Source organism: uncultured Clostridium sp. (genome assembly GCF_900547735.1).
Lineage (GTDB): Bacteria > Bacillota > Clostridia > Lachnospirales > Lachnospiraceae > Otoolea.
The window spans coordinates 1-57,671 of sequence record NZ_URHZ01000029.1 but is presented as its reverse complement, the minus strand read 5'-3'; the positions used below and the strand labels follow the sequence as shown (position 1 = coordinate 57,671).

35 protein-coding genes and 1 tRNA gene (1 of these 36 running past the window's edge) are annotated in these 57,671 nt (G+C 50.1%); 6 read left to right on the top strand and 30 right to left on the bottom strand.

Annotation, left to right across the window (positions count from 1 at the left end):
* A protein-coding gene (gene gltS, locus QZT18_RS11120; protein ID WP_294147861.1) for a sodium/glutamate symporter crosses the window boundary here: on the top strand, positions 1-94 show its 3' portion. Its footprint begins 1,148 nt before the window's first position; the window shows 94 of its 1,242 coding nt (coding positions 1,149-1,242); its start codon lies off the left edge, out of view; it ends in the stop codon at positions 92-94.
* Positions 95-234: 140 nt separating this feature from the next.
* On the opposite strand, the gene QZT18_RS11115 is transcribed toward gltS, so the two are convergent.
* The 8 genes from QZT18_RS11115 to QZT18_RS11080 form a co-directional block, all read right to left on the bottom strand.
* On the bottom strand, positions 235-4,383 hold the full coding sequence (locus QZT18_RS11115; RefSeq protein ID WP_366925859.1) for a DEAD/DEAH box helicase: 4,149 nt from the start codon (positions 4,381-4,383) through the stop codon (positions 235-237).
* A 46-nt stretch (positions 4,384-4,429) separates the two neighbouring features.
* Entirely contained in the window at positions 4,430-5,830 is a 1,401-nt protein-coding gene (locus QZT18_RS11110) for a winged helix-turn-helix domain-containing protein (RefSeq protein WP_294147854.1), read from the bottom strand.
* Positions 5,831-5,884: 54 nt separating this feature from the next.
* A complete protein-coding gene (locus QZT18_RS11105; RefSeq protein ID WP_294147852.1) occupies positions 5,885-10,171 on the bottom strand; it encodes a PAS domain-containing protein in 4,287 nt (1,428 codons plus the stop codon).
* 91 nt (positions 10,172-10,262) lie between these two features.
* Positions 10,263-12,215 (bottom strand): bifunctional diguanylate cyclase/phosphodiesterase, encoded by a 1,953-nt coding sequence (locus QZT18_RS11100; protein ID WP_294147850.1) that lies wholly within the window; start codon positions 12,213-12,215, stop codon positions 10,263-10,265.
* Between the two features lie 515 nt (positions 12,216-12,730).
* The gene (locus QZT18_RS11095) at positions 12,731-16,072 is read right to left on the bottom strand and encodes a response regulator (protein ID WP_294147848.1); all 3,342 of its coding nucleotides are present in this window, start codon (positions 16,070-16,072) and stop codon (positions 12,731-12,733) included.
* Positions 16,069-17,349: an ABC transporter substrate-binding protein gene (locus QZT18_RS11090; protein WP_294147846.1), complete on the bottom strand. Its 1,281-nt coding sequence runs from the start codon at positions 17,347-17,349 to the stop codon at positions 16,069-16,071. Before QZT18_RS11090 ends, QZT18_RS11095 begins: the two co-directional genes overlap by 4 nt.
* Before the next feature lie 158 nt (positions 17,350-17,507).
* Complete coding sequence (locus tag QZT18_RS11085; protein ID WP_294147839.1) at positions 17,508-18,875, bottom strand: GGDEF domain-containing protein; 1,368 nt, start codon at positions 18,873-18,875, stop codon at positions 17,508-17,510.
* 60 nt (positions 18,876-18,935) lie between these two features.
* A complete protein-coding gene (locus QZT18_RS11080) occupies positions 18,936-22,772 on the bottom strand; it encodes a PAS domain-containing hybrid sensor histidine kinase/response regulator (protein WP_294147838.1) in 3,837 nt (1,278 codons plus the stop codon).
* A 231-nt stretch (positions 22,773-23,003) separates the two neighbouring features.
* On the opposite strand from QZT18_RS11080, the gene QZT18_RS11075 reads away from it, so the two are divergent.
* From QZT18_RS11075 to QZT18_RS11065, 3 genes are all read left to right on the top strand, one after another.
* Positions 23,004-24,446, top strand: coding sequence for a GntR family transcriptional regulator (locus QZT18_RS11075; protein ID WP_294147836.1), 1,443 nt, complete (start codon positions 23,004-23,006; stop codon positions 24,444-24,446).
* Between the two features lie 218 nt (positions 24,447-24,664).
* Positions 24,665-28,219 carry an EAL domain-containing protein gene (locus tag QZT18_RS11070; protein ID WP_294147835.1) on the top strand — a complete coding sequence of 1,185 codons (3,555 nt, stop codon included), beginning with the start codon at positions 24,665-24,667 and terminating at the stop codon, positions 28,217-28,219.
* A gap of 138 nt (positions 28,220-28,357) precedes the next feature.
* The gene (locus tag QZT18_RS11065) at positions 28,358-31,150 is read left to right on the top strand and encodes a response regulator (protein WP_294147834.1); all 2,793 of its coding nucleotides are present in this window, start codon (positions 28,358-28,360) and stop codon (positions 31,148-31,150) included.
* Positions 31,151-31,159: 9 nt separating this feature from the next.
* Here QZT18_RS11065 and QZT18_RS11060 read toward each other — a convergent pair whose 3' ends face one another.
* From QZT18_RS11060 to pta, 8 genes are all read right to left on the bottom strand, one after another.
* The gene (locus QZT18_RS11060) at positions 31,160-32,083 is read right to left on the bottom strand and encodes a GDSL-type esterase/lipase family protein (protein WP_294147830.1); all 924 of its coding nucleotides are present in this window, start codon (positions 32,081-32,083) and stop codon (positions 31,160-31,162) included.
* A 13-nt stretch (positions 32,084-32,096) separates the two neighbouring features.
* A complete protein-coding gene (locus QZT18_RS11055; protein ID WP_294147827.1) occupies positions 32,097-33,512 on the bottom strand; it encodes an MBOAT family protein in 1,416 nt (471 codons plus the stop codon).
* Positions 33,513-33,666: 154 nt separating this feature from the next.
* Complete coding sequence (locus QZT18_RS11050; protein ID WP_294147825.1) at positions 33,667-35,235, bottom strand: ABC transporter substrate-binding protein; 1,569 nt, start codon at positions 35,233-35,235, stop codon at positions 33,667-33,669.
* Positions 35,232-37,814, bottom strand: coding sequence for a response regulator (locus QZT18_RS11045; protein ID WP_294147824.1), 2,583 nt, complete (start codon positions 37,812-37,814; stop codon positions 35,232-35,234). The genes QZT18_RS11050 and QZT18_RS11045 overlap by 4 nt, the downstream gene beginning before the upstream one ends.
* A gap of 317 nt (positions 37,815-38,131) precedes the next feature.
* On the bottom strand, positions 38,132-38,314 hold the full coding sequence (gene rpmF / locus QZT18_RS11040) for a 50S ribosomal protein L32 (RefSeq protein ID WP_008398008.1): 183 nt from the start codon (positions 38,312-38,314) through the stop codon (positions 38,132-38,134).
* A 2-nt stretch (positions 38,315-38,316) separates the two neighbouring features.
* Positions 38,317-38,841, bottom strand: coding sequence for a DUF177 domain-containing protein (locus QZT18_RS11035; protein ID WP_294147818.1), 525 nt, complete (start codon positions 38,839-38,841; stop codon positions 38,317-38,319).
* 185 nt (positions 38,842-39,026) lie between these two features.
* Positions 39,027-40,217, bottom strand: coding sequence for an acetate/propionate family kinase (locus QZT18_RS11030; RefSeq protein WP_294147816.1), 1,191 nt, complete (start codon positions 40,215-40,217; stop codon positions 39,027-39,029).
* 67 nt (positions 40,218-40,284) lie between these two features.
* Positions 40,285-41,286, bottom strand: a complete 1,002-nt coding sequence (gene pta / locus QZT18_RS11025) for a phosphate acetyltransferase (RefSeq protein ID WP_294147797.1) — start codon at positions 41,284-41,286, stop codon at positions 40,285-40,287.
* A gap of 287 nt (positions 41,287-41,573) precedes the next feature.
* Between pta and QZT18_RS11020 the strand changes: the two genes are divergently transcribed.
* The gene (locus QZT18_RS11020) at positions 41,574-42,932 is read left to right on the top strand and encodes a nucleotidyltransferase family protein (protein WP_294147795.1); all 1,359 of its coding nucleotides are present in this window, start codon (positions 41,574-41,576) and stop codon (positions 42,930-42,932) included.
* Here QZT18_RS11020 and QZT18_RS23545 read toward each other — a convergent pair.
* Together QZT18_RS23545 and QZT18_RS11015 are read right to left on the bottom strand one after the other, a co-directional pair.
* Positions 42,895-43,041, bottom strand: coding sequence for a helix-turn-helix domain-containing protein (locus tag QZT18_RS23545; protein WP_366925858.1), 147 nt, complete (start codon positions 43,039-43,041; stop codon positions 42,895-42,897). The genes QZT18_RS11020 and QZT18_RS23545 overlap by 38 nt on opposite strands.
* A gap of 63 nt (positions 43,042-43,104) precedes the next feature.
* Positions 43,105-43,791, bottom strand: coding sequence for a cupin domain-containing protein (locus QZT18_RS11015; protein ID WP_294147793.1), 687 nt, complete (start codon positions 43,789-43,791; stop codon positions 43,105-43,107).
* A gap of 237 nt (positions 43,792-44,028) precedes the next feature.
* On the opposite strand from QZT18_RS11015, the gene QZT18_RS11010 reads away from it, so the two are divergent.
* The gene (locus tag QZT18_RS11010; protein ID WP_294147791.1) at positions 44,029-44,316 is read left to right on the top strand and encodes a hypothetical protein; all 288 of its coding nucleotides are present in this window, start codon (positions 44,029-44,031) and stop codon (positions 44,314-44,316) included.
* Positions 44,317-44,711: 395 nt separating this feature from the next.
* Here QZT18_RS11010 and QZT18_RS11005 read toward each other — a convergent pair whose 3' ends face one another.
* The 12 genes from QZT18_RS11005 to QZT18_RS10950 form a co-directional block, all read right to left on the bottom strand.
* The gene (locus tag QZT18_RS11005; RefSeq protein ID WP_294147790.1) at positions 44,712-45,953 is read right to left on the bottom strand and encodes an SAM-dependent methyltransferase; all 1,242 of its coding nucleotides are present in this window, start codon (positions 45,951-45,953) and stop codon (positions 44,712-44,714) included.
* A 13-nt stretch (positions 45,954-45,966) separates the two neighbouring features.
* Complete coding sequence (locus QZT18_RS11000) at positions 45,967-47,331, bottom strand: PFL family protein (protein ID WP_294147782.1); 1,365 nt, start codon at positions 47,329-47,331, stop codon at positions 45,967-45,969.
* A 34-nt stretch (positions 47,332-47,365) separates the two neighbouring features.
* Positions 47,366-47,638, bottom strand: coding sequence for an ACT domain-containing protein (locus QZT18_RS10995; protein WP_125140515.1), 273 nt, complete (start codon positions 47,636-47,638; stop codon positions 47,366-47,368).
* Positions 47,639-47,678: 40 nt separating this feature from the next.
* A complete protein-coding gene (locus tag QZT18_RS10990) occupies positions 47,679-48,476 on the bottom strand; it encodes an MBL fold metallo-hydrolase (protein WP_125140516.1) in 798 nt (265 codons plus the stop codon).
* A 5-nt stretch (positions 48,477-48,481) separates the two neighbouring features.
* Positions 48,482-49,060 carry a dephospho-CoA kinase gene (gene coaE, locus QZT18_RS10985; protein WP_294147779.1) on the bottom strand — a complete coding sequence of 193 codons (579 nt, stop codon included), beginning with the start codon at positions 49,058-49,060 and terminating at the stop codon, positions 48,482-48,484.
* A 30-nt stretch (positions 49,061-49,090) separates the two neighbouring features.
* Positions 49,091-51,763, bottom strand: coding sequence for a DNA polymerase I (gene polA / locus QZT18_RS10980; protein WP_294147777.1), 2,673 nt, complete (start codon positions 51,761-51,763; stop codon positions 49,091-49,093).
* Between the two features lie 78 nt (positions 51,764-51,841).
* Positions 51,842-52,177 carry an anti-sigma factor gene (locus tag QZT18_RS10975; RefSeq protein ID WP_294147775.1) on the bottom strand — a complete coding sequence of 112 codons (336 nt, stop codon included), beginning with the start codon at positions 52,175-52,177 and terminating at the stop codon, positions 51,842-51,844.
* A 228-nt stretch (positions 52,178-52,405) separates the two neighbouring features.
* Positions 52,406-53,383, bottom strand: coding sequence for an aldolase catalytic domain-containing protein (locus QZT18_RS10970; RefSeq protein ID WP_294147773.1), 978 nt, complete (start codon positions 53,381-53,383; stop codon positions 52,406-52,408).
* A gap of 423 nt (positions 53,384-53,806) precedes the next feature.
* Positions 53,807-53,889, bottom strand: a tRNA-Leu gene (locus QZT18_RS10965).
* Between the two features lie 108 nt (positions 53,890-53,997).
* Complete coding sequence (locus tag QZT18_RS10960; RefSeq protein WP_294147766.1) at positions 53,998-55,176, bottom strand: phosphoribosylaminoimidazolecarboxamide formyltransferase; 1,179 nt, start codon at positions 55,174-55,176, stop codon at positions 53,998-54,000.
* Positions 55,177-55,230: 54 nt separating this feature from the next.
* Positions 55,231-55,944 carry an IMP cyclohydrolase gene (locus QZT18_RS10955; protein WP_294147764.1) on the bottom strand — a complete coding sequence of 238 codons (714 nt, stop codon included), beginning with the start codon at positions 55,942-55,944 and terminating at the stop codon, positions 55,231-55,233.
* A 374-nt stretch (positions 55,945-56,318) separates the two neighbouring features.
* Positions 56,319-57,458, bottom strand: coding sequence for an SLC13 family permease (locus QZT18_RS10950; RefSeq protein ID WP_294147762.1), 1,140 nt, complete (start codon positions 57,456-57,458; stop codon positions 56,319-56,321).
* Positions 57,459-57,671 lie beyond the last annotated feature (213 nt).

Here is a 57,671-nt window from a genome sequence, read left to right as displayed (position 1 = left end):
CGTTCCCATCGTAGGCGCTTTCCTGGTTGATATCATTTATCAGCCGACCACCATCTGGTTCATCAAGACTTTCGTACAGGGCTTTACCGGCTGATAGACGGCATTTCACTGTAAAAGAGTGCAGTATAGCGGCTTCCCCTGAACAACGAAAAGCATGCTTCGCGAACTTTTCATTACCACTCAAAAAGAGCCATAAGACCTGGATTCCAGGCCTTATGGCTCTTTTAATTCAATCTAAATATACAGTACGTAATCCTGCATCTCCCGCAAGAATCCCGCCTTTATCAAAGCTTCACCCGCTCCGTCGGGAAATTCTTTCACAATCAGCCGTTTCTGCTCCGGAAACAGGCGTTTTTCCCTGAAATCCTTTACAAACTCTTTAAGCAGCCGCTCAAGCTCCCCGGCATGCTTCTCACCGAAGACCCGCAGGATTTTACCCTGGCGTTCGAACACCGCCTCCGGGAGTCCGCCAATCAGAGCCACCGCCGTTCCCGGCAGATTAAGAAATTCCCTTCCCTCCGGCTGCTTTAAGCATTTTCCCCAAAGCTGCGCCGGATCCGACGCATTCAGCCAGATGAGCGCATCATCCTGCATGTCCAGAGCGGCCGTCACACTCCCGTACTCCTCTTTTCCGATAAACTGCGCGCCGGACATCCCTTCGATAAAATAGCCTCTTCTGACGCGGCCGGTATATTCCCAGATACTGAGGATATCGAGAGCTTCCCGCCAGGTTTTCACCTCATCGGCGGCCGCCCTTGCGAATGTCTCACGGCTCAGCAGGGTATATTCGCGCATACAGCCCTCCAACAGCTCTTCCCCGGTCTTTTTCTTCAGAGGCCTTACAATGTCCCACCGTCCTGCCGACAGAGCCATTACACGGACATTGACGCGCTGCCTTGCCGTCGCTTTCCTTATTTTTTCTTTATTCAGCCACTGTCTCACCGGCACGAAGCTGTCCGCACAGACAAGCCCGCGGCCGGCCAGCCTTAAAAGCACCTCCTGCGCGCTGTCCTCTGCCGGTATCTCCGTGAGCGCCCTTAAAAAACTGGCGCCCCTGCGCTTCAGTTCCCTGTAGATAAGTAACTCATCTCCCTCAAGGTCCTCTTCCGCATCCGTTTGTTCCGCATCCCAGTCAATCTCGTCATACAAATGGAAACTCAGGTTCCCCCCAGGCGTCATTCTCCAGAAATAGCCTCCTCCGGAGAGCAGACGGTCAAGCATTGCTTCGGAATAGTTTTTCACCCGTTTTCTGAAAATCACATTCTCCCATAATTTAACCGGAAACTCCCGATCGAGGTACAATTTAAGCGCGCTTTCAAGCTGTTCTTCGGACGGCGCATGTACAAGAGTCCTTCCCGCTATAAGCGCCGTATACCGCTCCGGAGGCCTGGTAACGGTCTGGAGACGCAGATTTTTAAGCGCCGCTTTCCTGGCGCGATCGTACAGCTTTGCATGATAGTAAACATCCTCATCCTCCACCACGCTTTCGCGGCGGCAGAGTTCCAGAATGACCTGCTCCGTGAAAAGCGGCGTGAAGAAATACCGCTCCCCGATTCCTCCCGCCGTCTGGCCTCCCCGGTAATAGAGCATTCTCCGCACGATATGGGCGGCGGCCTCCACGGACTCCGGTTCCTGTGCAAACGCCGTTTCATATTCCTCCCGCTGTTCCGCCGCAATCCAGATCCCCGGTTCCATATAAACCGCCTGTCCTTGTTTTGCCAGTTTTTTCAGCCACTCCGCCGGAACGGCCAGTTCGCCTGCGGCCAGATCGCCCTCCATCATCAGGAGGGAATGGAGCTGTTCCTCATTTTCCGGCAGTTTTCTGCGTTCCTGCTGTCTTGCCAGATCCTCCGCGGACGGCTTTAACAGCTCCGTCTGCTTCAGCTCCTCGTAGGCGGCCTGACGGATGCCCGGCGTGGATGGGGAGTATTCATACATTTCCGCCGCCTCCGCCTGCCACCGGAACGGCAGGGACATTGGAGACGCCACATCCGTATACACCTCGCGCACCGCGATTAGACCGGAACGAATCCCGTTTAAAATCTCAATCACACCGTCGATATCCCACAGATCCTCCAGACATTCCCGGCGTGTTTCCCTCATCAGGGGATGGTCTTTCTCTCCCGTCAGGGAATCCAGCATCTCGGTACTCCTGAGGCGCTGCATCCAGAGCGGCTGACGGCCTCCATGTTTTACCCCCATCATCAGGGCCCTGGCCGCGCTGTAGCGGAAGGTCATGCCGAATACCGGGGTCAGCGGTAGAAGCGCCTCTAAAACAGGTCTTACCTGCTCCGGGTTTACCCGGTACAAAAGTCCTTCGGGAAGCTTTTCATCGCCATAGGAATAGAGAAGAAAACCGTCCTCGTCGTCCACGCATCCCAGGTTCATGCCGCCGTTCTCTCCCGCGGCATGCTGCACCAGCATGGACAGCGGAGCATTAACCCTCCGGCCGAACAGGGCATGGACCATCACCTGGCCGCCTCCCGTCTGATCGGTAAAATGCTCGACGATTACCGTGCGGTCGTCCGGCAGTCCCCCCGTCGCCGCGATCTGGCGTTTCAGAAATCCGGCGGCTGTCCCGGCCGCCGTCTCATCCAGGCCCAGGCGGTAAAGTTCATTCAAAAGCGCTTCATCCGAATTCTCCGCACACGTCTCAATCCCACGCATAATCCTTCCGAACGCCAGGCTGGTCCTGAGGGTCCTTCCGCGGATCTCGCCTTTCCAGAACGGCAGTCTGGCTCCCTCCACCGGAGCCGGGGCCACATAAACCGCGTCTTTATCCTGGCCTACAATTCTCCAGGCAAAGGCGCCCAAAAGGAACCGGTCGCCAAGCTGAGATTCATAGACAAACTCTTCATCCAGCTCTCCTAACTTCACGCCGTCCTCGGTCTTGGCCGTATAGAGCCCCTTATCCGGTATGGTTCCCCCGGCGGCCACGGCCAGCATCCGGCTGTAGGCGTCCCCAATGACACGGTCATGGATTCTGTCGTACAAAATGCGCGGACGGACGGGTATCTCCCGGCTGTGCTCATAATCGCCGGCCAGCATCCGGAGAACCGCCCTCACATCCTCTTTCGTCACATCGTAAAACGGATAGGCGCGGCCCAGCACTTCTATGACGTCGTCCACGGAATATCCCTCTCCCACGGCCATGGATACAAGATGCTGCGCCAGGATGTCAAAGCACTTCCTGGGAGGCTTTGCGTGCTCCACGCCGCCCTTCCTGGCCACCTCCGCCGTAATCCCGCAGTACAGGCTCTCCGGCGCCGTACGCGGATACATCGTCATCACACTCACCTTGCCGGGGTTATGCCCGGCGCGGCCCAAACGCTGCATGGTGCCGGAAACCGTGCGGGGGCAGCCGATCTGAAGCACCTGATCGATCTCCCCTACGTCAATTCCCAGTTCCATGGAGGAGGTGGCGCATAAAAGCCTGAGTTTTCCGGCGCGCAGGGAGGCCTCCGTCTCCGCCCTCTGTTCTTTGGAGAGGCTGCCGTGGTGTACCCTGGCAAAGTCCTCCCCTCCCAAAAGGTTCACATAGTAGGCCAGCTTTTCCGCATACCGCCTTCCCTCGGAAAAGGCGATCACGCTTTTGAAGGAAAGGCACTGTTCATAGACAATCTTCGCCAGCTCCTCCCAGACCGGATCTTTCCGCTTTTCCCCATACGGCACCGTGCCAACGATCTCGATTTTTACCCGTTTCTCCATAATGGGTGCCGAGATGACGGCCCGTTCCGGCGCCAGGTACTCCGCCGCCAGTTTTAACGGCTCTATCGTTGCGGACAGGCCGATTCTCTGAAGGTTACGGCCGCAGAGACGGTCCAGCCTCGCGATGGAAAGCATCAGGTGGGCCCCCCTCTTTGTGTCGATCAGCGCATGGAGTTCATCGAGAATGACCGCCCCGGCGGTTTTTAAGATTTCCCTCCCTCCCTTTGATGTCAGCATCAGATAGAGGGATTCCGGCGTGGTGATCAGGATGTGGGGAGGATGTTTTACCATCCTCTGCCTGTCCCTCTGCGGAGTGTCTCCCGTCCGTATCGCCGTCACAATCTCCGCCTGCCCCTCCTCTCTTCTGATTCCGTCCAGGGGGCGGCGCAGATTCTCACGGATATCTCCGGCCAGCGATTTAAGAGGGGAGACATAGAGAAGGTAAAGCTCCTCTTTAAGTTCCCCCTTCTCGGCAAGGGCGTTCAGACGATCGATGAAAATAAGAAAGGCCGACAGGGTTTTTCCCGTTCCCGTCGGTGCGCTGACCAGCACATGGTTTCCGCCGGCAATGGCGGTCCATGCCTCTTCCTGTACCTTTGTAGGCATTCCGAACGCACTGTTAAACCAGTCGGCCGTTGGCTGCGAGAATAAATCCATGATTTGGTTCTTCATCATTCCTCCATGTTTCCTGATTACTTCTTTTCTTTTTTACTGCCTTTCCTTATTTATTGCCGAATGTTTCCGTCATAAACGCATGGTTGGCCCGTTCTTCCGACTCCAAAAGATCTTTCCAGTCCTGTGCAAACGCGGTCAGGTTATCCTCCTCCAGATGTTTTTCCATCTGCCTGATGTTCCCGGAATATCTCTTGTCCAGATTTTCAATATTCAGGCGGAGAACGGTGAAGGGATAGCCCCAGGCGAGCAGTTCCAAAAGTTTTCCATAGCATTCCCGCACCATGGCCGACGGGCATTCCTTCATAATAAAAATCAGATATATCTCAAAGCAGTTGCTGCTTTTTTTGCTTTTTCGGTTCTTCTTCAGCTTTTCCTTTAACTCATCGCGCCGTTCCCTGGTCACGGACTGCAGCGTATAGAGGGAAATGCCGTATATCGTCAGGTTTAAAAGCTGCAGGCTTTCCATGTAGAGAATAAACCCTTTCTTTATGCCTGGATTGGACAGGTTAATATTGGCATGATCCATGCAGACCATCGTCCCTTTTCCCTGATACGATTTCGTTATTCCAAGCTCCTCCAGCAGGCTCAGGGTGCGGCGCACCGTCGTCAGGGACACGCCGAACTGTTCCTCCATCTGTACCAGGGTAGGAAGATAGCCTCCGATTGGATATCTGCCGTACATGATCTCCCTGATAATGAGGGAGGCAAGGGAATACCTCATCTGCGGCCGCTGGCGGTATATATTCCACTGAAACGGGATCGGCTCCGCATCCTTTAAGCCGTATTCGTTTTTCGCACTTTCCATAAAACCGAATACTTTTTTTTCCAGATAACCGTAGGAAGTCTCAAACTCCTGATTCAGCAGAGTGATCATCGTCTCCCTGGTGATATCCTTTAATTTTGTCCCGTTAATCCCTTTTACCCTCTTGCTCACCAGATATGGGAAACGCACATAGCGGATCCCCTCCCAGTAGAGGTTTAATATAAGGGTATTATCCAATGTGCTGAGCGCCATGATATACAGTTCGACCGGAAGGGGAACTCCGCTTGGAAGGGTAAATTCCAGTTCATCCCTGAAAAGCTCCCATTTTTTCTGATCCCATCTGCGGAGCCCTTCCTCCCACAAAGGCACAAAAAGAAGAAGGCCGGCCTTCTCAAAATCCTCCATGCCTTCTCTTCGCGGTATAAAATATTTTGCAGCGTTCTCCTCAAAGCCGTCAAACCCCGCACGGAAAACGACAACCGCCGTTTTCCGTTCCTCCGTCACTATATATCCCTCTTTTTCAAGCAAGGAAAGAGCCGCCCTGACCGTTGTCCGGCCCAGATGGAACATGGCGCCAATCTGCTGGATCGACGGAAGTTTGTCACCGTATCTGTAAAAACCGAACAAAATCCTGGTTTCAAAATAATCATAAACTAGCTGTTGTAAACCTGTCTCTTTTTTCATTGCCTTACCTCTGAAACTTTCAGTTCGTTATTATGTCTGTATGAACGGCGTTTCTTATTCTGTCCCCATTCCGGCGCCCAGAACCCTTAAAAGCGTCCTCTCCAGCATGCCGACGTCAATCGGTTTTGCTATATGGGCATTCATCCCCGCATTGAGAGCAGCCTGCACATCCTCCGAGAATGCATTGGCCGTCATCGCCACGATCGGGATCGTGGAAGCATCCGCCCGTTTTGTCATTCGGATCGCACGGGACGCCTCATAGCCGTTCATGACCGGCATCTGGATATCCATCAGTACGGCGCTGTAAGTTCCGGGCTCCGTATTTTTAAATTCCTCCAAAGCCTGGGCGCCGTCGACCCTGACCACTGTTTTCGCCCCGTATATTTCGAGCAGCCCGCATAAGATTTCCGCATTAATCTCATTGTCCTCGGCGATCAGGAAACGCAGGCCGGAAAGCGGTTCCCCGCCGTCCCCTCCCGAAAATGGCTGTTTTCCTTCTATTGACAGCGCTTCCTGTACCTCCTCCGCCGTCTCGCATTCCAGTTCCACGAGAAAGACGGAACCGCCGCCCGGTCTGCTTTCGACCGAGATGGTTCCTCCCATCAGTTCAATCAGGCCCTTGACGATGCTGAGTCCAAGGCCGGTTCCCTCGATGGGGGCCGCCTCGCTGCTGCGGCTGAAGGGTTCGAATAGTCTCTCCAGAAATTCTTCACTCATCCCGACTCCCGTATCGCTTACGGTAAAACGGTACCGGGCCCTTCCCGTCTCCTCATCCGCCTCTTCCGCAAGAAGATTTACAAAGCCCCCCTCCGGGGTAAATTTAACCGCATTGCTCAGCAGGTTTAAAAGGATCTGGTTGATTCGCAGCAAATCGCCGTAAAAATAGTTATGCCGGATGTTTTTAACCTGGATATCGAGCCGCAGCCCCAAAGCCCTGGCCTGCGGCGTCATGATGGCGGAAATCTGCTCGATCAGCCCCCGGACCGAGATATTGACGCGGTTCAGCGTAATTTTGGAACGCTCTATCTTGCTCATATCCAGAACATCATTGATTAGGCTTAACAGGTGGTTTGAGGAAATCGTAATCTTCTTCAGGCAGTCCTCCACCCTTGCCGGATCATCCATATGGGCGCCGGCCAGCGCCGCCATTCCCATGATGGCATTCATCGGTGTACGGATATCGTGGCTCATGTTGGAGAGGAAGTCGCTTTTGGCCTGGTTTGCTTCTTCGGCCATCATTAAGGCCTGTTTCAGCTCCTTCTTTGTCTTTCGTTCCTCCGAAATCACGTCCGTCACATCCGCCCTGACCATACAGATTGTCTTGCGGTTTTCATCTCCCCACATCACATTAATCTGCTTGTAGCGTTCCCTGTCGGCCGAACGGTAGGTAAACAGGAGATCATAACCTCCCGGAGTCTCGCAAAGACGGCCGAGCATGGTTTTCAGCAGGAACTGTTCCCGCATCGCTTCCATGCTTTCCTCTGTGGCATACTGCTCCACAAAGCTGAAAATCGCCTCATCGTAATTATTCCGGTAATATGGCGTAAGGTTTTTCTGCACCGTTTCCCTGGTATGCAGTGTAAAATTCCCTGTCTCCAAATCGATAAAGGCGGCAAATTCAAAGGTATAGGCAATTACCCTGAGAAGGCTCTGCTGTTCCCGGATGGAATCCGTGATATCGGTTCTGGACAAACACACTCTTCCCAGCCTCAGATCGATAGCCGAGACGGTCATGTTCTTCGTGCGTATCTCCCCGTTTTCGTCCGCAATGGCGGCCGCAAAGGTGTAGGTTCCCTCTTTCTCAAGGCGCTTTATAATATTCTCCGGATCCAGGCACTGTCCGTACTGTTCCCTGTCCCTGGGTACGACCCATAATTCCAGCATTTCCTTCATTCTCTCGGAATGTTTTCCCTGACGCGGCGGAATGCGTCCCGTATCCTTATTCCAGGTCAGCATCCTGAAGCGGTCATGGAGCAGATCGAGATCAAGTACAAAATCATAACCATAGGACGAGAGATGGCGCAGGGCGCGATCGGCTATCATCTGTTCCGTCGCGTCGGTGATCGTCATGATGCCGGTCACGTCGCCGCTGTCCGGGGTGAGCACCATATTGCCCTTCATCCTGACATAACGGCCTGTCTTTTCCCCCGGCAGTTCGATAAAACAGGTAATCAGGCGTTCCATGTCCCCGCCTGCAAAAGCGTCCAGAGAAGATTTCTGCATATAGGCATTTAAAAATGCCGCCCTGTCCTGCGGGGATTTAATACATTCCGACCATGCCGTTAAAAAGCAGTCCAGGCCCCCACCCGTCAGACTTGAAAAATCGGAACCGGTAAAATCGATGACCGACAGAACTTCTCCTCTGGTCAGGTTACAATGGCAGATCATCAGTGTATCCGGCCCCTGATTCTGGAAATGCTGCTGAAGCATCTCATCGTACTGCTGACGGATACGCTTCTGTTCTTCCCTCTCCCCCGTAATATCCCGGTAGGCTGCATAAACCTGGCGTTCCCCTCCCTCTCTCCGGATAATGGAAAACGTGGTCTTCGTCCACAGATAGCCGCCGCTGCCGTTGATAATCCGGTAGGTGATATCACAGTGTTTGCACCGGCCGGCAATATAGGCATCCAATTGGCTGCGAAGTGATTCGCGGTCATCCGGGTGCACGCCCGCCATTGCATTATCCTGGTAAATCTTCCACGCCTCTTCCGTCGTCATTCCGGTCATCGCGGCAAATCCCTCGGAAAAGAATTCCGGAATAATCTCTCCGCTTTCCTCGAAATGCAGTACGGCAATGCCGCTGGGCAGATTCTTCACCACCGTCTCAAAATACTGTTCCAGTCTTTCTTTTTCCCTCCGGATCCTTACCTCCTCCGTCACGTCACGGACATATTTTACATAGGCCGGTATCCCATTCCAGTTTGTTTCCCGGAAACGGGTAGTAAAGGAGCGCTTTTCCTCCGGAATTACAAATTCATGTTCCTGGAAGTCGGGAGCATGGTTTTTCAGCGAACAGTATTCGCAGGGCGCCGTCTTTCCGCGCAGCGCTTCATAACATTTTTGCCCCGGATAGTTTTGCCCGCCGTTAAAAAGCTCCTTTGACTCATTGACATAGAGCAGATCATAATTTTCACGCCCAATCACATAAATTCCGTCCACCGATTCATTGACAATGCTCTGGAACAGCCTTGCTTCCTCGCTCATGCCGGTAAACACGGCATAGAATATGGGAACATCCGATGCCGTCTCCATACAGCGCCCGCTGAGATGAATCCAGATCAGTTCCCCGTTTTTATGGTACATCCGGTAAGAAACATCGAGCACTTTGCCGCTTTCAACGGCTGCCATGGAAGCGGCAAAAACGCGCTCGCGGTCCCCCTGATAGATGGTATTCAGGGCGTCTCCCCCTGTCATGCGTTCAAGCTCTACACGCGTATGGCCCGAAAGCGCCGCTACTCCGTCCGATACAAAATCAGGGATAAAGCGGTTGTTCTCCACCCGGTATCTGGCAATGCCTCCCGGAATGGCATTGATGATATTCTGCATCCTCTCGTTGGCCCTTGTCAGCTTCTTTTCCAGAAGAAGGCGTTCGCTGACGTCCGTATATACCCCATATAAAAATTTTGTCCCGTCATCCTGCGGTTTGACGGCCCCGTCCAGACGGAGAAAGCAGTATTCCTGCTTTACGTCGTTCCACAGGCGGTAAATATGCTGAAAGAAACCGTTATTCCGGATCGCCTCGTTAATTTTTTTACTCAGGGCGGCCACATCGTCCGGGTGAACCCCCAGAAAATCGGTCTTCTGCTCAACCGAATGGATATGCTCTTGCGAATAACCCATGATCTCATAAAAGGAGGGGTTATGAAACAGAGGTTTAATCCTGACTCCGTCAAACCGGTAAACACAGAGGCCGCATGGAATGCTCTTAAACGTTTCCTGAAGCTCCCTCCTGAGTTCCCCGGTGTGTTCCGCTTCCCGTTTCTGTTCCGTTACGTCCTGTATGTATTCAATATGGGCGGCATCCTCCCCCCAGTCGATAATTTTCCCCCTGAGCTGGTAGATGCGGCCGTTGTCAGAATGGCAGAAGTCGCGCACCAGAAACTCATCCCTTCCCATCTTGGCCGTATGGCAGAAAGGGCAAGCCGTGCCAAAGCCCGCCACATTGTAACAGCAGGCGTCTTTGATATCCATATCAGTTAAAAATGTTTCCCTTGCAAGGCGGTTTGCATAGAGCAGCCTGTGGCTTTCGATTCCGCTTACAAACACGGCCACGGGAGCATTGTCTAAAACGGCTATCATCTGGCCGGCAGAAGGCGTGTCGATGGAGTGATCCTGAATCATGATTAATCCTCTCTTTATCAAATCTGTGTATAATGCAGTGTCCTGTTCTGTCTGTCTCAGACAATTCCTGGTTCAGGCAATTCCTTTTCCGTCAAATCCCCTGTCCGACCGCGATCGGGCCTACGCCGGCTCCCTTGGTGAAATTGCGGGAAACACGCGTTTCGGCCGGAATCCTGCTATCCGCACCGGCGCACTGTTCTTTCCCGGCATCAATCAGTTTTTCAAAGTCTTCTATCGGCATCGGTTTATAATAGATAAATCCCTGGATCAGATCGCAGCCCGTCGTTTTTAAAAACTCCACCTGGTCCTCCCGTTCCACTCCCTCTGCGACGGTGCAGATATTCAGTTCACGTATCATATTGATGACACTCTTAACAATTGTGTGTTCCCGCTCCACATTCACGCTGATCCTGAAAAACATCCCGTCCATCTTCAGCACATCGATTGCCAGATCCTTTAATAAGCCAAGGGAAGAATAGCCGGAGCCAAAATCATCCAGAGAGCAGAGGAAACCGTTGCGGTGCAGCTGCGTTACCATCTCCATCAGGTATTCCTCATGTTCAAAAATAACGGACTCCGTCAGTTCAATCTCAATCAGCCCGTCGGGAATTTTGTATCTGTTTTTAATCTCGGCATAGACGTTTATAAAATCCGAGTTATAAAACTGGATCTTAGATACATTGACCGAGATTGGCATCACTCTCGCCCCACAGTCCAGACGCTTTCTCAGCCAGCAGCATACCTTCTCAAATACATAACGGTCCACTTTTCCGATAAACAGATTCTTCTCAAGCACAGGAATAAAGAGTCCGGGTGAAAGAAGCCCGTGTCCCGGGACGTTCCACCTCACCAGCGCTTCCGCTCCCTCTATCTCTCCGCCCTGAACCCCTACCTTCGGCTGAAGATAGACTACAAATTCCTCATCGTCCAGTCCCTTCTGCATGCGGGACCTGATATTGGTCTCCTCAATTAACTTCTGATGAATTTTCTCATCGTAAAATCCGTATTTTACTCCCGGTGTATTCTTAACCGTCTTCTGGGCAAAGTTCGCACTGTTCACCATAACCGCGGCGTCGGCCGTCCCCGGCAGATCCTCCCTGCAGCATATGCCGCAGGCTACCGTCATCAGATAATGGTTGGATGCCGCCGCCACGGAATCGAGGAACTCTTCATCAATCTCCTTCTGGGCGTTTAAAACATCTTCCTTTTTCTCATAATGGCGCAGAATGACGAAATGATCCGCCATCACCCGGCCCAGTGCCTCATTCTCCCCCATCCTGCCCATCACAAGGCGTGCATAGTTTTTGAGGAGCAGATCGCCGTAATCATATCCAAATACATCGTTTACATATCGGAAGTTTTCGAAATCTACATATAATACGGCAAAATTACCATCCTTTTCCCGGCTCATCATCCGGTTTGCCTCCAAATAGAATTTTTCCGTATTAAATGCGCCGGTCAGTTCATCCCTTCCGGCTATGTCCTCCAGCTCCCTGTTGGTATACTTCAAATCCAGCAGCCGTTTAATATAGTAGTAGCTTGCAATGGCAGCCGCAATGCCGCAGACTGCGGCCGCAATGATAATCAGCCTGGTAATTCGGTCCGCAGACTGCGTTGAAAATTTCTCAATGGAAAAAACGGTCTGGTTGGCAATCTCAAACAGCCTCTCACTGGACTCCAGAAGCGCACCGCCCTGCTTTCCTTCCCTCACACCGGCAATGTCTTCCTTGACAATGTCCCACTGTTCTTCCAGCGCCGCCAAATCGTCCGTATAATCCACTGAATTGGCCGTGACAAGTCCAAACTGGCCTTCTCCCGTAAGCAGTTCATTCAAAATACTGTCTATGTATCCGATCAGGTCATCCGCAGGCTGTCCATTCATCTCCAGCTTTACCGCACGCTGTGACGCCCCTCTTACTATCCCGACATAATTAATCAGTTTCCCATACTCCCGTATATCCGATATCTTCATGACCGATATCAGGCTGACAGCGACAAGTATTCCACACAGAACGGGAAAAAGCATTTTTGCATGTTTTTTCATCTGTATCCCCCTTTGGTAACGTTGCCTTCCCTCTTTTCCAGACCGGCGCTCCACCGGCCCTTTCCATATTTTGGTAGTATTTTCTCTATATGGGAACAGGTTGGACTTGAGTTTTAGACATTATTACTATTATAACAGTTTTCGGATAAAAAAACAGACTTTTTATCGTAATAAAGGGAAAAAACCGGCCAAAGGAGTGTACGGATTGCCGTCTTTCATCAAAAAGCAGGATCACTTATGGACGAAGTTGTGTTATACTGATCAGATATGCAAACACACAAATAAGACAATCAGCCTGATACATGGAACATACGAAATGAACCAGGCCCGATCGTGAGTTTATGATGAAGTATCAGAAAAGCAGCCCCGGCTGCAGAAGGCGGTTTTATTATGAAACGAGTATTTAAGGGCGGACTGATTTCTTTATTTTTACTGCTTTTCGTGTTCAGTGGAGTTAGCAGCCGGACTATGAAAAGCTGCTCTCCGATGGATGCTGATCCGCATTCCCGGTTTCCTTATCCCAGATACCGCCTCATTAATTCTTTCAGCTTCTCATAATCGACAGGCTTGGAAAAATGAGCATCCATTCCGGCGCGCAGAGCCGCCCGGACGTCCTCCTCAAATGCATTGGCCGTCATGGCGATGATCGGAACCGACTTCGCGTCTTCACGCCCCAGACTGCGGATACGCCTTGCCGCCTCATAACCGTCCATGACCGGCATCTGGATGTCCATGAAGATCATGCTGTAATATCCTTCCGGCGAATCTGCCACACGGTCCACAGCCTCCCGGCCATTCACGGCTTCTTCAACCGTCATCCCCATCTCCTCCACCAGCGTCCTGGCGATTTCGCGGTTGATCTCATTATCTTCTACCAGCAGGAGTCTTCTGCCCCTGTAATCCGGCGCCGATTTCCCGTCTTCCTGCTTCTTAAGTTCCTTTCCCCCTTTAATCTCTCCCAGCAGATAGCACAGTTTGGAGCGGTAAAAAGGCTTGGATAAGAAAGCGGTCACACCGGCATCTCTCGCCTCATTCTCAATCTCCGACCAGTCATAGGCCGTAAGGATGATAACGGGCACATCGGGCCCCACCGATTTCCTGATACGTCTTGCCGCTTCCACGCCGTCCATATCCGGCATCTTCCAGTCAAGAATTACCAGTTCAAACGGATCGGACGTGCCGTTCGCCCGGATGACCGATTGAACCCCGGTTGCTCCATCCGTGGCAAACTGTGCCCTGAGCCCCATACTCTGCAGTAACTCGGCCGCATTTTCGCAGGTCTGTCTGTCGTCGTCCACAACCAGGCTGCGTACTCCAAGCCATTCCTCGGGAACTTCTTCCTCCTGGATATTCTGGGGCTGAAGCGGGAAGGTTACGGTAAATGTGGAACCCACGCCCGGCCTGCTCTCTACCTGGATATCCCCATTCATCAAATCCACGATATTCTTGGTAATTGCCATTCCAAGTCCCGTTCCCGCCACTTTGCTGACGGCTGGATCCTGCAGCCGCTCAAAGGGTTGGAAAATCCGGTCCAGAAATTCATGGTCCATCCCCACCCCAGTATCCGAACAGCGGAACATAAAGTTACGGTAATGTTTACCCGGAATGTCCTCCTGCCATATTTTGACGCTGATACGGCCGCCCGGCAGAGTGTATTTGACCGCATTGCTCAGAATATTGATGCATATCTGTCTGATCCGGAGAGGATCGCCGATTACATTTTCATTCTTGAGAGACATGAGCTGTACCTTAAATTCAAACTGGTTTCCGCTGACCTGGGATTGGACCAGTTCCACACAGTCGGCCACCAGCCCGGCAAAATTAAAGGGTTCATTCCTCAGGGATATCTTTCCGCTCTCAATTTTGGACATATCCAGCACATCATTAATCAGGCTTAACAGGTGGTTACTGGAAAGGCTGATTTTCCTCAGACACTCCATAACACGTTCCCGGTCGTCCAGATGGATGGCGGCAATTGCGGCCATCCCTGTAATCGCATTCATAGGCGTACGGATATCATGGCTCATATTGGACAGGAACTGGCTCTTTGCACTGCTTGCGGCCCTGGCGCTGTCAAGCGCGCTCTGAAGGGCCAGGCGCTGCTGCTCCTGTTCATACTTCTGTTCGTCGATGCGCCGGGATATGAGGATTGCCAGTTTATCATCCGAATACGGATTGTCCACATTGATAATCTGGATGGATATCCAATGGAACTTCCCGTCCATCATCTTCTGTCTTGTTTCCAGGAACACTTCTCCCGTTTCCTTCCCCATTCTTTCCCGCAGCATCTCCAGTGAAAAACGGGATTGGAATTCCAGACAGTTGTCCGGATGCATCTCATTTGCAAAATCTTCAAAAAGCTGGCTGTATGTTTCCTGATTTCCCAGGTTCACCATCAATCCGGATTTGACATACACAAAATTCAGCGTATCCTGGGTCAGATTCAGGCGTATGATCACCGGATATGCATTGGAAATGGCTCCCACCAGAGTCAGAAGTTCCTGACGGTGCTCCTGCTTTTCCTCTTCCTCCGCCAATTTCTCCTCCGTTATGTCATGGAAGGTCGCAATCAAAACGTCTTCCCCTGTTTCGTCCAGTGTCTTTTCTATAATTCCGGCAATCCAGAATAAGGTTTCATCCTTTCTCATCATGCGGTACTCAAAGGCACTCTTTCCTCCGCCCGTGGCTGCAATTTCACACAGTGCCTCCATCTTTTCATAATCATCCGGATAGATCACATCCTGAAGGCATTTTCCTTCCGGCGCGTCGTTGGAAGCACCGTCCGGATATTCCAGAAGATGCAGTCCTTCTTTATTGAGCTGGATAAAACGGTGCGGCTTTTCCACCGTAATCAGGGCAATCCCCTCCGGAACCGCATTGTACAGATGGCCGATATAATCCGCCTGGTTCCGTAATCTCCGGTTAGTCCTGTTGATATAGCGGAAGTAGACCAGAACGAGAATGAAAAGCCCCAGTATGATACTGCTCACGAGGACCAGAGTCTGCATCAGGATTACATGCGTCTGTGCGTTGACCGTATCCTGCGGGATAATGGATATTAAGTACCAGTCGGACCCGAGTTTTAAAGGGGTAAAGCAGAATACATTCTTTTCCCCCTGATAAGTAAAAACAGTCCAGCCTTTGCCGGAACCTTCGAGAGCGTTCCGGAATGTTTCCACTTCTTCCGGGCTGTTACGGACGTCGGACAGCATGTCGAACACGTTTTTGATTGTCTTGTTACTGCCCGGATGGGGCGGACGGATCAGCACGTCGCCCGAGGCATTCACAATATAGGAAAAGCCCTCATTATTGTAAAAGGACAGGGTAAAGCTGTCCACGATCCCATCCACCTCATATTCCCTGACCAGATACGCTTGTGTACCGTCGCTCAGAACCGCTTTCACGAAGAGGTCAAAGACGTTGACGCCGGTTACGCTGCTGATATGCGGATCGATGATCCCACTTTCCGTTTCTTCATTCCAAATCTGGTTTTTTACCCCTTCCTCCTGCTGTGCGTCCGACGGGATACATGTTCCGTCCGGAAGATAGAGGACAATGCTCCTGTCTTTGCGGACCGGACTGCCCAGCGCCGTCTCCAGCTCTTTTTTCTGTTCCGCAGAATAGTCCTGACTCAATGTAACCGCATCCGCCATGCCCTCATACGCTTCCTGCAGTTGTACGCGCAGCGTAGTGCAGCCCTGTGCGGTGCTTTCCATAATTGTATTAATCGACTGGTTCCACAGTTGGGTTTTTACAGCCTGTACGAAAAAAAAGGTTATAAAGGCAAGGATACCGCCTACGAGGATTGCCGTCAGTGCGATTTTTTTCTTAATGTTTCTTCCGCTGTCATGCTTCATTGCAGAGTACCCCTTTCCTGCTCAGCCTGCTGATCCATCCATTCCATCGCCGACTCCACCGTCTCACCCGAAAGAAGCTTCATCGATACCTCCGCCGTCAGATTCCAAATCGGAAGCTCCAGAAGTCCGTCCGTTCCTATTACGGTCCTGCCCGACTGATAGCAGGAAACCAGCGGCCTGATCGCATCCACAGAGGAGGGCGCGCTGTCTTTCAGCGGACTGAGGGAACACTGCTGATCCGCAAACTTCTGTATGTTTTCCGGCCTTGTAAAATATTCTACAAATTTGACCGCCGCTTCAGGATGGGCGCTGTCCGCATTGATACTCAGCCTTGTGTCCGCATTAATTACTGCAAGCGTTCCGTCCGGCAGCACGGGGTAGGGGAATACCTGAAAATTCAGCTTCGGCGCCATACCCGTAAGACGGCCCGCCGCCCAGGCTCCCGTGAGCATAAACGGAGACTCCCCCTTTGCAAACTCCGCCAAATCATCCGATGTTTTCATCGTGTTTAACGCTTTCTCCCTGTCGATATATCCCTTCTCTATAAACCGCTCCGCCAGCGAAAATCCGGGCGTAAGATATTGGCTCAATGACTCCCGGCCGCTGTTTAAGCGTTCAAACACTTCCGCCTGGCGGTTCTCCTGGTACACGCCGAAAAATCCCTGTCCGATCGCAAGCGTCTTTAGGGATATGTCATTATTGGCAATCACGGGTGTGATTCCCTTTTCCAGAAACAGGCCGCAGGTGTCTTCCCACTCGCCGAGGTTTCGCGGTACGTCCTGCCCGTACTCTTTCAGAAGATCCATGTTACAGTAGAGGCCGAATACAGATACCGAGGTGGGCAGCCAGTAAATGCTTTCACCATCCTCCATCTGTCCCAGCATACTGTCCGCATAATTGGGAATCGTACCGATCCCCGACAAATCCGCCAGCCGGCCCTTTTTCTTAAGCTCCAGTACGCTATCATGGTTTACCATGAATACATCGTCCCCTTTACCGGCCTCCATACGCTTACTTAAGGCCTCGTAGTACTCAACCCCTTTCAGGCTCTCATAGGACACACGGATATCCGGATTCTCCTTCATGAACCCGGATAATATTTCTTCGATTACCGTAACATTCTCTGTCTCATATTTATTGCCGAAAAAGGTGAGCACAACCGGCTCTCCTCCGTTTTCTTCGTAATTCACCTCGGAACTCGGCCCCTTACAGCCTGCCAATAAAAGAAAACTCATCATAAAAGCCGCACTGACGGCCCTATTTTTCCTGCTTTTCATCTTCCATCCCCCTGCCTGGGCAGAAAGACCTGAAAAGCCCGACTCTGTCCATGTATGTATCACATTATTTTAACATAGAACAGAGCGATTAGCAATCTTTAATATACCTGTTGTATCACAGTAAACACCGTTCCCGGACCATGCCTGCTTTGCCTCCTTCAGCCTGCCTCTGTTCTTAAAACGGTATATCCGTCCCTGCCGTTTTTCTTCTGCCTGTACAATGCTTCGTCTGCTTTTCTGTAAACTTCCTCAAATGACAGACAGGGACCGTCACAAAATACGATTCCTATGCTGCATGAAGTTCCCTTCTCCCTTGAAGGAATGATGGACCGGATTCTTTTGCAAAGCCGCTCCGCCTTTTCAGCCACCGTCTCCGGCGTCAGTTTTCCCTGAAAGTAAATGCAAAACTCATCTCCGCCCAGCCGGCCGGCAATATCTTCCCCGCGCACCAGCTTTTTCATATAGCCGGCCGTTTCCCGAATCACCATGTCGCCCACACTGTGTCCATAGGTATCGTTGATTTCTTTAAAATTGTCTAAATCCAGCATGAAGAAAACGCCCCGGCTGTCTGCTGTGATGCCTTTTAACCTCTCTCCAATCTTTATTTCGGAATATTTTTTATTATACAGGTCTGTCATCGGATCCCGCTCCGCCCTGTTTTGCAGTTCAATTTCCTTTCTTTTTTCCTTATCAATATCAAAAACATACAGATATCCTTTTAAACAGCCCTCTTTTTTATCCATATACAGACGGATTACCGTGCGCAGCCAGACGGTTTTGTTGCCGGGCATCAGTCTCTTATAGTCCATGGAGAGTTCCGTTTTTCCGCTGTTATAAGACCGGATGATATTTCCCAATGAGAATTTGCTGACAAATAAGTACCTGTCTTCTTCACTCAGATATTTCCAGGCCGATTGAAATATCGCATTCTCGTATGGCTCCCCCGCCTCAACCGGTATAACCACATCATTTCTCAGTACGGAATCTTCAAAAATACTCCTGGTAAAATTAATCCGGTAAATCGCCACACTGTTTTTCTGTGCGCTCTTTGCTATTTGTTCCTGCTGTCTGTATTTCTCAAGGGCATTCTCAGCAAATTTAATCGGATAAGCCTCCATTTCTTCTATTTCATTAAAAAGAGGCGTTGCCTGGACGGCAAAAGCCAGCCATCTTCCATGGTCTTTTCGAACTCCCAGCATCTGCCCAAGAGAACTGTTTAATGTCTGTCCCTTTTCCGTGGTTTGGATTTTCAGGATTCCGCAGATAGTTCCAAACCGGCCCTCATAGCACCGGATCTGCATATTTTCATAGGAAACCTCCGTGACCGTTCCCTCCGCATCCGTTTTTCCATCACCCAGAATCCTGATAAGGTCTTCTTTCCCTGAAACACCCCCCTGGTTTCCCATGCCGATTCCCGTCACATCGTCGGATATTACCGACAGGGATTTCTGAATGTTATGCTCAACCAGAGTCCCTTCCACGAACAGTTTAAATAAGTCTTCAATCTCTTTCTCATCCTTTGTCATACATCCCACCCCTTCTCTTAGCATCATGTGATAATCAAATCAGCCCGGAAAATATCCGCCTCATTTCAGCACCCTCGCTAATGCGGCCCGCAGCAGTTCCATATCAATCGGTTTTGCCACATGGGCATTCATTCCTGCCTCCAATGCCGCCTGGACGTCTTCCGCAAACGCATTGGCCGTCATAGCTATGATCGGGATTTTCCCCGCATCCGCACGGTTCAGGCTGCGTATCATGCGGGCTGCCTCATATCCGTTCATCCCGGGCATCTGAATATCCATCAGTATGACATCATAGGTCCCCGGCACTGCCGCCTTGAACGCCTCCACAGCCGCGGCCCCGTCTTCCCGGAGTTCGGAGAGAGCCCCTTCCATATGGAGGAGTTCACAGAGGATTTCCGAGTTGAGTTCATTGTCCTCGGCAATCAGAAAGCGGCGTCCGGTAAACAGACTGCCCATTTTTGAATCAGAAATCTCTCCTCCGTCCGTATGCACGGCGGATAAGTGGTCCGCCGCTTCAAACTCCAGCTCCACGGTAAATCTGCTGCCCTGCCCCAGACTGCTCTCCACCGAGATTTTCCCTCCCATTAAGTCCACCAGCCGTTTGGCAATGCTTAAACCGAGGCCGGTTCCTTCGATACGCTCTACCGTCTGCTCCCGGGTAAATGGTTCAAAAATATGCTTCAGGAATTCTTCGCTCATCCCAATTCCCGTGTCCTGCACGGTAAACCGGTACCGGATATCTCCCGCTGTTTTTTCCGGTACCGTTTCCTCCACCAGAAAGTCGACCCTGCCGCCCGCCGGGGTGAACTTAACCGCATTTCCGAGCAGGTTAATCAGAACCTGGTTCATTCTCAGGGAATCACCGTAAAAGGCGGTATGGGTAACCTGCTCCGCGCTTATGGACAGCAGGACTCCCTTCTCCCTGGCCTGGGGAGCCAGAATTGCCGTCAGCTGGTCCACGATGTCGGGAAGCAGCAGCTTCATATGGTTCAAAGAGATTCTCGACTGTTCAATCCGGCTCATATCCAGCACATCGTTCACCAGACTCAACAGATGTCTGCTGGAAACGGTAATCTTCTGCAGGCAGTCCTCCAGCCGTACCCTGTCGTCAATATGGGCGAACGCCAGGGTCGTCATGCCGACAATCGCGTTCATCGGGGTGCGGATATCATGGCTCATGGAGGACAAGAAATTACTTTTTGCCTCATTGGCCGCTTCCGCATCGGCCAGAGCCTGCTCCAGCTCCTTCTTCACCCTGCGCTCCGACGCTATCATATCCGTGACGTCGGCCCGGACCACGCAGACCGTATCGTGGTTCCTGTTTCCCCAGAGCATGCTGAACTGTTTATACCGGAGACCGTTTTCACATTGACAGGCGGCCACAAAGTCATAGCCCAGGGGCTCCTGTTTCAGCCTCTCCAGGATAGACTCCATCCGGAACTGCTTCTGCACGTCTTCTGCAGACTCGGACGCAATATCGTGATCGGTAAACAGCCCGACAGCCTCCGTGTAATCATCTATCGTATCGGGCGGCAGGTTTTCCAGAACCATCTTTCTGGTGTACATGGTCACACTCCCGCTGCCGACCTCCAAAAGGCCCATGAGCTCAAAGGTATATGCCATCATATGCAGCAGCCCCTGCTGCTCCCGGACAGAGTCCGTGATGTCCGTGCATACCATACAATAGCGCTCCAAAAGCGGTTCAATGGACGCAACCGTCATATTCTTTATGCGGATATCCCCGTGGTTTGCCGTAGAAAAGGTAATTGTATAGGGACCCTTTTTTAACCTTCTGCGCATTTCTTCCGCTTCCACCGCCTGTGTGAACTGCCTGCTGTCCTTGGGCAGCACAACGGAACCCGCCATTTCCGCCGCCTGTCCCGAGTGGCAGCCGCGGAGAGCGGGAAGGTAGGATGCTCCTTCGTTATATGCCAGGATTGTGTAGGAATCATGGAGAAGATCCACATCGACCACGAAGTCATGGCTCGTGACAGACAACTGGTGAAAAATCCGTTCGGATATGGTTTCTTCCGTGATGTCCGTAACCGTAAGGATTCCAATAATCTCACCCGCTTCCGGCCCGGTCAGAAGATTTACCTTGAACTGGACGAAACGGCCATACTTCTCCTCCGGCAGGCGGATGAAGCAGCTCATCGCCTGCTCGGTCCTGTTCTGGGCATATGCCTCCAATAAAGGTTCATTCAGATACATTTTTAAAAATGCCTTCCGATCCTCTTTATCCATTATCAGCCCGGCAAGCCCCCGAAAGAATGCCTCCCGGCGCGTTCCAAAACGCTTTACAAGTGCGGAATTTGTGGAATCCCGCATTTCCACCACCCGGTTCCTGGTAATGTTGCTGTGCCCAAGAATCAGTTCATTGGCCCCCGTCTTATGGTAATGCTCAAGAAGCTGCTCCTCATACCGGTACCGCAGTTTCTCCTGCTCCTCGATTGTTTTTGTAATATCGGTATAGACAATATAAATCCGGCGGATCTCGTCGGATGAAGGCAGCATGGACAGCATACTGCTGGTCCAGAGATACTTCCCATCCTTGCGCTGCATACGTGCAATCAGCTCACACGGTCCTTTTCCGCTCTTTAAGAATTCCCGGAGCTTATGCAGATTTCTGTTCACATCATCCGGATGAATACCCGCAAAGATATCCTCATCGTACAGTCGCCTGGTCTCCTCCACGGTCCGCTGCATCATCGCCGCAAAGCCCGGTGAAATAAATTCCGGCTTCATTGTGCCGTCCGGATAATACGCCATCATGGAAATTCCGCCGGGGAACTGTTCTACGATACTCCGGAAGTAAAGGTCCAGCCGTTCTTTCTCCCTCCGCGTCTGAACCGTCTCCGTGACATCCCTTATGTATTTTACGTAGGCAGGAATGCCGTTCCAGTCGGTCTCGCGGGAACGCGCATAGATAATCCGCTCGGTTCCGTCTTCTTTTATTTCACACTCTTCTCCGTCCATCCTGCCTGCCATAATTCCGCAGAATTCACAGGGTGATTTTCTGTGGTGCAGCGCGGCGTAACATGTTTCACCAAGACAGTCGGATTCCGGTGAATAAACGCCGTCCGTCTCATTGACATAGAGCAGTTCAAAGGTATCCTTCGCTACGACATAGATCGTGTCCGCCGTCTCATTGGTGATATTCTGATACAAACGGCTTTCCGATGACATTCCCGTAAAAACGGCATAGAACATGGTATTTGCGGACGAAGCTTTCATCTGCCGTCCGTTTAAGTGAATCCAAATCAGACGGCCGTTTTTATGGCGCATCCGGTAAGATACATCTAAGACCTCTCCCCTCTCCAGCGCCCTGGCCGCCGCCGACATGACGCGTTCCCGGTCGGCTTCATAGATGACGTCCAGCGCATCGTTCTTCGCCATTTCATGATACTCTTCCCCGGTATGGCCGGAAAGCTCCATTACGCCATCCGAGAAATAGACGGGGATGAAGCGGCCCTCTCTTACCTCGTAGCTTGCAATTCCCCCTGGAATGGAGTTTACAAGGTGGTCTAATTCCTGTTCCAGCAGCTTTTGTTGACTGATATCGGAAATATACTCGATATGCGCCGGGCGGCCGGCCCAGTCAATGTCTTTTCCAACATACCGGTAGGTGTGGCCGTTCTCCGGATTAAAAAGTTCACGGAGCGAGGACTTCCCCTGGCCAACCGTTCCTGCCGGACAGGTCGGGCAGGGCTGGTCATATCCGAACGCCTGATAACAGGCCAGCCGCCTGCCCCGGCATTCCGGTGATATTCCGGAACGTGCGGCTTTATTCGCATAAAGAAGCTCCCTGTCCTCCAGAGCGCTGATGATAATAGTGGTTGGCGAATTTTCCAGGATCGACTCTAACTGGTCCATGGAAATCGATGTATCTTTTGTCATTGCTGGAATCCTCCTCTCGCGCCGTCTTGGCTGAATCCCTGCAGCTTTGAGTTTTCTATGTTCACATTCATAATAATACGTTCAGTATAACAAATTCTATTGTGAATATCAATGTTTAACAATAAGCCGCCGGCTTTTCCCCCCTTGTTCCGCCGGTTTATTGTGGTAAACCTGTTCCGATCATGCTATACTTGTTACGATCTGTTAAATAGCAAAAAATGAGGTGAATACGTGAAAAATGACATGGAACGGTGTCATGTCGTATATGAGGTTCTAAAGACGCATATCCAATTCGGCGCCTATCGTTTTGGGGATGTTCTTCCTACGATGGAGAGCAACACCGAAAACTTCCTTGTATCACTTGATACCATACGCAGTGCCTACCTCCAGCTGGAACGGGAAGGATATGTCACCCTGTCCCAGAATGTGGGGTCTACGGTAATAAAGAATTACGACAAACAGGAAATAGAGCAGAATGTCCAGCTCTTCTTTTCCATTCGAAAGAATGCACTGGTTGATTTAAGTAAATCCCTGCGTCCGCTGTTTACCAATGCCCAGTGGACCGGCCTGAAAAATGCCCCCGGGGAAATTTACAGTAATATGATGGAGCTTAAGGAAGATCACGGCCTGCAGCCTTTTATCGCATTTAACCATATGATGCAGGCATATGATTCTCTGGGCAATGACCTTCTTACCCGGCTGCTCTGGCAGGTTTATATGTTTTTTGAAGCTCCCTTTTTGTGTGTACCCGGCAATCCGTGGTGTGATTTTGCCGTCAATGAATTTGCGCCGCAGTCTCTGGACTTTTGTCTTAAACAGGACTGGGATTCTCTCCGTGATTTAATCTGCCGTGCGCAGGATCACCTGGCCGTATCCTTATGCCGGTTTTATGAGGAACGCATCACGCTGCCGCCGCAGGAGGAAATTCCTTTTATCTGGAATTCCTATAAAAAGGCATCACAGATCTGCTATTCCCTTGCCATGGATTTACTGATTGACATCAGCCTTGGACATTATCCGGTTAACACTCTGCTGCCCTCCCTGAATAAGCTTTCCAAAGAGAGAAATGTCTCCGTGAGCACGGTGCGCCGTACGCTCTCCCTGCTGAACGGTGTCGGCGCCGTCAAGTCAATCAAACGGATTGGTACCAGGGTTCTTCCCTTCCACGAAACGGCTGAGAACTGCGATTTTACCAACCCGGTGGTCCGCAAACGGCTCCTGGATATGGCACAGAGCCTGCAGATTCTGACACTGTCCTGCAAAGCGGTTGCCGAGCTTACCGTATCGTCACTGGATGCGGCGGGAATACAGAAAAGCACCGAACTGCTGGCCACGGTGGAAACGCGGCAGATGTATCAGCTTATTGCTTATGACGCCCTGGACCTGTTGAGGCGGTACGCCCCCTATCACGCAATCCGCACCGTCTACGCGGAACTCCTGAAACAGCTCTTCTGGGGATACGGCCTGCGCAGTATGTGGAAAGAAGACGATGAGCAGGCGGATTTTTATATTTCAAATTATAAACTCCTGCTGCAGTTACTGAAGGAAACGGATTCCGTCCGTTTTTCCGAAAAGCTGGAAGAACTCATGAGCCATGAATTCCGTCTTACAATTGCCAAACTGGTGCAGCTTGGAATTACCGAAGCCGGAGAACTTTTTATTCCCGGCCCGTAGCAGAAAATATTATACCTTTAAACGGCGGCCTGCGCTCTTACGCGTACAGGCCGCCGTTCTTTATTGAGTGGCAATGACAAGTTCGCGAAGCGTGCTTTTCGTTTTTTCCATGGTTCTGTTTTTGTTGATATTTACAATCTCCTTTGCTATACTGATAGCAATCTAAATAAATATGTATATGAGCAAAGAAGTCTTTTCAGACCTTTAGGAAGGAAAAAATGATCAAAATAACGAACCAGGCCAACTTAAAATTCCAAATGATGGCGGATGCCCTCCAGGTAGGAATACTGAAATGCAGAACTGATAAATATTTTTCCATTGAGGAGATGAACGACGGTTTTGTTCAACTGTTAGGGTATACTGCTGCGGATATGGAAAACTGTTTCAAAAACCGCCTGTCGGAGTGTATTTACGCGGAGGACCGGACCGTGTTCCAGTCCCTGCAGGCAGGGATCGCACAGGGAAAAATATACGCCACGGCGGAATTCCGTATTCCGGAAAAAAGCGGTGCCGCCCGCTGGTACCGTTTTCTGGTCCTTACACAATTTGACGATGCGGGAACCCCCTCCAGCGCCATCGGAATTATTTTCAATATTGACGATGAGATGCAGGCGATTGACCGGCTGCGTATCCAGGCGGAGCAGGATTCCCTGACAGGTTTATATAACCGCAAGGAAACAGAAAAGCGGATTAGGCAGTTTCTTGCCGGCAAGCCGGAGCTCAACTGCGCCCTGTTTATGGTCGACATGGATAATTTCAAACAGATTAACGATACAAAAGGCCATATGGTAGGGGACGTGGTCCTGACCGAAGCGGCGGCCGCCATGAAATCCCTTATGCGTTCAACCGACATTGTGGGCCGGATCGGTGGCGATGAATTTACCGTTTTCATGAAAAATATACCTTCCAAAAAGGCGGCCGAAAAAAAGGCGGAACGTCTGGCGGACATTTTCCGCCACCTGTTTGAAAATGAAAAATACTCCGTCAGGCTGTCCTGCAGTATCGGCGTTGCCGTATACCCGGAAGACGGTCATGATTTTAAATCGCTGTACAACCATGCCGATCAGGCCCTGTACCTTGCTAAAACCAGCGGCAAAAATAACTACGTTATGTATGACGGCAATCAGATTTATCATCAGGAGAAAACGGGAGTCTCTTCCATCGGCGCGCGAATTGATTCCGAATCGAGAACGGCCCGGGGGCTGGGAGATTTTCTGACTGATATTTTTAAAATCCTTTACCGCATGGAAAATCCCGATCAGGCCATTAATCTGATTCTGGAAATAGTCGGCAAAAGATTTGATGTGAGCAGGGCCTATATATTTGAATCCACCGAAGACGGGAAATATACTTCCAACACCTACGAATGGTGCAACGGCGGCATCTCCCCGCAGATTGATCTGCTGCAGAATCTGAATTACAGCCAATTTGGAGATTATCATACCTTATTTGAGGATAATTCACTTTTCTACTGCCGGGATATTGCCGCACTGCACCCCGCACAGCGGGATTTGCTGGAAGAACAGGGAATCTGCTCCACGCTGCAGTGCGCTTTCTGGAAAGGGGAAGAGCTTGCGGGTTTTATCGGTTTTGACGAATGTACAGGCTTGCGCCTCTGGACGGAGGAGGAAGTGGATATCCTGTCTCTTATCGCCCAGATGATGACCATTTTCCTGCAGAAGCGCAGGGCGATGGACTTGTACAGCGAAATGGAGCTGCAACTGCATACGATTCTCGATTCAAACGAGTCCTGCATTTACGTCATCGGTCAGGATTCCTTCGAATTACTGTACCTGAGCCAAAAAACCAAGGACTTAATGCCCAAAGTGCAGTTGGGGGAATTCTGTTACAAAGCATTCTTTGGAAAAGACAATATCTGTGAATTCTGCCCTCTTTTAAATGGAGGGACGGGATGTCTTACTCTCCCCGGATGCGGCCTGCAGGCTGATTTACATGCCTCCTCCATGAAATGGCTTGGCAATGACGCGTACCTTTTATCTTTTCACGCAGATTCCGGGGCCATGACCGTTCCCGGGGAAATCAATCCCTCCATGATGACTGAAAAGAGCCTGGCAGACTGCCTTCAGTGGCTGGCCTCGGCTGACTATCAGGATGATGTCATTGGATATGTCCTGCGCATCGTACAAAATTATTACCAGTCCGACCGTGTGTATATCATTGAAGTCGATGTAAAACATGATACTGCAAACAATACCTATGAAATATGTGCGCCGGGCGTGCCCCCGCAGAAGGAGCTGCTGCAGAACCTTCCGCTTGAAACAATATCTTTCTGGATGGAACAGTTTGCAGTCAGAGGCTATATCAAAATCGACGACATTGAGGAACTTGGAAAAGACCGCCGGCTGGAATACGACATCCTGAAGAAGCAGGGGATCAGCAGCCTTATGGCTATCCCGCTGTCCGGACAGGGAGAAGTCTGCAATTTTCTGGGAGTGGACGATCCCAGGCAGAATAAAAAGAACTTCCATTATCTGAGAGGCCTCTCCTATTTTCTGGAGAATGAACTTGCTAAGAATTCGCTTAAAAAAAGCATGGAGCTTATGGTTTATCAGGATGCCATGACAGGACTTGAAAACCGGAACAGTTTTATGAATTACTGCGACGACTTCTCAAAACGCATGCCTGCTCCCACAGGAGTCATCTATATGGATATCAACGGACTCAAGCGGCTCAATGACACAAAGGGCCATCTGTATGGCGACATGCTTATCACCCAGGTGTCCGGGCAGATGAAGAAAAATTTCCCCAATGCCCGGAAATTCCGGCTCAGCGGGGATGAATTTCTGATTGTATCGGAGGGCCTGGGCTATGAAACATTTATGGAACAGATCAACCGGCTGGAAGAATCCCTGTCGGAAAACGGTATTTGTATTATCGCAATCGGAACCACATGGAATGACATCTATACCGACTTAAATGAATCGTTACATAAAGCAGACCGGCTGATGTATCTAAGGAAACAGGAATATTACAAAAAATCCGGTACGTCCGCCACCGAAAAAATGCCTCTGCTTCAGGATTTGACAAGCGCAATCCTGAATAAAGAATACCTCATCTATCTTCAGCCCAAGATTAACCTGAAATCGGGACGGATCGACAGCGCTGAAGCACTGGTGCGCTACAGGGAAACGGACGGCTCCATTTTGCCGCCCTGCCATTTCATCCCCCTGCTTGAAAGCGAAGGGCTGATATCAAATATTGATTTCTTCGTTCTGGAAGAGGTATGCAGACTCCTGACCGGCTGGAAAGATACACCGTTCGCAGACATCAGGCTGGCTCTCAATTTTTCCAGGATCACCCTGTTTGATCACCGTTTTTTAGAGAAATTTCTGGACGTCTTCAAACGGTATGATTTGAGGCCGGAACAATTGGAGATTGAGATTACGGAAACCCAGGAAACTCTGAATAAGAAGCAGATGGCCCTGCTCCTCGAACAACTGAAAGGCCACGGCTTCGGCATTGTCCTGGATGACTTCGGCGTGGAATACTCTTCCTACGAATTTTTAATGATGGCTGATTTCGATCTTCTTAAAATCGATAAGAGCATCGTACAACGGTACAAAACCGCCGAAAAATGTGAGATTTTAGTAAAACATATCGTGGAGCTGTGCCATGAATTGGGAATCAGGTGCTGTGCCGAGGGGGTTGAGACCGAGGAACAGTACCGGTTTATCAAGGATACCGGCTGTGATTATATCCAGGGATTCCTAATCGGAAAACCGGTCCCGCCGGAACAGTTCTTCCTGAAATAAATCCACGTTTCGCATAACGGTTATTAATCTTCGCTGTCCTCTGTTTTTGTTGCTATTTTTATTTCCTTTTGTTATACTTATGACAATATTTATGTATGTGAACAAAGATTATCGGTTACATAGGACAGGTGATAAAAGATGGATATCAGTGAAAGAAACAAACGAAACGATTCCGCCCCACTGCAGATAACAGAAAGAAAATGTCCTGCTGGAATGGATTTATTAAAGATTGGCGTTATTTGCTGCCTGATGGATGACTCCTTGACACTTATATGGGGAAACCCCGGGTTTTTCAGACTTACAGGATATACGGAGGAAGACTTTTACGGCCTCTTCCCAGGCCTGCGCGATTACTACGGTCACTTTCCCGACGATTTTACGGCGCTCCGCCATGCGGCGGCACAGGCCGTCCAAAGGGGTGATTCTGATATTGATATGACCATCCGTCTGCCCCGGCAGGCGGACGGTTTTACCTGGGTGCGCCTACTGGGAACCATAAACTGGGACCCGGCAACGGACAAACAGGCGCTCCGTATGGAGTTTACCGATGCCGGAACGCTGGCCGCCGAACGTGAAGAGCAGGCCCGGCTGAACAGACAGCAGCATCATTGCTTCCGGGCGATGCTGGATACATATGAGGGCAATGCCTATGTCAGCGATATCGACACCTATGAGCTTCTGTACCTGAATCAGACCTCCTGTGAGGTGCTTGGCGTACCGGCGTCGAAAGCGGTGGGCCAAAAGTGCTATGAGATGATCCAGGGGCGGACCTCCCCCTGCCCCTTCTGCACCAATGACAAATTGTGTAAGGAAGAATTTTATAACTGGGAATTCGATAATCCCACCCTGGGACGGACATTTATGATCCGGAATCTGGAAATTAACTGGAAGGGACGCCGGGCACGGCTTGAGCTCTCCCACGATATGTTCAGTGCGGAGTACAAACTTGCAAAGAAGGATCAGGAACGGGATGCGCTGATTAACAGCGTCCATGGCGGATTTGCGCGCGTGGACGCCAGAGATATGAGAACAATCCTCTGGTACGGCGGCGGTTTTCTGGATCTCATCGGCTATACAAAAGAGGAATTTGAACAGGAGCTCCACTCCCAGTGTACCTATGTGCATCCGGACGACATTGAGGAAATAACCGGTATCATGGATCAATCGAGGGTGGGCGGCAAACCCACGGCGGCAGAAGGGCGTGTCGTCACTTATCATGGAACCGTCAAAATACTGGCGCTGTCGTTCAGCTTTGTAAGCGCCGGGGATAGCTGGGACGGCGTCCCCTCCTATTACAGCGTGGGGCTTGATGTGACCAGGGAACGGATGGAGCAGGCGAAGCAGAGACAGGTGCTGGAGGATGCCTGCAAGACAGCCCAGATTGCCAGTGATGCCAAGACCAACTTCCTTTCCTCCATGTCCCATGATATCCGCACGCCCATGAATGCCATCATCGGCATGTCTGTCATCGCACAGTCAAACTTAAACTCCCCGGAGAAAATACAGGACTGCCTTGCGAAAATCAACACGGCCAGCCGCCATCTGCTGAATCTGATCAACGAAGTCCTGGATATGTCTAAAATTGAAAGCGGGAAGATCGATTTGACCTCTGAGGACGTCTCACTTCCGGACCTGATTGAAGATGTAATGGATGTATTCCGCCCCCTGGTCGCAGAAAAGCATCAAACGCTGCAGGTAAATGCCAACCGGGTCCGCCATGAAAAGGTGGTGACGGACGGGGGACGGCTGCAGCAGGTACTTGTAAATCTGCTTTCCAACGCCGTCAAATATACACCCGAAGGCGGGACCATCGGACTGATCATTCAGGAAACCCCCTCTTTTGCCAGGGGAAAGGGGCAATACTCTTTCATAGTAACCGACTCCGGGATCGGAATGCAGGAAGATTTCATCCCGCATCTTTTTGAACCTTTCTCCCGGGCCGATGACGCCAGAATTTATAATATCCAGGGTACCGGACTCGGTATGGCAATTACGCAGAACATCGTCCGCATGATGAACGGGACCATCGAAGTGAAAAGCATTCCGGGAAAAGGCAGCCAGTTTATCGTTGCCGTCACCTTTGAATTATGCGCAGAGGCGGATAACAATAACGAAGAACTGGCCGGGCTGCCGGTTTTGGTCGTGGATGATGACCAGATAATATGTGAAAGTGTCTCCGAGATTCTGAATGAACTGGGAATGCATTGCAGTTGGGTGCTGTCCGGCATGGAGGCCGTCGACCGTGTTGCCGAGGCTCATGAGGCGGCAGACGACTACTTTGCCGTGATTCTAGACTGGCTCATGCCGGATATTGACGGTCTTGAGACATTAAAGCGAATTCGAAAGAAGGTTGGCACGGATACGCCTATTATCATCATTTCCGCCTACGACTTTTCTGAGATCGAGGATAAGTTCCGGTCGGCGGGTGCGGATGCCTTCATCACAAAACCGCTGTTTAAATCAAAAATGATACATACCTTCCACCAATTTTGCAGAACCGGCCGTTCCGATACCCGGGGAATGCTGCGTGAGCGTCCCTATGCCGCCTTAAACGGCAAGAAACTTCTGCTGGCGGAGGATAATGAACTCAACCGTGAGATCGCGGTTGAGCTGCTTGAAACGCACGGTTTTCTGATCGACACGGCGGAAAACGGTTTGATCGCAGTCAATCGATTCGAAACCTCCTCCCCCGGAGAGTATGCCGGTATTCTGATGGATATTCAAATGCCTGTGATGGACGGATATCAAGCAACAAAAACGATCCGCGCCATGAAGCGGGAGGATTCCAATACCATTCCCATCCTTGCCCTGACGGCCAATGCTTTTGCATCCGATATCGGAAAGGCCCACAGTGCGGGAATGAATGACCATATTGCAAAGCCGATTGATATCGGAATACTCATGGAGACCCTGCGGCGGTGGATTGTATAGCGCGTTCATTTATCCGCCGTTACGGATCCACTCCCCCCATACAGAATAGTATTTCCCCAAAATATGGGCGCCGTCGGTGGAGTACGCCGCAGACAAATTTCCATTCTCATCATCAAAGATGCTGTTGACATCGATATAGCGGCAGCCGGTATCCTCCGCTATTTTTTCAATGGACTGATTCAGGCCGTCAATTCTCAGGTTGTTATAAATCCTGCTTTTGGCGGCTTTTTCCCTGGTCACATGTAAATTTGCCGCAAGCACCAGTACCGCCGCGGGCTGCTCTGCGCGGATTTTCTCCACAACGGAACGGTATTGTCCGACAATACTCTCCTCTTCATATCCCAGCTCATTGATCCCCAGCATGAGATAAATTGTGCGGTAGCGTTTCAATGAGAGCAATTCCTCCAGCGTCTTTTTTTCTTCCCCCTTCACGGAAACCCGCTCCCGAAAAAGCTCAAAAACCGTCATCCCGGAAGTCGCGAATACATCCGCCTGTCCTAAATCACCATATTCCGAAAGTCCCACGGTCCGTGAATCTCCAATAAACAATACATTTGAAAAGTCTTCCTTCATCTCTCCCCCCGTCTCAACCGTTTTTTCCGTACCAGCCGATTCTTCCGTCCTGGCCATTGTTCCCGTCCCGGCCTCTTCTTCCGTTCCGGCTGTTTCTTCCATCCCGGCTGTTTCTTTCATCCCGGCTGTTTCTTTCGTCCCGCGAATTACCGCCGTACTCTCCTCTTTTTTCATCCACTCCGCAGCCGAAGTCACAGACTCCGTCATTCCCGCGCGCTTTGCCCCCGCCATATGGTTATCCGCGGGCTCCGCCGCCTCCCGGGGGATCGGATTATTTTTCGGCATGTCCTGTGACAGATCTGCGGACGCCATAACAATCATACTGCCTGTCAATAAAATACTGTACCAATATCTTCTCATCCCATGCCTCCGTCTAAAATCGAAAATACAAAAATGGATCATTCAGCCCGATACGCATACAATAGACGCATCCCCAGAAAACGGCCAGAAGCGCTGCCGCCGTAACCGGGGAATATTTATAATGTTTATAAATACGAAACGGGATATCCGTCATAAATATAAGCCCAGCCACAATGGAGACCGCATAAAGCTTTCCATATTTCAGATAATCCCCGCTGTAATAAAAAAGACTCTGACGGTTAAAAAACGGGAACAGCCTTTGGAAGTACGTTAAGATTTGTCCGATGCCGGTAACAGCAAACACAAGCCAGGTCAAGGGAATCATAAGCATCATATAAAGATGTCCGATTAACCGCCGCCGTTCCAGTACACGGATAAGCCCAATGCGTTCAACCGCCATAATCAGAAACAGTAAAAGCCCCCATATTATAAAATTCCAGCCGGCCCCGTGCCAGAATCCGGTCAAAAACCAGACCGCCAGCAGGTTGCGGAAGGTCAAAAAGGTTCCCAGCCGGCTGCCTCCCAGCGGAATGTATACGTATTCCCGGAAACAGCTGCCGAGCGTTATATGCCATCTACGCCAGAATTCCGTCATGGACAGGGACATGTATGGGTGGCGGAAGTTTTTCGGAAGATGAAACCCCATCATCGTCCCCAGCCCTTTCGCCATGAGTGAGTATCCATAAAAGTCAAAATAAATCTGCAAGCTGAAGGACGCAAGGCCGAGCCAGGCCAGGGGTGTGGAAATGCTGTCATAGCCAATCGTCTGAACTTCGTTCCATAGACCGCCAAGCCGGTTCGCCAGGAGCACCTTAAAACCCAGGCCGATGGTGAACTCCTGCAGGCCGTCCTCAATGCCGCGCAGGGTAAACCTCCGGCCGCCAATCTGCGGCCGAAGCGAGGAGTAGGTCACAACAGGGCCGGCGATCAACTGCGGAAACATGCTGATATACATGCCGAAACCAACCACCGACCGCTCGCAGGGGACCTCTTTCCGATACACATCCACCAGGTAGGAAAGAGCCTGAAATGTATAGAAACTGATACCCAGCGGAAGGATTGGGGCAAAAACCGGTAAATGCAGCGGAACTCCCATTCTTTCCAGAAGCAGATTCCCGTTTTGCATAAAGAATGCTGCGTATTTGAAAAGAATCAGCCATGAGAGATTATAGATAATACCGCAAAAGAGCCATCTCTTCCGCAGCCTGCCCAGCCTTCTCCGTCCTATCAAAATCCCGATTCTGTAATTGACCAGAATCGAGAGAACCAGAAGAACAAAATAAAAAGGGGTATCCCTGACCCCATAAAAATAAAAGCCAAGACTTCCCGCAAGAAGCCAGAAATTCTTCCAGTGGTCCGGGATAACATAATAAATCATCAAAAATAGCGGAAGAAACCGAAATATAAATTCCAAGCTGCTGAAAACCATTTTTTTCCTCTCATTTGTACGTACTTATTTCTTATTAGACGTGTAAAAAAAGAAAAAAGTTGCAAATATTCTTTGCAACTTTTAAAAAATGCCTCTCCGTTCTATATTCTTTCTTCAGGAGGACCATCCTCCCTGTTTTGTATATACTTTAACTCTAATTGATTCTTTGTACATTATAGTAGGAAATACAGGTCTGATATGCCGGGTTCTCATAAACTCCCTGAATTGTGTCACTGACCACATAATTCTGCATCATATCATACGCAAAAATCATATAGCATTCGTCCAGAATTTTGTTCTGCATCTGAATATACAGCTTTTCAGCCGCGGCTTTATCAGTAACCGTCAGTCTGACGGCTTCTTTATTTTCAGGCCCAAATACGTCGTCTTCCAGGTAGCAGAAATTATATCCGGTGGAATCCCCGGAATTCATTAATAATGTTGAAAACCAACTGGCAGGATCGGCATAATCCGGCCACCATTGCATCAGCATAATATCCTGGCAGTCCTCCGGATCGGCGCTTTTGGCCAGGGCTAATTGGGCATCCCAATCCATGCTGAGGAGTTTTAACGTCACACCAATCTGTGCCAGGTTATCCTTAAATAGCTGCAGCATCTTCCTGTACGCGGTATTATTCCCCATATAAGAAACCGTTACCGTGGCGTTTGTGACTCCCGATTTTTTGAGATATTCTTTCGCCTTTTCAAGATCACACCGGTACTGCATCAACTCCTCACTGTGTCCCCAAAGGCCTGCCGTTATCATACCGTGGGACTGCGCCCCCCTTCCTTCCAGTACATGGTGAATGGTTTCTTCATATGGAAAGGCGCAGGCCAGAGCTTTCCGGAACTCTTTATTACTGCAGGGCATGCTCTTTGTATTCATCATCAGGATGACATTTGTAAACGTATTGGCAGACAGAACCGAAAATCCCTCTTCCATGCTCAATCTGTTTAAATCTTCCGTTGAGAAGTCAGAAGCAAGCTGAGACTCCCCGCTTTCAAGAAGTTCACGGCGTGTGCCGGAATCGGGAACCTCCTGAATGTAAACATACCCATACTGATTGTCCTTCCATCCGCCGCGATAGTTTTTATAAGCAGCCATGGTAACTGCTCTTGCTGAAACAGCCGCTATGGTATATGGGCCGCTTCCTCCATCGTTTCCATCGTTAAACCACTCTGCCGGTTTGTCAATTACATTCGGACTCATAATGTAAGCAGCATAGCAGGCTGATGCGATAAGCGGGATCGGTGCACTGTAATGAAGATGAAACGTCACTTCATATTCTCCGGTTACTTCAATTGAATCTACACTGTCCCAAATATAGGACGCCCCCTTACCGAGAGCCATCGTCCGGCTGATGGACTGTTTGACCGCCTCGGCGTTCATTTTCAGGCCGTCATGAAATGTAACATCCTCTCTCAATTTGAATACCCACTCGGTACCGTCAATATTTGACGTCCAGCCGGTGGCAAGCAGCGGATCCACTTCACCGGTCCGATCATTGTAGTGTGTCAGGGTCTCGTATACATTGTAAAGAATTTTGACTCCATTAGACTGCTCCGTACTTGGATCTAATGTTACATACGGCTCAGAATAATATGCGTGGTAAAGTACAGGTATATCTTCACCGCTCTTTTGTGAATTCCGGCCGCACCCGGCAAGCAGTAAGACCGACATCACCGACACCAGAAAAATGGATACTCTTCTCTTCATCTTCATCGGATTTCCCGTCTCCTTTCGCTGCCAAGTCCTGCATTCTTCATTTCTCTGAAAAGCTTCTTTATATTGATGGGTTTGGCAACATGACCGTTCATACCTGAATCTAGACAGGCCTCAATATCCTCGGCGAACGCATCCGCCGTCATGGCAATAATCGGAATATTCCGTTTTCTTTGATCCGGATGAGACCGTATCGCTATGGAAGCTTCATGGCCATTCATGACGGGCATCTGGATATCCATCAAAATGGCGTCATAAGTACCTGCTTTTGCATTATTTAAAAGATCGACGCAAATTTGCCCGTTATTTGCTCTGACTGCATCAATTCCATAGAACTTCAGAATCTCTTCTATGATCTCCCAGTTCAGGTCATTGTCCTCTGCAATCAGGAGATGCAGTCCCTGCAGCCCGTCAGAATCATCGTCCGTATTCCCGGTTTCCGATTCAGAGAAATGTAAAAATTCGTTCAGCTTATCATAGAGCACCGTTCTGAACAAAGGTTTATTGATATAGCCATTGGCTCCCGCGGCTTTTGCCGCTTCCTCTATTTCATTACAGTCATACGCGCTGATGATAATGATTGGGATTTCATCTCCAAGCTTACTGCGGAGTGCTCTTGTGGTCTCAATACCGTCCATATCCGGCATCTTCCAGTCGATTAGTACAACAGGATAATCTTTGCCGGTTTCATGGCGGGCCACCGCCATTTCTACCGCTTTCTGTCCATTTTCCGCTATATCGACCGTTCCTCCCATGGAAATCAGAGTCTCTTCTGCGGTTTTGAGGAATATCTTATCATCATCAACAAGTAACAGTTGAAGCGGCGGCAGCATTAAATTCTCTGTATTCTTCTCCGCAACCGGCAGCGTCAGCGTAACTGTAAATTTCGTTCCTTTGTCGGGTTCACTCTCGCAGTCAATGGTTCCCTCCATCAGCTCAATTAACTGCTTGGTGATTGCAAGGCCGAGGCCGGACCCCTGTATCTTGTCAATACGGGTATCTACAGCCCTGGTAAATGCCTGATACATATCCCTCATAAAATCCCTGGACATCCCAATTCCCGAATCCCGGACTATGTACGTCAATATCACCCTGCTGTTGTCCCCGGGGAACGGCTCCTCTGCAAGCTCCAGGACAACCGTTCCGCCTGGATTCGTATATTTTACCGCATTGGTAAGAAGATTAATGAATATCTGATTCATACGCAGTTCATCCGCATACAGATATTCATATTTCAGGTTATGGAGATGTACGTCGAATATCAATCCCTTCTCCCTGATTTGCGGCCTAACGATATTTACAAGGTTTGTGCCCGATTCAGAAAGCGAAAACACAACCGGATGCAGCGTCATCTTTCCCGATTCGACTTTTGAAATATCTAATACATCATTGACCAATGTAAGCAGATGATTGCTGGCCAATACAATCTTGCCGAGACAGTCCAGTACCTGCCCCGGATCATCAATATGCTTTGTAGCGATTGTGGTCATACCGATAATGGCATTCATCGGTGTGCGGATATCGTGGGACATCGACGAGAGAAAATTAGTTTTTGCCTTGTTCGCCTGTTGTGTCTCCTCTATACTTCTTCTGAGCTGCCGGTTAATAGACATAATATAACCCCCGTCCAACAAAATCAGGAGGATAAAACCGATTGTTACATATAGAAGCATATGCCAGTCAAATCCCATATTGATCAGGGCACCGGACTGAATATAGGCTACAAACGTGCAGTTTGGCGTATTCTCTATCTGGGTGCTGACATAATAGGAATCCTCACCTGCCTGATCCTTTAACTCCACCAGGTATTGATCCCTTTTCTGGAACGCGCTCTGGTATTCACCTATGTCGACATATGATAACGGGTTGTTCTCCTTAATAAATGTCCAGAAAGTATCCCCGCCCATAGAGTCGGATTGAATCGTATAACGTCCATTAATATCAATCAGAGAAATTTCCGCCTCCTGATACGCGCCGGGAAAAAGCCACTGGGAGTGAAGCACTTCAACCGGGAGTGTTTTTACGAGGATTACTTTCACATTTTCACGGTTTTCATCTTTAAGAGTAAGCAGGCTGCAAAAGCCGACGCTTTTGACTCCATCCATCGGATTGGTGTATGCCGATGAAATATAAATCGTTCCTTCTCCCCGGCTTCCATTGATCATTCTCGGCAGAATATAGGTAAATGCTTCTGCGACCTGAGAATAATCCACACTGTTTCCGTCATCTCCCGAACGTGTGGACAGGCCGGACAGCGTATCATAATATAAGATATGTACGGATACCTCACTGTCTATATTAACTTCTTTCAGATATTCGACCGCTTCCTCCATCGAATATCCGTGGTTCTCCATATAGGTCGCCCAACTGTCACATTCATTCTGCAGACTGCTCATATATCCATAGGATAACTGGGAAGTTGATTTTACGGCTGCGGTAAAGGATTTCCGCGCTGACGCCGCTTTATCACTCCGTATATTTTGTGCATAGCCGATACAAAAAAATAATATGACGGCAGCGATTGCAATATTGCCCAGGGCAAGCGCGATTAATTTAGACTTCCCACGTCTTTTTTTCATATATACTAATCCTTCCCTCTTAACTAAGTAAGCCGATATCTCAGGGGGTGTCATTTCGCAGATGCTCTTGATTGAACCAGAGCTGAACCTTGTCCAGCTCATACTGATATTGTATCAAACCATAAATTATTTTACAAGAATATGTGAATAACCGACAATTTTAGGTGTTTTTTTACTGTTTATGCCGGTTCCCTACCCCATCTTGTACCTGCCTCCTCCGAATTGTTTTTCGACAGATATTTCCACGTAAACAAGGCCTGCAGGATATATACCCTACAGGCCTTGACTTCACTTCGTTTTTCTTGCTCGGCAGAAAATTAGTCTTCTACTTTGATGATCTCTTTTTTATTGTAAGAGCCACAAGCTTTGCATACTCTGTGAGGCATCATTAATGCGCCACATTTGCTGCACTTTACTAAGTTTGGAGCGCTCATCTTCCAGTTAGCCCTGCGGCTGTCTCTTCTTGCTTTGGAAGATTTGTTTTTTGGACAGATAGACATGGTTACACCTCCTTAAATTGATTAAAAATCTCCTGGATAACTGACATCCGTGGATCGAGCGACCTAGTGTCACAGGTACAAGTCTCGTGATTGAGATTTGTTCCACATCTATTGCAAATCCCTTTGCAGTCTTCACTGCACAGGACTCTCATAGGCAAGCTCAGTAGCAGTTCGTTACAAACCAACTGGTCTACATCCAGACTATAACCGCTTAAATACGGCTCTTCATCCAAACCATCTTCCTGTTCCTCCCCCTTGCCGAGATCAAACTCCCGATCAAATGTAAGTTCACAGACAAAAGATACAGGCTCAAGGCATCTGGCACAGGGTGCCTCCACGGTAACGGAAAGTTGTCCCGACATCGTGAATTTCTTGCCGCCGATATTCGCTATCTCAAGTTCAAATGGTTCCGCCTTCAAAATCGTATAAACATCGCCGCTGAATTTGATGGAAGCAAGTTCGAATGATACCGTATAAACCTTTCTTTTCCCTTCACAGGTAAAAAGCTCAGATAAATTTATCAGCATACTAATCTCCTAATACGCACTATGATATTATACATAGCGGTTTCTTGTTTGTCAATGCTTATTTTGTATATTATTCCAAATTTTCGACAAATTTTATACCACATCTGCCGTTTTTCCCGAAGCCGGGTTCAGGCAGAACCGCAATTCCTGCAGCTCTGCCTGTCTGGTATTATAAACTGAATCGATTATTTTACAAGGGCCAGAGTCTCTCTTGCGATTGCAAGCTCTTCGTTGGTCGGTACAAGAAGAACTTTAACTTTGGAGTCGTCGGTAGAAATAATTCTCTCCTCGCCTCTTACGTTGTTCCTCTCATCGTCGATTTTAACGCCAAGGTAGCCGAGGTTCGCACACACATTCTTTCTCAGTTCCTTATTGTTCTCGCCGATGCCTGCCGTAAATGCGATGGCATCCACGCCGTTCATAACTGCTGCGTAAGCGCCTACGTATTTGATTACTCTGTAATCGAAGATGTCGAGTGCAAGCTGGGCTTTTGCATTGCCTGATGCAGCGGCATCCTCTAAGTCACGTCCGTCGCTGGAGAGGCATGAAATTCCGAGAAGACCGGATTTCTTGTTCAGCACTTCCATAAGCTCATCGAGGTTCTTGTTCTCTTTCTTGCCGACATACTCTAAGATAGCCGGATCGATGTCGCCGGAACGTGTTCCCATCACAAGGCCCTCAAGTGGAGTAAGTCCCATGCTGGTGTCTACGGATTTGCCGCAGTCAACTGCAGATACGCTGGCTCCGTTGCCAAGGTGGCAAACGATGATCTTCATCTCTTCGTATGGCTTTCCAACAATCTCAGCCGTTCTCTTGGATACATAGCTGTGGGATGTTCCGTGGAAACCGTATCTTCTTACTTTGTAGTTCTCATAGTACTCATAAGGAAGGCCGTAGATAAATGCTTTCTCAGGCATTGTCTGATGGAAAGCTGTGTCGAATACGGCTACCATCGGTACGCCCGGCATCAGTACCTGGCATGCATGGATTCCGATCAGGTTGGCCGGATTGTGTAATGGAGCAAGCTCATTGCACTCTTCGATGGCTTTTAAGGACTCCTCGTTGATGATACAGGAGGAAGTGAACTTCTCACCGCCGTGTACGACACGGTGTCCTACTGCGCCCACTTCGGAAAGGCTCTTGATAACGCCTGTCTTCTCGTTGGTCAGCGCTTTGATGACAGCGTCGATTGCCTCTGTATGGGTCGGCATGGAAACGTCGGACTTCTCCTTCTCTCCGCCTTCCGGCTGATAAGTAAGCTTTCCGTCAATTCCGATTCTCTCGCAAAGGCCTTTTGCCAGAACTTCCTCAGAAGCGGAGTTAATTAACTGGTATTTTAAAGATGAACTGCCACAGTTGATTACTAATATATTCATTTTTTTATCCCTCTCACTTTTCCATAATCTCATTTAAAAATTGCAGAACGATTCCCTGATGCCGGAATTATGACATCTGAGCCTGTACTGCGGTCAGAGCTACTACGCCGACGATATCTTCCGCAGAGCAGCCACGGGATAAGTCGTTAACCGGTCTGGAGATACCCTGAAGCATTGGGCCGTAGGCTTCTGCTTTAGCAAGTCTCTGTACCAGTTTGTATCCGATATTACCACAGTCTAAGTTCGGGAAAATCAGAACGTTGGCATTGCCAGCCACTTCGCTTCCTTTGGCTTTGGACTTGGCAACTTCCGGTACGATAGCCGCATCGAGCTGTAATTCACCGTCCAGGTCAAGCTGAGGATATTTCTCGTGTGCAATCTCGGTAGCCTTGATCACCTTGTCAACGAGAGCATGATGAGCACTGCCCTTTGTGGAGTGTGAAAGCATTGCGATGGTTGGTTTCTCACCTACCAGGGCGCGGAAGCTCTTGGCGCTGGAATCTGCGATGGCAGCCAGTTCCTCAGCCGTCGGATCCTGGTTCAGGCCGCAGTCTGCAAACAGGAAGGTTCCGTTATAACCAAATTCACAATTCGGCACGTCCATGATAAAGAAACCGGAAACAAGCTCTGTGCCCGGCGCTGTCTTTAAAATCTGAAGAGCCGGTCTCAGGGTGTCTGCCGTAGCGTGGCATGCTCCGGCTACCAGGCCGTCCGCATCCTTCTCTTTAACCATCATAACACCGTAGGTGATGTAGTCGTTCTTCAGGAGCTCTTTTGCTTTATCAAGAGTCATTCCTTTATGTTTTCTCAGTTCGAATAAGGTATTTGCATAAGTTTCAAAGTTCGGATCCAGATCCGGGTCTACCACCTTGATTCCTGTAAGATCTACTTCCAACCATCCGGCACCATCCAGGATCTTTTCCTCTTTACCTACCATAATCAGGTCTGCTGTACCCTCCTCTAAAATCTTAGCGGCTGCAATCAGAGTCCTCTTATCTTTACTTTCCGGTAAAACGATGGTCTGCTTGTCCTGTTTTGCTTTCTCTTTCATTAAATCAATAAATGCCATGGTCAAAAAACCCCTTTCATAAGTGTGTGTGTTCTTTATTCTGCTAACATTATATACTACTTGTTTATTGTATACAAGAGATAATTTCCATTTTCGGGTTAATTATTTTTTTAACAGGCTTGTTTCTTTTTTAACCGAAACTTAACCCTTTACGAAATTTCCTTCCTCTTATATAATTGTAACCAAATCAAGCGGCCAATATAAGCCTTATTGCAATCTTAACACACAGCGATTGTAAAATTTGGTTACATGATTCATCAGGAAAACTCAAAAAAGCAGGAAAAAATATGAAAATCGTTGGACTTATCACAGAATATAACCCATTTCACAATGGCCATCTTTACCATATCAGAAAATCAAAGGAGCTGACCGGCGCAGATTACTGTATCGCGCTGATGAGCGGCAGCTATGTACAGCGGGGAGCTCCGGCCATCTACGACAAGTATGTCCGCGCCTCCATGGCCCTGTCGTCGGGCGCCGATCTGGTGCTTGAGATGCCGGTGGCTTTTTCAACAGCCTCCGCCAGGGAATTTGCAACTTACGGCGTCGCCCTGTTCACAGCGCTCGGGGCCGTGGACTCCATCTGCTTCGGCAGCGAGTGCGGCGATATCGCTCCCCTCTCAAGAATTGCCGGCCTGCTGGCAGACGAACCGGAGGAATTCAGCCGGACGCTGAAGGAATGTCTGAAGCAGGGAATGACCTATCCCGAAGCGAGGCATCAGGCGCTCCTCTCCTCCCTGACTCCGGACGAACAGGCCGTTTTAGCCTCCCCGAATAATATCCTCGGGATTGAATACATCAGGGCCGGGATGGCCCTTGGAAGTCCGCTCCGGTTCCATACCATAAGGAGAGAGGGCCAGGCCTATCACGATACTGCGGTTCTGAGCGGGATTGGAAATCCGGACCGTTGTCTGGCCTCCGCCTCGGCGATCCGGCGGATTGTCGCCTCCGGACAGAATCCGCCGGGCCCGTCCGCCTCACAGGACTTACCGGCCTCGCTGGACTTACCTGGCTCTCTGGACTTCCCCGGCTCTCTGGGCTTACCGGACTCACCGGAAACCGTGACAACAGATTCGCTCTCTTCCATGGTTCCCGCCTGCGTCCATCGGATGATAAGCCGGGAACAGCCCGTTTTCAGCGATGATTTTTCTTCTATATTAAACTACCGGATCCTGAAGGGAGACTGGACCGGTATCGCCGATTTGACACCGGAACTGGACGCGCGCATCAGGAAAAGCGCGCTTTCCCCCGTATCCTTTGAGGAACGGATCCAGGAGCTGAAAACCAGGCAATTAACTTACACCAGGGTCAGCCGCGCCCTCCTGCACCTTATCCTGAATCTGCATGAATCCGATGTCGGTCTCTACAAGGAAAACGGATATGCCCCGTACGCCAGGGTACTGGGTTTCAGAAAGGACTCTCTTCCTCTCTTAAGCGCCCTCAAACGCTCCTCTGTTGTCCCACTCATTACCAAACTGGCCGATGCCGGTAAGCTTCTGGACGGTACGGCTCTCTCCATGCTCGGGCAGGAAATTGAGGCGGCCCATATTTATCAGATGATCCGCGCATCAAAGGGCGGAACCTTTCGAAATGAATATACGCAGGGCGTTATTGTCTGCGGTACCGGGTCGGAGTGCAGCCCATAAACCGCTTGAATATCATTGTAAAATAACTGGGGCTGTCAAAACCGGTCCGGTTCCCCACCTCGGTGACCGACAGCCCCGTCTCTTTCAGAAGCGCGGCCGCGGCCGTCACCCTGTATTTGAGAAGATACTGGATCGGCGGAATGCCTAATGACTTTTTAAAACACCTGAGGCACTACCGCTCGCCGATACTGGCGGACTCCGCTATGTCCCGCAGCTCCAGATTTTCTTTAAAATGTTCCTGTATATAGCTTATCATCGTCTTGATTCTGGCCGCCTCAAGGCTCTCCTTCACAGGCTCTCTCATAAGTCCGTTTTCCATATGAGTGACCATCAGGTACCACATATGGGAAAGCTGTTCCCTGACGGGAAATTCAAATCCGAATCCCCCCTTTTCATACGCCTGGTATGCTTTCAGGATACACCCAGCCGCCTCTTCCCGCCATCCTCCGTCTTTCTTTAAATACACGCCCGGTATCTCACGCCGTGACGTAAATGGCCTCACATACCGCCGGCCCAGCACACTCTCCGCAGAGCCGGAGATCAGGCTTTCATGAAAGACAAAAGAATTATACCTGCACTCCCCTTCCATGGCCGCTCTTCCCGAGTGGAGCGCCCCTGAATTAATCAGGAGCCCCTCCCCCTTCTCCAGCGTAAAACTGCCGCTGTCCACGCCGACGCGCATCCGGCCATTCAGAATATACACCGCTTCCAGCTCCTCATGCCAGTGCCAGGGAATTTCACCCGATATGTAATTTCTCACATTCCCCGTATACGCCTCACAGGGAAACATGGGCGTCCCCCGTATCTCAAGTTCCTTCCTGTCTTTTGTAAGATTTAAACTCGTTTTCTGCTGTTCCATCCCGTCCCTCTCCTCCATGCCTGAATCCGCCATCCGCTATATAGTCGTTTTTATTATATTATATGTCTTTTTATTTATTGTTTCAACACAAATCAGGCGTTATTATTATATTACAAAGAGACGTCGGACGGCGAAAGCCAATCACCGGGGATACGCTCCGGCGGCGTTTGCAGATGAACAATAAATGCAGGAAAGCTCCTGCAGAAATAGACCATTCACCCCAAAGGAGGAACCCTTATGATTACACTTTATAACCTGGCCAATGCCGATCAGTTTTTCCGCATCGTGGATACCTGCGAAAGCCCTGTCTTTATCAGGACGCAGAGCGGCAGCACCGGAGATATCCGCGGCAACCATGTCATACATTCCCTGCTTCTGGACAGTTCAGGCGGAAAATATATCTCCCGCCTGACTCTTCAGACCGACTCTCCCCAAGATCTACAGACCCTCATGCACTTCGCCATGCAGGAACATGCCAAAAAGGAACCTATTAAAACAGAGCATACAAAAGAACGCGCCTCATAAAGGCGCGTTCGGAGTGTCGACAAAGTCGCCACTCTGTAGAATTCATGGCATGCGCCATAAATTCTAGTCACTGAAGGAAGAACTGCCGATTTCCTCGCGCAAGGGCCAAAGCCCCTAGAAATCGGCAGTTCAGCACTACGGCGGAACTGAATTCCGCCTGCATGATTTGAAATGAGGGTTACACCCTCAAACTCCTGATGCTAGGAAAATATAGTTTGTCGATAAGCCAAGAACGCGCCTCATAAAGGCGCGTCCCGTCAGTTTACTATGCTTAACCGCTTGCTGGTTTACAGCTTACTGCAATTTGCTTCTTACTATCATTACTTTTTACTGTACTTTACTTTTTACTGTACTTTACTTTTTACCGTACTTTACTTCTTACTGCAATCTGCTTCTCACTGTCCTTTATTCTGAACTTCATCCTCTTCTCCGCACTCTTCCTTTAACAGCCGGTAGAGAGTCGGTTCCACATGCAGTTCCTCCATCATCCTCTGCAGTTTTCCATCGTCTTTTTTCGGTTTTCCCTGTTTCACCGCGCGGATCATGATATTCTTCGGGGTGTGCTCCATATCGATAAATTCCAGTATCTGCGTCCTGTATCCGGCCTGTTCCAAAAGGCCCGCGCGGATCCCGTCGGTGAGAAGCGCCGACATTCTCTCCTTTATCAGCCCGTATTCCAGAACCGGAGAAAGCAGTTCATTGCCAATCTGCTTATTCAGCTCATGCTGGCAGCACGGTACGGAGAGAATCACGTCCGCTCCCCAGCGGACCGCTTTGGCCATCGCATAGTCCGTAGCCGTATCGCAGGCGTGAAGCGTCACTACCATATCGACATGTGATACACCCTCATAGCCCGCAATGTCGCCGTGGTAAAAATGAAGGCCGTCAAACCCGAACTTTTCACTGAGTTTGTTGCAGAGCGCAATCACGTCTTTCTTCAAATCGAGGCCCACCACCTGAATCGGATATCCCTTCAGCTCCTTCAGATAATAATACATGGCAAAGGTCAGATAAGACTTGCCGCAGCCGAAGTCGATAATCGTATTGGTCCTGTTCTTATCAAGCCTCGGAAGAATATCCTCGATGAACTCCAGAAACCGGTTTATCTGGCGGAATTTATCGTATCTGGACTTTACCACCCTGCCCTCTGGCGTCATGACCCCCAGCTCCGCCAGAAACGGAACGGGCACTCCCTCCTGCAGGACGTAATTCTTCTTTCTGTTGTGGCCGGACAGACGCTCCGCCAGCTCCTCCGGGATCACAGTTCCCTGAACTTCCGGGGCGTTTCTTTGGCCGGGAGCCATCTTCATCTTCTTTTTGACGGTGACCGTTCCCTTCTTTCCCACCAGAATATTCATCGTACCGAGACGTGAAACCGCCTCCGCATTCCGGTAAAGTTCCTCCAGCTGCTTCTGCAGGTAGGCCGCCGCCTCATCCCTGTCCATGTTTTTCTGGAATGCCTGCTTTTCCGTAAATTCTTCCACCTGAAATTTGAGCGCCCCCTTGAGTATCAGGGGACGCACCGTCATTTTGATATAGTGTTCACGGCTGCGGGGATTGCTGAAAATCATGCGTTCCAGCTCCCCGTTTAAGAAGCAGTCCAGTGCTTCTGCCAGTTCTTCTTTCTTATCTGTCATCTTTTCCATCTTCTTAGTTTTTAAAGCTGTGGACAGGCGCGGGAATCCGGCCCGTCCTGCTGATAAATGCGTCGCAGGAGAATTTATTGACCGGAATGATCGGGGCATATCCCAGGAGGCCTCCGAACTCGGCCGTGTCGCCCACGGTCTTTCCGATTACCGGAATCAGACGGACCGCCGTTGTCTTCTGGTTGATCATTCCGATTGCCGCCTCATCGGCGATAATTCCTGAAATGGTGGATGGCTTTGTATCTCCCGGAATCGCAATCATATCGAGTCCGACGGAGCATACACATGTCATTGCCTCCAGTTTTTCAAGAGTGAGCGCTCCCTCCGAAACCGCGTCGATCATACCCTGATCCTCGCTGACCGGAATAAATGCGCCGCTCAATCCGCCTACATAAGAGGAAGCCATGATGCCGCCCTTTTTCACCTGATCGTTGAGCATAGCCAGGGCCGCCGTGGTTCCGGGAGCTCCGGTGCGCTCCAGGCCGATCTCCTCCAGGATCTCGGCTACGCTGTCTCCGACAGCCGGAGTCGGCGCAAGGGAAAGGTCAATGATGCCGAAGGGCACGCCAAGACGCCTGGAAGCTTCCTGTGCCACCAACTGGCCGACACGCGTGATTTTAAACGCCGTCTTCTTAATTGTCTGGCAGAGAACTTCAAAGTTCTCTCCCCGCACTTTTTCGAGGGCGGTTTTTACAACACCCGGGCCGCTGACGCCGACGTTGATAATCGCGTCCGCCTCCGTTACGCCGTGGAAAGCTCCGGCCATGAATGGGTTGTCATCCGGCGCGTTGCAGAACACAACGAGCTTTGCGCAGCCCAGCGAGTCCTTATCCTTGGTCGCTTCTGCCGTAGCCACGATAATCTCGCCCATCAGTCTTACCGCGTCCATATTGAGGCCCGTTTTTGTGGAACCGACATTAATGGAGCTGCAGACACGGTCGGTGACTGCAAGGGCCTGCGGTATCGAGCGGATCAGCCGCTCCTCCGCAGGTGTCATGCCCTTGGATACAAGAGCCGAATATCCGCCGATAAAGTTGACGCCGACCTCTTTGGCCGCCTTATCGAGCGTCTTTGCAATCTCCACAAAATCATCGGAGGTTTGGCAGGCGGCTCCTCCCACCAGGGCGATCGGGGTGATGGAAATCCTCTTGTTGACGATGGGAACACCGAATTCCCTTCCGATGGCGTCTCCGGTTGAAACGAGATCCTTTGCATAGGTCGTGATCTTGTTGTAAATCTTCTCATTCAGCTTTGCCAGATCACTGTCCACACAGTCCAGAAGGCTGATGCCCATGGTGATGGTGCGCACATCCAGCTTCTCGTGGGCAATCATGTTATTGGTTTCTAATACTTCGAACATATTTATCATGTGTCTGTTTCCGTCCTTTCTCCGGCCTCTGTCATCAGATGCGGTGCATACTGGTAAAGATCTCTTCTCTCTGGCAGCGGATCGTAACGCCGATCTCCTCGCCTACCTTCTCCAGTTCCTTTGCCATGTCATCAAATGACTTCGGGGACTTGGAAATATCCACGATCATCATCATGTTAAAATATTCCTGCAGGATAGTCTGTGTGATGTCCAGAATGTTCATCCCGTTTTCTGCCAGATAATTACAGGTTTTGGCAACGATACCGACTCTGTCCTTTCCAACGATAGTGATAATAATTTTGCTCATAGCGGTTCCTCCTCTTTTCTGTCTGTATGTGATACTGAATCTATATTGTAACAATGGGGGACATATCGTCACGCTTTGCTACCGTTATTGGGAAGTCAGATGCCGTATACGGCGAATCTCCCTGGCTGATTTCCAGACGCACCGTCTCGTATGCCAGTTCTTCATAATTATTCTCCTTGCTCAGATGCCCAAGGAAAATATGTTTTAAATTGTCATGAAGGATGCAGTTTAAAAGACGTCCCGCATTCTCATTGGAAAGATGGCCGTAATCTCCCAGGATACGCCGTTTCAGGTAATATGGGTACGGTCCCGCCTCCAGCATCTTCACATCGTGGTTGGATTCTAAAAGTATCGCATCCAGCCCCTGCAGTCGGTCGATTATGTACTGGGAATAATGCCCCATATCGGTTGCCACAGCCACCGATTTGCGGTTGTTCTGCACCCGGTAGGCCACGGGGTTCGCCGCATCGTGATCAATGCGGAACGGCTTTATCTCCAAATCCCCGATGCGAAAATCCACATCGTGGCAGATGGGGTGGAAAAGCTCCCTTGGATAGTCACCCAGGCTTTTCACATTGCCGATTTCCTCCAGCGTCTCTTTTGTGCTGTAAATCGGCGTTCCGTACTTTCTTGCCAGGACTCCCAGTCCCTTTATATGGTCCGAATGTTCATGGGTAATCAGGATTCCGTCCAGGTCACCCCCGGACACCCCGATTTCGTTTAATCCTTTTTCAATTCTCCTGTTGCTGATTCCGGCGTCTATCAGAATATGGGTCTCATCACTGCCCACATAAATACAGTTTCCACTGCTGCCGCTCGCTATACTTACCATCCGCATCTGTATTATTCCTCTTTCAATAAGTTTTCTATCTGAATACGTATTTCTTCCACGGTTCCGTTGTTGTCAAGCTCATGATCCGCCTGGGCCCTGTATTCATCCTCCGTTACCTGGTTTGCCATAATCTCCAGGCACTTTTCCTTTGAATAGCCCCGGCTTTCCATGAGTCTTTTGACCCGGTTCTCCCGATTTGTAAAAACATACCAGATCTCGTCAAACATGTGATTGTGCTCCTCATCAAAGAGGGCGGCTTCCACCACCACAATCTCCTTATCGGAGTGGGCGATGGCATGTTCGATCTCACTCCATGCCATCGGATGGATAATGGAATTCATCTTTTCAATGGATTCCCTGTCTTTAAATATCAGCTCAGCCATCTTCTGCCTGTCAATACTGCCGTCGGCATTCAGAAACGAATTTCCAAAGACGGCAAGCACCCGGTTATATCCCTTTTTCCCCGGCTCCATAAGCTGGTGTGCCACCTTGTCCGCTATAATGACATCGGCTCCGAATTCCTCCTGCAGTATCCGGAGCACCTCACTCTTTCCAGAGCCTACGCCTCCGGTGATGCTGATGACCTTCATACTCTTCCTCCACATTCCATATCTTTTATGCTATTTTGTCTCAAACCAGGAATGCCCCGTCTTCATGTCTATTTCAAGCTCCACCTTTAAGTGGGCCGCGTTCTTCATCTCTTCTTCCAGGATCTTCTGGACCGTTTCCAGTTCCTGCGTCCATGTCTCGATCAGAAGCTCATCGTGCACCTGAAGTACCAGCCTGGAACGCAGATTTTCTTTTCTCAGCCTGCCGTCCACCCGGATCATCGCGATCTTGATGATATCGGCCGCCGTGCCCTGGATCGGGGAATTCATCGCCACACGCTCACCGAAGGAACGCTGCATGAAGTTTGCCGATTTGAGTTCCGGAATGGGGCGTCTTCTGCCGAACATCGTCTCCACATATCCCTGCTCTTTTCCAAGCTCCACCAGATGGTCGAGGAATTTCTTCACATCCGGGTAAGTCTCAAAATACCTGCTGATATACTCAAGCGCTTCCTTCCTGGAAATACTGAGATCCTCGCTTAAGCCAAAGGCGCTGATTCCATATACGATACCGAAGTTGACCGCTTTGGCGTTGCGCCTCTGAAGCGCCGTCACCTCGTTAAGCGGCACGTGGAATACCTCCGAGGCCGTGATGGCATGGATGTCTTCCGCTTTTTTATAAGCCTCAATCAGACGCTCGTCCCCCGACATATGGGCCAGCACTCTCAGCTCGATCTGGGAGTAGTCGGCATCCAGGAGCACACACCCCTCCTGCGGAACGAATACCTTCCTGATTTCCCTTCCCAGCTCCATACGGACCGGGATATTCTGAAGGTTCGGCTCCGTGCTGCTGATGCGGCCGGTGGCGGTAATCGTCTGGTTAAAGGTGCCGTGTATCCGGCCGTCATCCCGGATGAAAGCGGCAAGGCCGTCGGCATAGGTGGATTTTAGCTTTGTAAGCTGCCTGTAATCCAGTATCTTTCTGACTACGGGATATTCCGGCGCCAGCTTTTCAAGGACATCGGCCGCAGTGGAATAACCGGTCTTCGTCTTCTTTCCGCCCGGCATCTTCATCCGGTCAAAGAGAATTTCTCCCAGTTGTTTCGGGGAATTGATATTAAACTCCGTTTCCGTATCCCGGTAAATCTCCTGCTCCAGCGTGCCGATCTGCTCTCCCAGTCTCTCGCCGTAATCGTGGAGTTCCTCCCTGCGCACGCAGATTCCCTCCTCCTCCATATGGTAGAGGCTGTAGATAACGGGCATCTCTATATCGAAAAACAGCTTGCGCATGCCGGCGGCTTCCAGTTTCTTTACGAGAACCTCTTTCGCCTTCCATGCCACGTACGCCATGTAGCAGATGCAGGTCTGCGCCTTATCAGGCATCATGTCAAATGCCGCCGTAAATGATGTCTTGCCCATGAGATCGGCTCTGGAGGGAACCGTCATATCCAGATAATCCCTGGCCAGATCGTCGTAATCATACGTATCCTTCAGCGGATTCAGCAGATATCCCGCCACACCGGCGTCAAACATGGATTCACCGCCGTTCTCATTGCCGGTTCCGTCCACAACCCGTCTGTCTCTCCCTTTTAAATAAGGAAGCTGGGGTTTTAAGTCGAGTACGCTGACCGAAGCCATCTCCGTACAGAGGCCTTCCATCTTGTCGGCAAGGTACTCTCCCGTTATAAAACCGGCCGCCGGGATACTGTATATCCGTTCCTCCCCATAGCAGAGCGCCAGGGCGGCAACGTCACCGTTTTCTATAATAAGCTGCATGCCGGCCGACGGTTTTCCCGCCGCCTCTTTAAAAATCTTCTCCGCCTCCGAAAGCTCCGTAACGGTCTTAAAATGTTCCTCCACCTTGGACGTGGAAAAAACACCGGCGTCAAACTTCTGGAGAATCGATTTGAATTCCAGCTGCTTCATATACTGATATGCTTCCGGTGTATATAAATTGGTTATTTCCGAATCTTCCAGTGAAAATTCAATATCGCAGTCAATGCAGATGGTGGCAAGCTCTTTGCTCATCTGAGCCATATCGTAGTGCTCCCTCAGCGCTTTCTGGGCCCTCGGAGGTTTCACCTCGTCAATGTTCTCATATGCCTTCTCGATGGAACCGTAATTCACAATCAGGCTGGTCGCCGTCTTCTCACCGATGGACGGCACACCAGGAATGTTGTCCGAAGCATCGCCCATCAGGGCTTTTACGTCGATAAACTCCGTCGGCGTCACCTGATACTCCGCCTTCACATCGTCCGGATAATAGTCCTTAATCTCCGTTGTTCCCCTGGAAGTCCTCGGCATGCGGATTTTGATTTTCTCATCGGCAAGCTGAAGAAGATCCCGGTCTCCCGATACGACGGAAACCTCCACGCCCTGAGCGGCGCAGCGCTTTGCTATCGTTCCGAGAATATCGTCCGCCTCATAACCGGGACGGGTCAGAATCGGAATTCCCATTGAAGACAGCACTTCCTTCATCACGGGAACCTGTTCGTGCAGTTCCTCCGGCATCGGTTTCCTCGTTCCCTTATATGCCTCATACATCTTATGGCGGAACGTAGGCTCCTTAAGGTCAAATGCAACCGCAATATGATCGGCCTTTTCGTCCTCAATGACGCGGAACATAATGTTGAGGAAACCGTATACCGCATTGGTATGCAGTCCCTTGGAATTGGTCAGTTCCGGCACACCGTAAAAAGCCCGGTTCAGTATGCTGTGGCCGTCTATTAATACTAATTTGCTCATTTCATTGTCTCCTGTCCTGTTACTGCTTGCAGCGCTGTTTTTACAGGGCCGTCAAACGGTAACCCTGTTCTGTCGTTTTTAATAAAGCCAGATTCGAAACTGGAGGAGTACCGTCACAATCACCGCCATGACGCACAGTGTATTGACCGCATAGCGAAGTGTCCGGAATGCCCACATTCTCTGCACCCTGGCATAGGATTCCTGGATTCTGCGTTCAAGGGCTCCTGCAATGTCAAAGGTTCCGTCTCCTTTATCGAGCTGCTTCAGGCCGACATCCACCATAAAGTAGATCTCAAGCTCTTCCTGGCAGTTCCTGCAGGATTCAATATGCGCTAAAAACTCTTCCATCTCGTCGCCGGTCAGCTTATCATTAATATACGGCGTCACCAGATGCTCCGCTTCCTGACAAGTCACTGCCTCACCTCCATTTTAACGGCAGAGCATAACCCTTTCAAGGCCTGCTCTGCCCATTTTCGTATATCATACAATATTATACCCGATTTTTCAAGAGATTGAACAGGAATATGCTGTGTTTATGTTACCGGGTGTTACTGTTCACAGGTAATGTCCCGCGAGGCGTTTTCGCGCGTATCTTGCGTAAAAATCCCGAATTACACGGCGCGAAACGGCGTTTTTTGCCGTTTATGCGCCCATTAACTGACGGAACAGCCCGGAATATTCCGTTTTATGGTTCTCCACAAACTCGATGGCTTTGGAAGGATGCTTGCTTCCCTGCCCGGTCAGAAGGTAGGGAATGTCATATCCCCAGAGCACTCCGGCCTGTTTCAGGGGCAGCACCTGCTCTTCTATAAATTCAATAATCGGCAATTCATTGTACCGCTCCAATGCCCTCATATATCCCAGAAGCTGTTCCGTCGAACAGTTCCCGGCACCTCTTCCCATCCCGTTTACCGTCACATCCAGAAGGGACGCTCCGTTTCTCATCGCCTCGATGGTATTGGCAAAGGCAAGCTGCTGGTTGTTGTGCGCATGGATCCCGACTCTGCGTACCGCATCTTCTGCTCCGCCGTCTTCTCTTCCATTGTCGCGCTTTCCGGCCATTTCAATGTAACGCCTTGTCAGCCTGCCAATCTCTTCCGGGTAAAAGGAACCGTAGCTGTCCACCAGGTAAACGGCGTCGGCCCTGCTGCCCCTCACTCTCTCAAGGGCCTCCTCTATCTCCGCCTCGGTGTTATTCGAAACCGCCATAATATTAATCGCCGTCTCATAGCCGCAGCCCCGGCAGTATTCCGCCATATCGAGCGCCTCATCCATCTTATCCGCATAAGTGGCAATCCTTATCATATCGATTACACTGTCCTCCTTTTTCAGGATGTCTTTCCTGTAATCGGTCCTTCCCACATCGGCCATAACGGAAATCTTCATGGAAGTTTTATTATCCCCGACGATGGCCCTGATATCCTCTTCACGGCAGAATTTCCATTTGCCGAATTCTCTTCGGTCAAACAGCGCTTCAGAAGCTTTATATCCGAATTCCATATAGTCGATACCGGCCAGAAGATTCGCCCGGTACAGCCCGCGTACAAAGTCGTCCGTAAAATAAAAACGGTTAACCAGTCCTCCATCTCTTAATGTGCAATCCAAAATTTTCTGCTCCATGATTCGTCTCCTTTCTGTCCGTCTTTTGCGGCATATTACATCTTCGCGCGAGTGCGCTTCCTGCCCGGAGGGCTTTTTATATCATAGGAAAATGTTCCTGATGATACAAAAAGAGCCGATCCCTGCACATGCAGACATCGGCTCATCATTTTCTGTTCAGTGTGTGGCTACTGATCGCTTCTGACTATACTCGAATGCTCATGCACAGCAAAAAAACCGGTACAAAATAAAAGTACCAGTAGCCATAAAATGTATATCCTGTTGAATTTACACATGTAAGGCGGTCTGCTGTCATAATGAACACTCCTGTCAAATAGTTAGTTGCATTATAGTGTATCGAATTTCATTTGTCAACGTAAAAAAATAAAAAGAAAAACCCCGGAACCTTATAAAAAAGATTCCGGGGCTGCCCCTGCCAAGGAGTGCCGGCCACGGGACTTGAACCCGTACGGTGTTGCCACCAATGGATTTTGAGTCCACCTCGTCTGCCATTCCGACAGGCCGGCTACGCTGTCAGCGAATATTATATTACCAAAATTGTGAGAAAAATGCAACTACTTTTTATCCGCTTTCAGCTTTTTCTTTCCTCTATAGGCAATTACATTTCCGGCTGCCTAGTGGTGGAACAGGCGGATTCCCGTGAATGCCATCACGATTCCGTATTTATTACATACTTCTATCACATTGTCGTCGCGCACGGAGCCGCCCGGCTGTGCGATATAGTTAACGCCGCTCTTATGGGCGCGCTCGATATTGTCGCCAAATGGGAAGAATGCATCGGAACCAAGGGTTACGCCGCTCATCTGATCAAGCCAGGCTCTTTTCTCCTCACGTGTGAATACGGGCGGCTTCACCTTAAATGTATTCTGCCATGCGCCTTCCGCCAGGACATCCATATACTCGTCCCCAATGTACACGTCGATGGCATTGTCCCTGTCGGCCCTTCGGATGCCGTCCACAAACTTAAGGTTCAGCACCTGTGGCGCCTGTCTTAAGAACCAGTTGTCCGCCTTCTGGCCGGCCAGCCTCGTGCAGTGTACCCTGGACTGCTGTCCCGCGCCCACGCCGATTGCCTGTCCGTCCTTCACGTAGCAGACGGAGTTGGACTGTGTGTATTTGAGTGTGATCAGTGAAACAATCATATCAATTTTAGCCGAATCAGGAAGTTCTTTTTTCTCCGTCACAATATTGGAAAGAAGTTCCCTGTCAATCTTAAGCTCATTTCTTCCCTGCTCAAACGTAATTCCATATACCTGTTTTTTCTCCACAGGCGCCGGAACATAGTCCGGATCGATTTGGAGCACATTATAATTTCCGTTCTTCTTGGCCTTCAGAATTTCCAGGGCTTCATCCGTAAATCCCGGTGCAATGACACCGTCGGAAACCTCGCGTTTGATCAGGCGGGCCGTGTCTGCGTCACAGACATCGGACAGGGAGACAAAATCCCCAAAGGAGGACATACGATCCGCTCCCCTGGCCCTTGCATAGGCACAGGCGATCGGTGACAGCTCTCCCATATCATCCACCCAGTAAATCTTTCTCATGGTCTCATCGAGAGGCAGTCCCACCGCCGCGCCGGCCGGTGATACATGTTTAAAGGATGCCGCCGCCGGAAGTCCCGTGGCCTGTCTAAGCTCCTTCACAAGCTGCCAGCCGTTGAATGCATCGAGAAAATTGATATATCCCGGGCGGCCGCTCAGCACCTGAATCGGCAGTTCACTCCCGTCCTCCACATAGATTCTGGACGGCTTCTGGTTCGGGTTGCAGCCGTATTTTAACTCCAGTTCTTTCATTAAAACTTCCTCCTTTGTATTAAACGTTACAGTAAAATGAACTGCAGCGGTGTCTTACTGATTCTTATTCATGATCTTCGAGCTAGTCTTTCTTGTTTCAATATCAATATAACGTACAAAAAGAGAAACCTTGTTATCCGGATTTAAGTTCTCCCACAGAAGATCCGCGAACTCGTCCATATCGTCGGGAATGGAAATTCTCTTCGGCTCTCCCTCGAAGCTTGGAAGCGGATTGCCGTCCTGCATATAGGTGTGGATAAAGTGGCCCTCTCCCGGTATCGGATTCTGGTATGCATAGGTAAAACGCAGGCAGGAATCCGGCCTTCCGTTGTCACTCTTTAAGATGGACATGGCATAGTTGTAACCACTGTCCTCAATATGCATGATACCCGAAATACGCGGTGTATAGTTCGGTGCGTCCGGCTCAAAATCACGGCAGCGGAGTGACTGCTCGAATGTGAGCTGGATGTCCATCCCGTCGTAAATCGTATCGGTCTGATCGCCGTTTGTGACGATTGTCTTATTGCCCAGCACTCTGACCGGCGCATAAATGATCAGGCTCGGATCGGTAAGTTTGGATGGATCGAATGCCTGTGTGCGGATTCCGTCTCCGTCCTCCACAAAGACACGGTTTCTGCTGTTCTCGCTTCTTCCCATGATAAAATAGGCTGTCACGGCTTTTGTGCCGTCCGCCGATCTGCCGATAATGATTCCTCGCCCGGGGTAAGAATTGTTCTTCAGTTCCTCTGCAATAGATAACATTTTCATAGTATGGACCTCCTGATTGCGCTCTTTTGATATCCTGGATTTTATCTCATTCTGCTGCGGCAAGTACCCGTATGACCTGCACACGGCCCGCCGCCGTCAATGAAAAGTACGCTGTGCGGACTTTATCACCGTAATTTTAAATAAAGTAACCTGATTTTATTATATACCATTTTCCTCATTCTTTACCAGTTAGTTTTATTGATTTTTTCTTAGAAGCTGAACTTATAATAGTTTATTGTTTATTTTATTGTTCTTATAACAGTTTTCCACTCAATCCCGCCGGCCTTAGAACCGGCTCCGGGCACTTTCCTATGATACAAAAAAATGGGCAGGCCGTCAATCTCCTGATTCATGGCCTGCACCGCACTTCCTTTTTAAAAAATCATAACTCCTATAAACCCGCATATCAGAAGCGGGATATTATACACGATAAACGTCGGCACACAGGTGTCCCAGATGTGGTCGTGCTGGCCGTCCGCGTTCACCCCCGCCGTAGGCCCCAGCGTCGTATCGGAGGCCGGTGAGCCTGCATCACCCAAAACGGCTGCGGCTGAAATCAGGACAACGGTCGCAGCCGGGCTGAATCCAAGCTGCGCGCACAGCGGAACATAAAGTACGGCCAGGATCGGCACCGTCCCGAATGAAGTTCCGATTCCCATGTCGATCAAAAGGCCGATGAGGAGCATAACCGCGGCTGAAAAAGCCTTATTCCCTCCGAGGATCGCCAGTGCGGAGGTGACGAGCGTATCCACCGCCCCGCTCTCCTTGACAACGCCCGCATATCCGGCAGCCACGAGCAGAGCCACTGCCACAACGCCCATCAGGCGGATTCCTTCATCCACCACCTGATCGACATCCTTTAACGGCACGGCTCCTCCGACAATCATCACGATCAGTCCGGCCACAGCGCCGAACGGCATGGAATTATACATCAGCTGGCCGACCACCGTTGCCGCGATTGCAAGCAGGGAAACAAACTGCGGACGGGTGATTTTACTGCGGACGCCCTGCCCTGTGCCGCCTCCCTTCGTACTGTTGACCGCCATGCTCTCAACGGCAATATCCTGATACTCCCTTTTTTTCGAAAAGAAGAGAAGCGACAGAATCATTCCGGCCACCATTCCAATCGCCAGGATCCAGTTGCTGTGCCACACCTGGAAGGTATCGACCGGCATTCCGTTATCCGTCATATTGGATGCCACAATGTTACGGAAAATCAGGCCGTATCCGATTGGCAGCGTAGCGTAGGGAGTCACAAGGCCAAAGGCAAGCGCACAGGCCGCGGCCCGGCGGTCCAACTTCATCTCGTTCATCAGAGACAGCATCGTCGGAACGAGGATTGGTATAAATGCGATATGTATCGGAATCAGCGTACCGGATATACAGGCACAGACCGCCAGCATCGCAAGAAGCACATAACGCCTTCCCTTTATGATGCCGGCCAGCTTCTTTGCCAGGATATCGGCAATGCCGACACGGGCCAGTCCGGCTGCGAATGCAAAGACATAAAACACACAGTGCGATTACGGATACCGTAATCGGGTTACTTAATACTTCCCACATAAAAAGCTCCTCCTTAAATTAAAATTCAGTTGAGGAAAGAGAACGCCGCCGGTTACGGTCGGGGTTCAGGATGGTGAGGGGAGGGTTATGAGTCTTCAGTCCCTGGCGCTAGGTTGTCGCGGGTGGGGAATCCGGGCAGAAAAAGTTCCTGCGGGAAACGCTTG

Coding starts and splice junctions, on each gene's coding strand:
- QZT18_RS11115 (WP_366925859.1), bottom strand. CDS start 4,383: ATGATGAAGAACCAAATCATGGATTTATTCTCGCAGCCAACGGCCGAC.
- QZT18_RS11110 (WP_294147854.1), bottom strand. CDS start 5,830: ATGAAAAAAGAGACAGGTTTACAACAGCTAGTTTATGATTATTTTGAA.
- QZT18_RS11105 (WP_294147852.1), bottom strand. CDS start 10,171: ATGATTCAGGATCACTCCATCGACACGCCTTCTGCCGGCCAGATGATA.
- QZT18_RS11100 (WP_294147850.1), bottom strand. CDS start 12,215: ATGAAAAAACATGCAAAAATGCTTTTTCCCGTTCTGTGTGGAATACTT.
- QZT18_RS11095 (WP_294147848.1), bottom strand. CDS start 16,072: ATGAAGCATGACAGCGGAAGAAACATTAAGAAAAAAATCGCACTGACG.
- QZT18_RS11090 (WP_294147846.1), bottom strand. CDS start 17,349: ATGAAAAGCAGGAAAAATAGGGCCGTCAGTGCGGCTTTTATGATGAGT.
- QZT18_RS11085 (WP_294147839.1), bottom strand. CDS start 18,875: ATGACAAAGGATGAGAAAGAGATTGAAGACTTATTTAAACTGTTCGTG.
- QZT18_RS11080 (WP_294147838.1), bottom strand. CDS start 22,772: ATGACAAAAGATACATCGATTTCCATGGACCAGTTAGAGTCGATCCTG.
- QZT18_RS11070 (WP_294147835.1), top strand. CDS start 24,665: ATGATCAAAATAACGAACCAGGCCAACTTAAAATTCCAAATGATGGCG.
- QZT18_RS11065 (WP_294147834.1), top strand. CDS start 28,358: ATGGATATCAGTGAAAGAAACAAACGAAACGATTCCGCCCCACTGCAG.
- QZT18_RS11060 (WP_294147830.1), bottom strand. CDS start 32,083: ATGAGAAGATATTGGTACAGTATTTTATTGACAGGCAGTATGATTGTT.
- QZT18_RS11055 (WP_294147827.1), bottom strand. CDS start 33,512: ATGGTTTTCAGCAGCTTGGAATTTATATTTCGGTTTCTTCCGCTATTT.
- QZT18_RS11050 (WP_294147825.1), bottom strand. CDS start 35,235: ATGAAGATGAAGAGAAGAGTATCCATTTTTCTGGTGTCGGTGATGTCG.
- QZT18_RS11045 (WP_294147824.1), bottom strand. CDS start 37,814: ATGAAAAAAAGACGTGGGAAGTCTAAATTAATCGCGCTTGCCCTGGGC.
- rpmF (WP_008398008.1), bottom strand. CDS start 38,314: ATGTCTATCTGTCCAAAAAACAAATCTTCCAAAGCAAGAAGAGACAGC.
- QZT18_RS11035 (WP_294147818.1), bottom strand. CDS start 38,841: ATGCTGATAAATTTATCTGAGCTTTTTACCTGTGAAGGGAAAAGAAAG.
- QZT18_RS11030 (WP_294147816.1), bottom strand. CDS start 40,217: ATGAATATATTAGTAATCAACTGTGGCAGTTCATCTTTAAAATACCAG.
- pta (WP_294147797.1), bottom strand. CDS start 41,286: ATGGCATTTATTGATTTAATGAAAGAGAAAGCAAAACAGGACAAGCAG.
- QZT18_RS11020 (WP_294147795.1), top strand. CDS start 41,574: ATGAAAATCGTTGGACTTATCACAGAATATAACCCATTTCACAATGGC.
- QZT18_RS11015 (WP_294147793.1), bottom strand. CDS start 43,791: ATGGAACAGCAGAAAACGAGTTTAAATCTTACAAAAGACAGGAAGGAA.
- QZT18_RS11010 (WP_294147791.1), top strand. CDS start 44,029: ATGATTACACTTTATAACCTGGCCAATGCCGATCAGTTTTTCCGCATC.
- QZT18_RS11005 (WP_294147790.1), bottom strand. CDS start 45,953: ATGACAGATAAGAAAGAAGAACTGGCAGAAGCACTGGACTGCTTCTTA.
- QZT18_RS11000 (WP_294147782.1), bottom strand. CDS start 47,331: ATGATAAATATGTTCGAAGTATTAGAAACCAATAACATGATTGCCCAC.
- QZT18_RS10995 (WP_125140515.1), bottom strand. CDS start 47,638: ATGAGCAAAATTATTATCACTATCGTTGGAAAGGACAGAGTCGGTATC.
- QZT18_RS10990 (WP_125140516.1), bottom strand. CDS start 48,476: ATGCGGATGGTAAGTATAGCGAGCGGCAGCAGTGGAAACTGTATTTAT.
- coaE (WP_294147779.1), bottom strand. CDS start 49,060: ATGAAGGTCATCAGCATCACCGGAGGCGTAGGCTCTGGAAAGAGTGAG.
- polA (WP_294147777.1), bottom strand. CDS start 51,763: ATGAGCAAATTAGTATTAATAGACGGCCACAGCATACTGAACCGGGCT.
- QZT18_RS10970 (WP_294147773.1), bottom strand. CDS start 53,383: ATGGAGCAGAAAATTTTGGATTGCACATTAAGAGATGGAGGACTGGTT.
- QZT18_RS10960 (WP_294147766.1), bottom strand. CDS start 55,176: ATGAAAGAACTGGAGTTAAAATACGGCTGCAACCCGAACCAGAAGCCG.
- QZT18_RS10955 (WP_294147764.1), bottom strand. CDS start 55,944: ATGAAAATGTTATCTATTGCAGAGGAACTGAAGAACAATTCTTACCCC.